At 50.1% G+C, this 57,097-nt stretch carries 54 protein-coding genes, 1 other RNA gene and 3 pseudogenes (1 of these 58 running past the window's edge); 23 read left to right on the forward strand and 35 right to left on the reverse strand.

Translation table 11 applies throughout. The features are described from left to right. Positions 1-122 precede the first annotated feature (122 nt). Together IM299_RS15830 and IM299_RS15835 are read right to left on the reverse strand one after the other, a co-directional pair. Positions 123-479 carry a hypothetical protein gene (locus IM299_RS15830; protein WP_028014145.1) on the reverse strand — a complete coding sequence of 119 codons (357 nt, stop codon included), beginning with the start codon at positions 477-479 and terminating at the stop codon, positions 123-125. A 416-nt stretch (positions 480-895) separates the two neighbouring features. Continuing rightward, a complete protein-coding gene (locus IM299_RS15835; RefSeq protein WP_193357794.1) occupies positions 896-1,798 on the reverse strand; it encodes a LysR family transcriptional regulator in 903 nt (300 codons plus the stop codon). 98 nt (positions 1,799-1,896) lie between these two features. Between IM299_RS15835 and IM299_RS15840 the strand changes: the two genes are divergently transcribed. From IM299_RS15840 to IM299_RS15855, 4 genes are all read left to right on the forward strand, one after another. Further along, on the forward strand, positions 1,897-2,619 hold the full coding sequence (locus IM299_RS15840) for an SDR family oxidoreductase (protein ID WP_028014143.1): 723 nt from the start codon (positions 1,897-1,899) through the stop codon (positions 2,617-2,619). A gap of 163 nt (positions 2,620-2,782) precedes the next feature. Further along, on the forward strand, positions 2,783-3,559 hold the full coding sequence (locus IM299_RS15845; protein WP_193357795.1) for an isocitrate lyase/phosphoenolpyruvate mutase family protein: 777 nt from the start codon (positions 2,783-2,785) through the stop codon (positions 3,557-3,559). Continuing rightward, a complete protein-coding gene (locus IM299_RS15850; RefSeq protein ID WP_193052127.1) occupies positions 3,543-4,589 on the forward strand; it encodes a bifunctional transcriptional activator/DNA repair enzyme AdaA in 1,047 nt (348 codons plus the stop codon). The genes IM299_RS15845 and IM299_RS15850 overlap by 17 nt, the downstream gene beginning before the upstream one ends. A gap of 574 nt (positions 4,590-5,163) precedes the next feature. Next, positions 5,164-6,015: an aminoglycoside phosphotransferase family protein gene (locus IM299_RS15855; protein WP_063411787.1), complete on the forward strand. Its 852-nt coding sequence runs from the start codon at positions 5,164-5,166 to the stop codon at positions 6,013-6,015. A gap of 263 nt (positions 6,016-6,278) precedes the next feature. Here the strand turns inward: IM299_RS15855 and IM299_RS15860 are convergent, their stop codons facing one another. Both IM299_RS15860 and arsH read right to left on the reverse strand, forming a co-directional pair. Next, positions 6,279-6,497 (reverse strand): hypothetical protein, encoded by a 219-nt coding sequence (locus IM299_RS15860; protein WP_142471948.1) that lies wholly within the window; start codon positions 6,495-6,497, stop codon positions 6,279-6,281. Positions 6,498-6,797: 300 nt separating this feature from the next. Further along, entirely contained in the window at positions 6,798-7,496 is a 699-nt protein-coding gene (gene arsH / locus IM299_RS15865) for an arsenical resistance protein ArsH (protein ID WP_180264367.1), read from the reverse strand. A gap of 85 nt (positions 7,497-7,581) precedes the next feature. Here arsH and IM299_RS15870 point away from each other — a divergent pair, with 85 nt between their 5' ends. The 3 genes from IM299_RS15870 to arsC are packed head-to-tail and all read left to right on the forward strand — an operon-like array spanning position 7,582 to position 9,673. Then, on the forward strand, positions 7,582-7,902 hold the full coding sequence (locus tag IM299_RS15870; RefSeq protein ID WP_142471946.1) for a transcriptional regulator: 321 nt from the start codon (positions 7,582-7,584) through the stop codon (positions 7,900-7,902). Positions 7,903-7,945: 43 nt separating this feature from the next. Next, a complete protein-coding gene (locus tag IM299_RS15875) occupies positions 7,946-9,235 on the forward strand; it encodes an arsenic transporter (RefSeq protein ID WP_023329310.1) in 1,290 nt (429 codons plus the stop codon). Positions 9,236-9,247: 12 nt separating this feature from the next. Beyond that, positions 9,248-9,673 (forward strand): glutaredoxin-dependent arsenate reductase, encoded by a 426-nt coding sequence (arsC, locus tag IM299_RS15880; protein ID WP_142471945.1) that lies wholly within the window; start codon positions 9,248-9,250, stop codon positions 9,671-9,673. Positions 9,674-9,976: 303 nt separating this feature from the next. Here the strand turns inward: arsC and IM299_RS15885 are convergent, their stop codons facing one another. From IM299_RS15885 to IM299_RS15895, 3 genes are all read right to left on the reverse strand, one after another. Continuing rightward, positions 9,977-10,381 carry an H-NS family nucleoid-associated regulatory protein gene (locus IM299_RS15885; protein WP_043017490.1) on the reverse strand — a complete coding sequence of 135 codons (405 nt, stop codon included), beginning with the start codon at positions 10,379-10,381 and terminating at the stop codon, positions 9,977-9,979. A 553-nt stretch (positions 10,382-10,934) separates the two neighbouring features. Continuing rightward, on the reverse strand, positions 10,935-11,162 hold the full coding sequence (locus IM299_RS15890; RefSeq protein WP_193357796.1) for a hypothetical protein: 228 nt from the start codon (positions 11,160-11,162) through the stop codon (positions 10,935-10,937). Between the two features lie 268 nt (positions 11,163-11,430). Beyond that, positions 11,431-11,649: a cold shock domain-containing protein gene (locus IM299_RS15895; protein WP_180264366.1), complete on the reverse strand. Its 219-nt coding sequence runs from the start codon at positions 11,647-11,649 to the stop codon at positions 11,431-11,433. 266 nt (positions 11,650-11,915) lie between these two features. Here IM299_RS15895 and cspF point away from each other — a divergent pair, with 266 nt between their 5' ends. From cspF to IM299_RS15905, 3 genes are all read left to right on the forward strand, one after another. Continuing rightward, on the forward strand, positions 11,916-12,128 hold the full coding sequence (gene cspF / locus IM299_RS15900) for a cold shock-like protein CspF (RefSeq protein WP_188245869.1): 213 nt from the start codon (positions 11,916-11,918) through the stop codon (positions 12,126-12,128). 81 nt (positions 12,129-12,209) lie between these two features. Then, on the forward strand, positions 12,210-12,374 hold the full coding sequence (locus tag IM299_RS22970; RefSeq protein ID WP_213076404.1) for a YnfU family zinc-binding protein: 165 nt from the start codon (positions 12,210-12,212) through the stop codon (positions 12,372-12,374). 155 nt (positions 12,375-12,529) lie between these two features. Further along, entirely contained in the window at positions 12,530-21,112 is an 8,583-nt protein-coding gene (locus tag IM299_RS15905; protein WP_193357797.1) for a GH36-type glycosyl hydrolase domain-containing protein, read from the forward strand. Positions 21,113-21,131: 19 nt separating this feature from the next. On the opposite strand, the gene IM299_RS15910 is transcribed toward IM299_RS15905, so the two are convergent. Beyond that, a complete protein-coding gene (locus IM299_RS15910; protein ID WP_004132711.1) occupies positions 21,132-21,365 on the reverse strand; it encodes a hypothetical protein in 234 nt (77 codons plus the stop codon). A gap of 153 nt (positions 21,366-21,518) precedes the next feature. Here IM299_RS15910 and IM299_RS23110 point away from each other — a divergent pair, with 153 nt between their 5' ends. From IM299_RS23110 to IM299_RS15930, 5 genes are all read left to right on the forward strand, one after another. Then, positions 21,519-21,695 (forward strand): YnfU family zinc-binding protein, encoded by a 177-nt coding sequence (locus IM299_RS23110; protein WP_214579372.1) that lies wholly within the window; start codon positions 21,519-21,521, stop codon positions 21,693-21,695. 79 nt (positions 21,696-21,774) lie between these two features. Then, positions 21,775-22,047, forward strand: a complete 273-nt coding sequence (locus IM299_RS15915) for a hypothetical protein (RefSeq protein WP_023322470.1) — start codon at positions 21,775-21,777, stop codon at positions 22,045-22,047. 206 nt (positions 22,048-22,253) lie between these two features. Next, positions 22,254-23,162 carry a kdo(2)-lipid IV(A) palmitoleoyltransferase gene (lpxP, locus tag IM299_RS15920; protein ID WP_188245867.1) on the forward strand — a complete coding sequence of 303 codons (909 nt, stop codon included), beginning with the start codon at positions 22,254-22,256 and terminating at the stop codon, positions 23,160-23,162. Between the two features lie 772 nt (positions 23,163-23,934). Continuing rightward, positions 23,935-24,924: a glycosyltransferase gene (locus tag IM299_RS15925; RefSeq protein ID WP_163387550.1), complete on the forward strand. Its 990-nt coding sequence runs from the start codon at positions 23,935-23,937 to the stop codon at positions 24,922-24,924. A 3-nt stretch (positions 24,925-24,927) separates the two neighbouring features. Continuing rightward, complete coding sequence (locus IM299_RS15930; RefSeq protein WP_224255597.1) at positions 24,928-25,383, forward strand: hypothetical protein; 456 nt, start codon at positions 24,928-24,930, stop codon at positions 25,381-25,383. Between the two features lie 79 nt (positions 25,384-25,462). Here the strand turns inward: IM299_RS15930 and IM299_RS15935 are convergent, their stop codons facing one another. The 13 genes and pseudogenes from IM299_RS15935 to IM299_RS15995 form a co-directional block, all read right to left on the reverse strand. Further along, the gene (locus IM299_RS15935) at positions 25,463-25,837 is read right to left on the reverse strand and encodes a TA system toxin CbtA family protein (protein ID WP_227013128.1); all 375 of its coding nucleotides are present in this window, start codon (positions 25,835-25,837) and stop codon (positions 25,463-25,465) included. Positions 25,838-25,886: 49 nt separating this feature from the next. Further along, positions 25,887-26,246, reverse strand: a complete 360-nt coding sequence (locus IM299_RS15940; protein WP_163387548.1) for a type IV toxin-antitoxin system YeeU family antitoxin — start codon at positions 26,244-26,246, stop codon at positions 25,887-25,889. Between the two features lie 22 nt (positions 26,247-26,268). Further along, positions 26,269-26,491: pseudogene (locus IM299_RS15945) on the reverse strand (DUF987 domain-containing protein). A gap of 13 nt (positions 26,492-26,504) precedes the next feature. Then, positions 26,505-26,987 carry a DNA repair protein RadC gene (radC, locus tag IM299_RS15950; RefSeq protein ID WP_188245866.1) on the reverse strand — a complete coding sequence of 161 codons (483 nt, stop codon included), beginning with the start codon at positions 26,985-26,987 and terminating at the stop codon, positions 26,505-26,507. Further along, positions 26,984-27,217 (reverse strand): hypothetical protein, encoded by a 234-nt coding sequence (locus IM299_RS15955; protein WP_163387546.1) that lies wholly within the window; start codon positions 27,215-27,217, stop codon positions 26,984-26,986. The genes radC and IM299_RS15955 overlap by 4 nt, the downstream gene beginning before the upstream one ends. Positions 27,218-27,227: 10 nt before the next feature. Then, positions 27,228-27,707 (reverse strand): antirestriction protein, encoded by a 480-nt coding sequence (locus IM299_RS15960; protein WP_064351562.1) that lies wholly within the window; start codon positions 27,705-27,707, stop codon positions 27,228-27,230. Between the two features lie 78 nt (positions 27,708-27,785). Beyond that, a complete protein-coding gene (locus IM299_RS15965; RefSeq protein ID WP_163387545.1) occupies positions 27,786-28,607 on the reverse strand; it encodes a DUF932 domain-containing protein in 822 nt (273 codons plus the stop codon). A gap of 106 nt (positions 28,608-28,713) precedes the next feature. Continuing rightward, positions 28,714-28,926, reverse strand: coding sequence for a hypothetical protein (locus IM299_RS15970; RefSeq protein WP_032755286.1), 213 nt, complete (start codon positions 28,924-28,926; stop codon positions 28,714-28,716). Positions 28,927-29,011: 85 nt separating this feature from the next. After that, positions 29,012-29,371 (reverse strand): hypothetical protein, encoded by a 360-nt coding sequence (locus IM299_RS15975; RefSeq protein ID WP_004136901.1) that lies wholly within the window; start codon positions 29,369-29,371, stop codon positions 29,012-29,014. Positions 29,372-29,425: 54 nt separating this feature from the next. Further along, positions 29,426-29,890: a hypothetical protein gene (locus IM299_RS15980; RefSeq protein WP_193357798.1), complete on the reverse strand. Its 465-nt coding sequence runs from the start codon at positions 29,888-29,890 to the stop codon at positions 29,426-29,428. 277 nt (positions 29,891-30,167) lie between these two features. Beyond that, positions 30,168-31,286: a hypothetical protein gene (locus IM299_RS15985; RefSeq protein ID WP_227013130.1), complete on the reverse strand. Its 1,119-nt coding sequence runs from the start codon at positions 31,284-31,286 to the stop codon at positions 30,168-30,170. 404 nt (positions 31,287-31,690) lie between these two features. Further along, positions 31,691-33,301 carry a YfjI family protein gene (locus tag IM299_RS15990; protein ID WP_163387543.1) on the reverse strand — a complete coding sequence of 537 codons (1,611 nt, stop codon included), beginning with the start codon at positions 33,299-33,301 and terminating at the stop codon, positions 31,691-31,693. Between the two features lie 226 nt (positions 33,302-33,527). Further along, positions 33,528-33,737 carry an AlpA family transcriptional regulator gene (locus IM299_RS15995; RefSeq protein WP_004136909.1) on the reverse strand — a complete coding sequence of 70 codons (210 nt, stop codon included), beginning with the start codon at positions 33,735-33,737 and terminating at the stop codon, positions 33,528-33,530. 278 nt (positions 33,738-34,015) lie between these two features. Between IM299_RS15995 and IM299_RS16000 the strand changes: the two genes are divergently transcribed. Both IM299_RS16000 and IM299_RS16005 read left to right on the forward strand, forming a co-directional pair. Then, the gene (locus IM299_RS16000; RefSeq protein ID WP_163387542.1) at positions 34,016-34,777 is read left to right on the forward strand and encodes a hypothetical protein; all 762 of its coding nucleotides are present in this window, start codon (positions 34,016-34,018) and stop codon (positions 34,775-34,777) included. A gap of 472 nt (positions 34,778-35,249) precedes the next feature. Next, positions 35,250-36,370 (forward strand): IS3 family transposase gene (locus IM299_RS16005; RefSeq protein ID WP_193357799.1). Its coding sequence is split into 2 segments (ribosomal slippage): positions 35,250-35,508 and positions 35,508-36,370, totalling 1,122 coding nucleotides; the frame shifts between segments, so codons are not numbered across the junction. Between the two features lie 93 nt (positions 36,371-36,463). On the opposite strand, the pseudogene IM299_RS22985 reads toward IM299_RS16005, so the two are convergent. Beyond that, positions 36,464-36,823 (reverse strand): annotated as a pseudogene (locus tag IM299_RS22985) (integrase); the annotation flags it as partial. 508 nt (positions 36,824-37,331) lie between these two features. Between IM299_RS22985 and IM299_RS16010 the strand changes: the two are divergent. Next, positions 37,332-37,781, forward strand: a complete 450-nt coding sequence (locus IM299_RS16010) for a carboxymuconolactone decarboxylase family protein (protein ID WP_005131814.1) — start codon at positions 37,332-37,334, stop codon at positions 37,779-37,781. Positions 37,782-38,026: 245 nt separating this feature from the next. Here the strand turns inward: IM299_RS16010 and IM299_RS16015 are convergent, their stop codons facing one another. The 3 genes from IM299_RS16015 to IM299_RS16025 are packed head-to-tail and all read right to left on the reverse strand — an operon-like array spanning position 38,027 to position 39,563. Continuing rightward, entirely contained in the window at positions 38,027-38,506 is a 480-nt protein-coding gene (locus IM299_RS16015; protein WP_005131815.1) for a carboxymuconolactone decarboxylase family protein, read from the reverse strand. 15 nt (positions 38,507-38,521) lie between these two features. Then, positions 38,522-39,130, reverse strand: a complete 609-nt coding sequence (locus IM299_RS16020) for an FMN-dependent NADH-azoreductase (RefSeq protein ID WP_223239658.1) — start codon at positions 39,128-39,130, stop codon at positions 38,522-38,524. A gap of 7 nt (positions 39,131-39,137) precedes the next feature. Then, positions 39,138-39,563 carry a GNAT family N-acetyltransferase gene (locus IM299_RS16025; protein ID WP_020688232.1) on the reverse strand — a complete coding sequence of 142 codons (426 nt, stop codon included), beginning with the start codon at positions 39,561-39,563 and terminating at the stop codon, positions 39,138-39,140. Positions 39,564-39,672: 109 nt separating this feature from the next. Here IM299_RS16025 and IM299_RS16030 point away from each other — a divergent pair, with 109 nt between their 5' ends. Next, on the forward strand, positions 39,673-41,052 hold the full coding sequence (locus tag IM299_RS16030) for a PLP-dependent aminotransferase family protein (RefSeq protein ID WP_047058016.1): 1,380 nt from the start codon (positions 39,673-39,675) through the stop codon (positions 41,050-41,052). A 252-nt stretch (positions 41,053-41,304) separates the two neighbouring features. Here the strand turns inward: IM299_RS16030 and IM299_RS16035 are convergent, their stop codons facing one another. Both IM299_RS16035 and IM299_RS16040 read right to left on the reverse strand, forming a co-directional pair. After that, complete coding sequence (locus IM299_RS16035; RefSeq protein ID WP_020688231.1) at positions 41,305-42,333, reverse strand: HlyD family secretion protein; 1,029 nt, start codon at positions 42,331-42,333, stop codon at positions 41,305-41,307. Positions 42,334-42,351: 18 nt separating this feature from the next. Continuing rightward, on the reverse strand, positions 42,352-43,935 hold the full coding sequence (locus IM299_RS16040; protein WP_047058017.1) for an MFS transporter: 1,584 nt from the start codon (positions 43,933-43,935) through the stop codon (positions 42,352-42,354). Between the two features lie 150 nt (positions 43,936-44,085). Between IM299_RS16040 and IM299_RS16045 the strand changes: the two genes are divergently transcribed. After that, positions 44,086-44,871: an IclR family transcriptional regulator gene (locus tag IM299_RS16045; RefSeq protein ID WP_020688229.1), complete on the forward strand. Its 786-nt coding sequence runs from the start codon at positions 44,086-44,088 to the stop codon at positions 44,869-44,871. Between the two features lie 261 nt (positions 44,872-45,132). On the opposite strand, the gene IM299_RS16050 is transcribed toward IM299_RS16045, so the two are convergent. Further along, on the reverse strand, positions 45,133-45,435 hold the full coding sequence (locus IM299_RS16050; protein ID WP_193357800.1) for a hypothetical protein: 303 nt from the start codon (positions 45,433-45,435) through the stop codon (positions 45,133-45,135). On the opposite strand from IM299_RS16050, the pseudogene IM299_RS16055 reads away from it, so the two are divergent. Continuing rightward, a pseudogene (locus IM299_RS16055) lies at positions 45,405-46,313 on the forward strand (MFS transporter); the annotation flags it as partial. The gene IM299_RS16050 and the pseudogene IM299_RS16055 sit on opposite strands and share 31 nt — an antisense overlap. Positions 46,314-46,907: 594 nt before the next feature. Here the strand turns inward: IM299_RS16055 and IM299_RS16060 are convergent. The 4 genes from IM299_RS16060 to smpB all read right to left on the reverse strand — a co-directional run bounded on the left by IM299_RS16060 (position 46,908) and on the right by smpB (position 53,057). Then, positions 46,908-50,537 carry an ATP-binding protein gene (locus IM299_RS16060; RefSeq protein ID WP_163387524.1) on the reverse strand — a complete coding sequence of 1,210 codons (3,630 nt, stop codon included), beginning with the start codon at positions 50,535-50,537 and terminating at the stop codon, positions 46,908-46,910. Between the two features lie 138 nt (positions 50,538-50,675). Further along, entirely contained in the window at positions 50,676-51,917 is a 1,242-nt protein-coding gene (locus IM299_RS16065) for an integrase (protein ID WP_163387522.1), read from the reverse strand. Between the two features lie 204 nt (positions 51,918-52,121). Further along, positions 52,122-52,485, reverse strand: a transfer-messenger RNA (tmRNA) gene (gene ssrA / locus IM299_RS16070). Positions 52,486-52,574: 89 nt separating this feature from the next. Further along, the gene (gene smpB / locus IM299_RS16075; RefSeq protein WP_008502505.1) at positions 52,575-53,057 is read right to left on the reverse strand and encodes an SsrA-binding protein SmpB; all 483 of its coding nucleotides are present in this window, start codon (positions 53,055-53,057) and stop codon (positions 52,575-52,577) included. Between the two features lie 156 nt (positions 53,058-53,213). On the opposite strand from smpB, the gene IM299_RS16080 reads away from it, so the two are divergent. Together IM299_RS16080 and IM299_RS16085 are read left to right on the forward strand one after the other, a co-directional pair. Beyond that, a complete protein-coding gene (locus IM299_RS16080) occupies positions 53,214-53,651 on the forward strand; it encodes a type II toxin-antitoxin system RatA family toxin (protein ID WP_008502504.1) in 438 nt (145 codons plus the stop codon). Beyond that, complete coding sequence (locus IM299_RS16085) at positions 53,641-53,928, forward strand: RnfH family protein (RefSeq protein WP_193357801.1); 288 nt, start codon at positions 53,641-53,643, stop codon at positions 53,926-53,928. Before IM299_RS16080 ends, IM299_RS16085 begins: the two co-directional genes overlap by 11 nt. Positions 53,929-54,029: 101 nt before the next feature. On the opposite strand, the gene bamE is transcribed toward IM299_RS16085, so the two are convergent. The 3 genes from bamE to nadK form a co-directional block, all read right to left on the reverse strand. After that, positions 54,030-54,368: an outer membrane protein assembly factor BamE gene (gene bamE / locus IM299_RS16090; RefSeq protein WP_028014132.1), complete on the reverse strand. Its 339-nt coding sequence runs from the start codon at positions 54,366-54,368 to the stop codon at positions 54,030-54,032. 138 nt (positions 54,369-54,506) lie between these two features. Beyond that, positions 54,507-56,168: a DNA repair protein RecN gene (gene recN / locus IM299_RS16095; RefSeq protein ID WP_048957964.1), complete on the reverse strand. Its 1,662-nt coding sequence runs from the start codon at positions 56,166-56,168 to the stop codon at positions 54,507-54,509. A gap of 85 nt (positions 56,169-56,253) precedes the next feature. Then, positions 56,254-57,097, reverse strand: partial view of an NAD(+) kinase gene (gene nadK / locus IM299_RS16100; protein WP_008502500.1) — the 3' portion only. It continues 35 nt past the right edge of the window; 844 of the gene's 879 nt are visible here — the last part of the coding sequence; its start codon lies off the right edge, out of view; its stop codon occupies positions 56,254-56,256.

Consider the following 57,097-nt stretch of genomic DNA (forward strand, 5'->3'; position numbering starts at 1 on the left):
TGCATCAATACCCTCTGTCGTCATAAGGCGGCGAACAAAAAGGGGCAGATATACACGACGTATCGCTTTTACTCGAAGTAATAAAAAAGGCCGCTAACGCGGCCCTGAGATGAGTGTGTCGATTACTCAGTGACTTTCTTTTCCAGCTCGCTGGCACCTTCTTTGGTTTTGTTCCAGCCTTTCTCTGCGCCTTCTTTAGTGGCATCCCACCCCTTCTCGGTGCCTTCTTTGGTTTTATGCCAGGCTTTCTGGGAATCTTCGCTGACTTTGCTGCCAAAGCTTTCGCTCTTACCTTCCGCAGCATGCTGCTGTTTCAGCTTCAGCTCTTCGCCTTTATTCTGCTCTTCGTGCAGTTTTTGCTTCGCTTCGTTGGCGTTTGCGTTCGCCGCAGCGACGGTATCGTCAGTTGCATGTGTGGTCGCAGCAAATACTGGGGAAGCCAGCAGAACGGCAGATAATGCGATAATTGTTTTTTTCATAATATCCTCATTTAACGTTATCGGTTATGAGCGTGATTCAGCATGGCACAGACGAAGCGGGGTGGCTTTAGGAAAAAACTGTAATGAGATCAAAGTACCCAGGTAAGCGCCTCCTTGCTTGAGGATCACCCGAAGGATAAAAAACCTATTTCTATGAGGGCTGCAAGGGTCAGCAGAATAAAGAAAATAACGACCATGGGTCTGTACATTTTAAGGCTCCATCCTTGTGTGATGTCTTGTCCAGCGTACGAGATACATCGTTAAGCCATCCCCGGCGCGACATATCCCCTGAGTGAATTGTGTCCGTTTTTACTTTTCCATGGGAGGAGGGCGGTGTCGTTGATGTTTATCAAAGGGTAGCGGCAGGGTAAGGAAAATCTGCATGAAAATTACTGGCCTTGTTAGCGTTGAACGCTTTACGTTGCCGCTGGCTCTCGCCACTGGCGGACGTGCTCGATCAGGGCTCTTAGCTTGGGCGCCATATTGTGACGCTGGGGGAAATAGAGATAAAAGCCTGGAAAAGACGGAAGAAACGCATCCAGCAGGGCAACAAGCTGCCCCGTTTCAATATACGGAGTGAATGTATCCTCCGTGGCTAAGGTTATGCCGCCGCCGGCCAGTGCCAGGCTGAGCATAAGGCGCAGATCGTTTGTGGTGATCTGCGGTTCAATCGCCACATCGAAAGGAACGCCCGCCTCCTCAAATTCCCAGCGATAGGGGGCAACGTCCGGGGCTGGGCGCCAGCCGATACAACGGTGAGCCACCAGCTCGCGGGGGTGCTCAGGTACGCCGTGAGTCGCCAGATAGGACGGTGAAGCCACCACCCTCTCACGCTGCTGACCCGTAAGGGGAACGGCGATCATGTCTTTTTCAATAACTTCACCCAGCCTTACCCCGGCGTCATAGCCCGCCGCCACGATATCGAACTCTACGTCCGACACGAAGATATCAAGCGATACCGCAGGATGCGCAGCCGCAAACGAAGCGAGCAGCGGGCCAGAGAGAAACGCTTCCGCGATTGAGGTGACCGCGATTCTGAGCTGGCCGCGCGGTGCGCTGTCCGACGCGACGTCTTCAAATGCCGCTTCAATATTGGCGATGGGGGCCTGCAACGATTTACGCAGCCGTTCTCCTGCTTCAGTGAGGCTTACCGAGCGCGTGGTGCGCATCACCAGCAGGGTTTGAAAACCATCTTCAAGACGCCTAATCCCCTGACTGACAGCGGAGCGGGTTATGCCCAGCCGCGCGGCGGCAGCGCTAAAGCTGCGCTCCTCGGCGACCGCCAGAAAAACAGGTAACAGATTGAGATCAATTTTCATTGTTTAACATTGCTAACCAGTGAGTCCAGTAAATGCAGGATACAAGAAACAATGGTGAGTATCTATTATCACGTTGAACTCAACGTAAGGAGCAAAATATGAACAAAGTTATCTTAATTACCGGTGCATCAAGCGGTATCGGAGAAGGTATTGCCAGAGAGTTAGGCAAGGCAGGCGCGAACGTTTTCCTGGGCGCTCGCAGGCTGGATCGCATCAACGCCTTGGCTGCTGAAATCCGCAGTGCAGGGGGGGAAGCAGAGGCCGCAGTCTTAGACGTTACCCGCCGCCAGTCGATGGCTGACTTCGTACAGGCAGCGCGTGAAAAGTGGGGCCGCATTGACGTGCTGATTAACAACGCGGGCATCATGCCTCTTTCTCCGCTTTCGGCAGGCAAGCAGGATGAGTGGGAGCGCACCATTGACGTGAATATCAAGGGCGTGCTGTGGGGGATAGGCGCCGTTCTGCCGATTATGGAAGCCCAGGGCTCGGGACAAATCATTAATATCGGCTCGATTGGTGCCTTGTCCGTGGTGCCCACGGCTGCCGTCTACTGTGCCACCAAATTCGCCGTACGGGCGATTTCGGATGGTTTACGTCAGGAAAGTTCGAACATCCGCGTGACCTGCGTTAACCCTGGGGTAGTGGAAAGCGAACTGGCCTCGACCATTACGCACCCGGAAACCATGGCGGCGATGGACGCGTACCGTGCTATTGCCCTCAAACCTGCTGATATCGCCCGCGCTGTACGCCACATCATCGAGGCGCCTGAGAGTGTCGATACAACAGAAATTACGATCAGACCGACGGCATCTGCGAACTAACGTTGCGGATGAAAAAATGCAGGTTAGCGCAGCTGGTTTACAACAGATCTGACTGGTCTGCGAATCCAGACTACGCTTGCTAAAAAATGGTCGTCTGAATTTCGGTTGTGACATTCATACTGAATGCTTAGATTCATTTTCAATCTATTTAGAGGAATTGAATATGAATTTTGCAGAACTCCACAACCAGGAGCAGCCCCTGCTTATCGCTAACGTTTGGGACGCCGCCAGTGCTGTCGCAGCGCAAGAAGCAGGCTATCAGGCACTGGGAACGTCCAGTGCAGCAATAGCGTCCATGCTGGGATATGAAGACGGGCAGGGAATGCCGTTTGATGCGTTATTTTATGTGGTCACCCGTATCCGGGCTGTCAGCAGCCTGCCATTGAGCGTTGACATGGAAGCAGGATATGGTGATTCAGCCGAAGAGATAGTCGCTAATCTCAGGCGCCTTGCTCAGACAGGCGTAGCAGGCGTTAACCTTGAAGACAGCAGAGTCATTAATGGTAAGCGTCAGCTTGACGATATCTCTGATTTTTCCCGTAATCTGAGAACAGTATGCAATGCGCTGAGAAGCGAAAACTGTAGCCTGTTTCTTAACATTCGGACTGATACTTACCTGCTCGGGCATGATGACGCATTGCAGGAGACGATATTACGGGGTCAGAGCTATAAAGCTGCAGGTGCTGATGGCCTTTTTGTTCCCTGCCTGACGTCAGAGAAAGACATCAGCCTCATTGCAGAGGCAACGGGTCTGCCTCTGAACGTCATGTGTATGCCCGATCTTCCGTCGTTCGACAGGCTGAAACGGGCCGGGGTAAACCGCATTTCAATGGGCAATTTTGTTCATTCAGCCATGCAGTCAAAGCTGAGTGATGTAATGCATGCGATTCGAACTCGTCAGTCATTTGCAGGACTTTTTAACGATGAAAATAACCGATAAGAATTTGTGTGATATCTGGTATCAGGCATTACTCGAACGAGATTCAGAATATACCGGCGTATTTTTTGTTGGCGTCAAAACTACTGGCGTATTCTGCATTTCGGTATGCCGGGCGCGAAAGCCCAGGCGCGAAAATGTTGAATTTTATAAAGATGCCAAATCTGCCCTGGCGGATGGCTTTCGTCCCTGTAAGGTCTGCAGACCCGCTGAAAATGCGCACAGTGCGCCATTATATGTTGAACAAGCGCTTGCGCTTGTCAGGCGCGATATTAAATCCCGTGTGGCTGACGCGCAGCTTCGCCAGCACGGAATCAGTCCGGAGCGGGTAAGACGCTGGTTCCTGCAACATCACGGCATCACTTTTCAGGCTTTCCAGCGAATGCAGCGGGTGAACGTTGCCCTACAGGAGCTCAAAAGCGGACGAGCGGCTACTGACGTTGCGCTGGACAATGGCTATGAATCCCTGAGCGGGTTTGGTTACATCTACAAGCGGCTTACTGGCGCAGCGCCGACTCAGGCAACCGAGGTGATTGTCATTCATCGGTTTACCACTACGCTTGGGCCTATGTTTGTCTGCGCGACAGAGCGGGGAGTGTGTCTGCTGGAGTTTACCGATCGCCGGATGTTAGAAACGGAATTCCGCGATATCCAGCGTTTATTTAACGCCAGAATTGTCACCGGAGAAAACAGCCATACCCGGCAGACAGTAAAAGAAATCAGCGAGTATTTTGCCGGAACTCGCCGACAGTTTGAGCTCTCTGTGGATGCCCCGGGCAGTGATTTTCAACAATCCGTCTGGCATGAGTTGCGTGCAGTTCCTTATGGACAGACTTCGCACTATCAGGCCATTTCGCTAGGGATGAATAAGCCCAATGCTGTGCGCGCCGTCGCTGCAGCTAATGGTGCAAACCGGATTGCGATTGTGATCCCTTGTCACAGGATAATTGGCAAAGATGGAAAGATGACGGGTTACGGCGGTGGTATTTCGCGCAAAGAATGGCTCATTGAGCATGAGCGAAATAACGTTTAATGGCGTAATGTTCCATTGTTGCCGGAATATTTTACGAACTTCGCGGGATAAAATGCAGACACAAAAAAGCCCGCAGGGCTTGCGCCGTGCGGGCTCTTAGGACTTCATCGGATGACTCTGGTAATCACCGATGGAGAATTTTGGTGGAGCTGGCGGAGTCTGAATTGGTTTTTTAATCCATTGAATTTACTTTGGTAACTACTAGTTCAACTTTTTGCTGGTGCCTATTTGGGTGCCTAAAAGTTTTTTCTCCCTTTGATGAGAAAAATGAGACGAGATAGTGACTGTGCGTGATGATATCTAGTTGGGTCGTCACACTGAAAACAGACTTGACCTGCTCACCGTTGAGTAACAGAGAACAACTTAAGTTGACCCTCAACTGTTGTGACAACGACTGTGATTTCTTCTCCTCGCTTAGAGCGGACCAACCCACCTCAACTCTGGCCGCTATGTGCCAGAAGCGGAAGTTGCCTTACTAGAAAACAGCATGCAGGAAAGCGCTTCACCTATGGGTTAAAATGCCTGAATGCATACCTATTTCCCACTTTGATTGTAAGGTTTTAAAGAAAGCTTTATGGATACGTTCAAGTTAAAACCATGGCTACATCGCTGGAACCTCATTCCTGATGGCACTCCATTTATAACTCATACATCACAGTTGTATCCGGTCAAAACAGCAGCTCAGGGTATTAAAGCCATGTTAAAAGTTACGGATGACCTTGATGAACAAGCCGGTAATGCACTAATGGCATGGTGGGAAGGGAATGGTGCGGCACAGGTGATTGCACATGAAAATGAAGCCATTCTACTCTCAAGAGCCACAGGTTCCGCGTCTTTATCAGCAATGTCCCGTGGAGATAAGGATGACGCAGCTTGTCGTATTTTGTGTATGACTGCGAACCAACTTCATTCATTCGCAAAAAAACCGTTTCCCCAGCTTACGCCTTTACATGAATGGTTTAATCCTCTAAAACCAGCGGCCTTGAAGTATGGCGGTATCCTGACACGTTGCGCAGAAATCTCAGAAGAATTGCTTTCTTCTCCACGAGATGTAGTTGCATTACATGGGGACTTACATCACGGAAATGTGCTTGATTTTGAAACATCTGGCTGGCTGGCCATTGACCCCAAAGGGCTAATAGGTGAACGGGGATTCGACTTTGCTAATATTTTTACTAATCCGGATCTTGGTAATCCAGTACCTCCTGTTGCGACTGTACCGGAGACATTTCAACAGCGCCTAAGTATCGTCACCGGGATGGCTGACCTGGACAGAGAACGCCTGCTCAAATGGATAATTGCATGGTGTGGTCTTTCAACCGCCTGGTCCCTCTCAAGTAACGAAACGGTTTCAACAACGATTAAAGTTGCCGAGCTGGCGATGACTGAATTGGAACAGTGCGTGGGATATCAACAATGGGTATAGTGGTTTCCTGTACGTCTGCTCCTCGCTCATAGCGGACAGTTTCATCCCTATGTGCTCCCATCAGCCTTCATTGGCTCATATGTGGCTTTCGAGAGCTCCGCTGGTGCCAGCCTGTCAGCGATACTTGCGCAGCAAACTCGCCGCGCATATACGGTTTGGGGTTACCTTTTATCAAACGCTAAGACTACTATTCGCCTGCCAAATTTTTTGGATAAAAGCCATCATTACCAAAGCAACATTGAAAAATGCTTTATTAAAAGTGCTCACGCCTGCATTCCCTTAGCCCGTGCCAGGTTAATTCTTTCTACGCATTCCCTAAACGCTTTTAGTTGCTCCGTAGAGAGTTCAGATTCATCGATTTTGACCAGAAGAACGTTGAGAGAGCGTTCAATATCATTTTTAATTAACCGTAAGCAGATAACCTTAACCCAACGTGGAGAGAACTTACTGAGGCCAATTGCTCTTGTGATTTGAAATTTCATGCGATGCCTCTCAACCGCCAGTGTGCCGATTTTCAACCTCGGTTATAACACGCAATGGACAGGACGTCTGTTATTCCTTCGCCTAAAATTTAGCATGAAGCGCTTAGCTTGCGTGCAACCAGGATTTCATTAAACATCAAAATTAGTTTCGCATCATGACGCGCAAGCGCCACGTCATAACCAGAGTTACTAGCTCACCTTAAGGTAGTTTTTCATATTCTGACACCGGATGGGATATCTCCTTTATGCCATAGCGGATGTTATTAATCTCATGCAGTATGGATTCATGAAAAACATACGTTAAATTTTGTCCTGATTGACACGGGATGAAAGCTCCTGATAGCTCTCTTTTCTCTCGCTGTAACGATCTGCAAGATAACCAGTTTGTCCCTTAAGCAGCACAGTGATTTTAAACAGCTCCTCGGCTACATCGACGATACGGTCATACCATGACGAAGGTTTCATTCGGCCGTTTTCGTCGAACTCTTGCCATGCCTTAGCAATGGATGACTGGTTGGGGATAGTGAACATCCTCATCCATCGGCCCAGAATGCGCATTTGGTTCACCGCATTAAAGGACTGCGAACCACCGCAGACCTGCATCACTGCAAGTGTTTTGCCCTGTGAAGGACGAACCGCGCCTTCACTTAAGGGTATCCAGTCGATCTGCGCCTTCATAACTGCGCTCATAGCCCCGTGCCGTTCCGGAGAACTCCACACCATCCCGTCACACCATCTGACCAGACCGCGTAGCTCGGTGACTTTAGGATGCGTGTCCGGAGCATCATCCGGCAGGGGTAAACCGGAGGGGTTAAAGAGTTTTACCTCCGCGCCCATCGCCGTGAGCAGGCGACCAGCTTCTTCCGCGGAAAAGCGGCTGTACGAACGCTCTCTTACTGAGCCATACAGGATTAGAATCCGTGGCGGCTCCTGCAGGTGCAGGCGTTCAGCGATGTGTAGATCAAAGCATTCGGTGTTCAGGGCAGGAAATTGTTCCATTTTTCTCCTCCGGAGAGAATAGATGATTTCAAAGTCAATGCATATGATTTACCATATGTATATTCTAAAGGGAATGGAGTGATAAATGCTACAACCTGTTCAGCTTTTCAAAATCCTGTCGGATGAAACACGGCTTGCCATCGTCATGCTTCTCCGGGAGTCCGGTGAACTGTGCGTCTGCGATATCTGCGCGGTCACCTCCCAATCACAGCCCAAAATTTCGCGACATATGGCTATCCTTCGCGAGGCTGAACTGGTTCTTGACCGTCGGGAAGGCAAATGGATCCACTATCGTCTGTCACCCCATATACCGGCGTGGGCAGCAGAGACAATCACGACGACCTGGCTGTGTCTGCGCGAGGATGTACGTGAATGGCTGAACAAATCAGCCTGTACCTCCTGCTGAGACAGTAAACATATTTACATAATCATATATAACGGAGTCTGAGATGCTTTTGGCAGGGAGTATATTTTTACTGACGCTGGTACTGGTGATCTGGCAACCCAGAGGCCTGAGTATTGGCTGGAGCGCGAGTATCGGGGCAGTGCTGGCGCTTGGAACCGGTGTCATCCATATCGCTGATATTCCCGTTGTCTGGAATATCGTCTGGAACGCGACAGCGGCATTTATTGCGGTCATCATCATCAGCCTGCTGCTCGATGAGTCCGGCTTCTTTGAATGGGCCGCACTGCACGTCTCCCGCTGGGGTAACGGACGTGGCCGCCTGCTTTTCACCTGGATAGTCTTGCTCGGTGCCGCTGTTGCTGCGTTGTTTGCCAATGACGGCGCCGCGCTGATCCTGACGCCGATTGTGATTGCGATGCTGCTCGCACTGGGGTTCAGCCAGGGCACGACACTGGCCTTTGTCATGGCTGCAGGGTTTATTGCAGATACGGCCAGCCTGCCGCTCATTGTTTCTAACCTGGTTAATATCGTCTCGGCGGACTTCTTCGGTCTGGGCTTTACGCAGTACGCCTCCGTTATGATCCCCGTGGATGCGGCAGCGATTGCGGCCACGCTGATCATGCTGCATCTCTTCTTCCGCAGGGATATTCCGGCAACGTATGACGTTTCGCTGCTGAAGACGCCTGCAAGTGCGATCAAGGATCCGGCAACCTTCAGGGCGGGTTGGATTGTCCTGTTATTGCTGCTTGTTGGTTTCTTTGTTCTTGAGCCGCAGGGGATCCCGGTCAGTGCAATAGCGGCGGCTGGCGCAGCAGTGCTGTTTGTGGTGGCGAAAAGAGGCCATGCCATCAACACCGGGAAAGTCCTGCGCGGTGCGCCATGGCAGATAGTTATTTTCTCGCTGGGCATGTACCTCGTGGTCTATGGCCTGCGCAATGCAGGGCTCACGGAGTACCTGTCTGGCATGCTGAATCTGCTGGCAGACAAGGGGTTATGGGCAGCGACGTTCGGCACTGGCTTCCTGACGGCATTTCTCTCATCGGTGATGAACAATATGCCGACGGTACTGATTGGCGCGTTGTCGATTGACGGGAGTACGGCGACCGGCGTCGTCAAAGAGGCAATGATTTATGCCAATGTGATTGGCTGCGATTTAGGCCCGAAAATCACCCCGATTGGCAGTCTGGCAACACTGCTGTGGCTGCATGTGCTTGCCCAGAAAAATATTACTATCACCTGGGGATATTACTTCCGTACCGGCGTTGTCATGACTGTACCGGTGCTGTTTGTCACTCTGGCCGCGCTGGCGTGGCGGCTCTCTGTCACTTTGTAATGAGAAACTGATATGAGCAACATTACCATCTATCACAACCCGGCCTGTGGCACCTCACGCAACACGCTGGAGATGATCCGTAACAGCGGCAACGAACCGACGATAATTTATTATCTCGATACGCCACCGACCCGTGATGAGCTGATTAAACTTATTTCAGATATGGGAATTACGGTGCGTGCATTACTGCGTAAGAATGTTGAGCCTTATGAACATCTGGGTCTTAATGAAGAGAAATTTAGTGATGAGCAGTTGATTGATTTCATGCTTCAACATCCGATCCTGATTAATCGGCCGATTGTAGTTACGCCGCTTGGCACTCGTCTTTGCCGTCCTTCAGAAATAGTGCTCGATATTCTACCGGAAGGCCAGAAAGGAGCGTTTACCAAAGAGGATGGCGAGAAGGTCATTGACGAAACGGGGACGCGGCTTAGGTAATCTGTCCACTTCAAGATATCGGACGCCTGTTTAATCTACGAGGGCGTCCGCTTGCCGTTCACTAAAGACCTCCAGCCTACTAACCCCGTCCGCATCATGCTATGAGAGGAAAGACTGTGGTGTTGGCTGCATTACAACTGCGTAATGTCACCATTAATACCTTCTTTACCCAGTTTATAGCGCAACATAAACTCTTCATGAAACACCTTGTTGAAGCCAGTTACGAACCAGCTGCTTCTCGACGATCCTCTAAGGATGGTTGTGGACTATCCGTAAAAAGAGCCGGGTATGCCCGGCTCTTTTTTAGCTGATTTCGAAATCTTTTAATTCCCCACCTTCAGCAATCAGATTTGAGATCCGCTTCGGCATTCGCCCCTGACCTGACCATGTTTTTGACTCTCCAGTTTCGTCAGTATATCGATACTTCGCGGGGCGGGGGGAGCGCGTTCTTTTAGCCTTACCCGGAGAGCCAATAGCAGCCATAAGTTCGGATGGGTCGATACCCTCATCAAGCATCATCTGACGAAGTGATTCCAGTTTATCGCGGCGCTGACTTTCATTTGCAAGACGTAATGTCTCTTCTTCTCGTCGTTCTATAAGAATAAGTTTAAACTTTTCTAGAACATCTTCCAGCACATCTAAGGACATTTCACGAGTCTGGGAACGTAAGGTACGGATATTGTTCAACTGTGTGAGAGCATCTGACATAAAGAGACCTCTTAAAATTTCAGCAAATACCAATGTCGACGGTTGCTCATCAACCCGATTTTTCTTAATGAGCATTTTAATCCGATTGGTACATATTGTTATTAACGAGGTTTAGACTACTGATATAAATCTCTTATCGCAAGACAAAACTAAGAAGAATGTGCAAGAACTAAATTCTAACTCCTACGAAATGTCCATGCATTTTTGAAGGTACTTAAAACTATGATGCCAGGAGTCATCCGGAGAGTCTTTTTATACCCTCATAACTTATTGCTTCAGTTACACCTGATGAGATTTAAAATGAAGAGAGACATCGCCGCCACTTAGCAAGGTTTTTCACAAATGGCAAGATGGCACGCAGGGGAGAGACACTTGCATTTTGTCAGAGCGTAGCGAATTACTCTCTCTTTATAGAGGTGTTTCTAAAAAAGTGTAATGTAAAAAAAAGCCTGCTGTTAGCAGGCCATAAATGTTTTTAACTCTTTTTTTGTTCGATTCTGATAAATAGGGTAAGCATGCAATTAAACGTGGAGCAGAGAGCATGACAAAAATGTTATAAATATTTCCTGGCCGCATCAAGTATCTCCTGTGACGTTAACTCCCTGTCAGTAGCCACGTAAACAATACCATGATCGCCAGTTAAGGAAGGAAAACCTGCAGACATAATCCGAAGATGTGTTTCTTCACCGTTTGGATATTCCTGCCTGATTGAGGATATACCTTCCAGAACGGTCATGACTTTACAGGATTCAGCATTAAAGATAACAAGGACTTTAATCATATTCTATTACCCTGTTCTCTCGTGGATATTAACTGGCAGATGCCATTAAGTTCAAAGCCATTACGCACTTCTTATTTAACTTGCGGTTAGCTTGTGCTTTTAGACTTTTTATGCAGTAGTACTGCACTTCATCACATCGGTTAGCATACTCATAATTTTGAAAAATAGGCTGATTAGATATTAAGAATAAACGACTTTCATCTGATTTAAGTTATGGATCTGTCTACTCAGGAATAATCCTTCATCGTTATCGCAGACCCACAATGATTTATTTATCGCAAAGTGTTACGTTTGCAGCAGCAGGACCCTTGTCTCCGCGGTGAATGGCGAATTCAACTTTCTGTCCTTCAAATAAAGTTTTAAAGTTGTCGCCATTAAGCGCAGAAAAATGGACAACGATATCTTTGCTGCCATCAAGAGGAGAGATAAAGCCAAAACCTTTGTCTTCGTTAAACCATTTTACCAGGCCTGTAATTCTAGAGGTCATACTGACTCCTGTTATACATCATTGTATTGATAGTAAACGTATGGACTCAAAAAGAGGGGATATCAACGATAGCGCCTGGTAATGAGAACTGCCCGGAAAATTTCTAACTTTCATTCGTACATCGAACTGATGGGATTCATTAAGGCACATGGAATCGATATAAGCAAATTATCTTTTAGCCGTCCAGAGGTCCTGTAGGAAAAATAAAAATGGCTGAATGCCATTTTCAATGTATAGTCTTTACGTGTTTTCAGTAAGGAATTGACTTGTCCCATAAAATGACAGGAATTGTCAAAAGCTTTGACATTCTTAGTGGTAAAGGCCTCATCATCCCATCTGATGGCCGAAAAGACGTTCTGCTTCACATTTCAGCCGTTAACTTTCGCGAATCAGAATTACTCATCCCAGGAAGCCGCATAGAATTTTGCCGGATCAACGGTCTCAGGGGGCATGTGGCTGCAAACATTTATCTTTCCTGATTTTCAGCGTGACAAAATTAACAGATCAAAACTTAACCACACGTGGTACAGTGAATCTCATTCATTGAAAGGTTAATGGTTATGTCTGTTATCAATTACGCAATGAAACTCTTCAGCAGTGCGTCTACTGCCACTGCTGCCTGTCCTGTTTGTGGCTTAAAATCAGCACAACCGTTGTCAAAAATCCGGCTCAACCAGACCATGCTTTGCCCCGGATGTAAGGCTCTGTTTATCTCCCGACGCTAGCTCGACCAAAACCGCAGAACAGAGCTCATGTCCTATACTTATGTTAGATTCCGGCAGCTGTTAAATCCCTGATGCCTGACGCACATCCTGAGAGAACGTTTCTGAACTGATTTCGCAACTGCTCCTGCGCGCTAATGTCGCATCAGAGCAATGCTATGAAAATGAACCCCAGAGCGTGGTTTAACCGCTCCCGTATTCCGATGAATGCTGCCGAAAACGTAACGTTTTCGGCGAACGATCCTGCAAGCGAAAGCACTCCGCGGCCAGAACTCTTTTCGACTGCCCAGATGGAACGCTATGGTCAGAAGCTGGCGCGGACCCATAAAGTATCACCGGATAAACATCCCTATTATCTTCTGAAACGGCTTGGCGACAATGAGGCCGTTATCACCCAAAACTGCTATGAGCTTAATGCAGGTAAAAAGACCAGTATCATGCCCGCCGGGGAGTGGTTGCTGGACAATTATTATCTGATTGAGGAACAAATCCGTACCGTCCGCCAGCACTTGCCGAAAAGTTTTGGTAAAGGTCTCCCGTCGCTGATGTCGCCGCTGAATTGCCCAAGAATTTATCATATCGCATCAGAGGCCATTGCTCACGGTGATGGCCGCTGGGATGCCACCAGTCTGACCAGCTATCTCGCTGCCTATCAACAGGTGACTCCGCTGACACTAGGTGAAATCTGGGCATTACCGGGAATGCTGCGCCTGGCGCTGATTGAAAATCTTCGTCGTATCAGTATGGAAGTGATAAAAGCGCAACAGGACAGAAACCTGGCAGATACGTGGATAACCAGGATTTTCGAATGTGCAGAGAGTGCGCCTGGTGATTTAATTATGGTGGTTGCCGATTTGGCTCGCTCCTGTCCTCCGTTATCCAGCGCGTTTGTCGCAGAACTGGTGCGGCGTCTGCAGGGGCACGGCAACGCGCTGTCGTTACCTCTTACCTGGGTTGATCAGTGCCTTCGGGAACAGGGAGTCACCACTGACATTCTCATAAATAACTTCAATCAACAGCTTGCCGCCAGCCAGCTGTCTGTCAGTAACAGCATCGCAGGTCTGCGATTACTGGGTGAAACGGACTGGGCTGATTTCGCCGAAACGATAAGCGTCGTCGAACAGGCATTAAGAAATGATCCTGCCGGTATCTATCCCCGGATGCACTTCAATACCCGGGATCATTACCGGCACGTAGTTGAGGTCCTGGCCAGAGACAGTGGGCTCAGCGAGCCTGAGGTTGCTGACAGGGTGCTGGCGCTTTCAGAGGAAAAAGCCCCCAATACACCGGAACATCATATTGGTTATTATCTCGCCGGCGAAGGTCGACAGGCACTGGATATACATCTTCTGGCAGACACCTCAAGACTCATACGCTTGCGGCACAGTTTCAACAGAATAACCCTGCTGTCATGGCTTGGCAGCCTGGCGTTGTTGACAACCGCAGCGACCGCGGCAATATTGCACGAAACTGCCATGCAGGGCGCAGGTTGGTTGTTAATCGCGGTGATATTACCTCTGGTTATCGCTTTAACTCAGTTAATGAGTGATTTACTCAGTGACGCAACCACCCGTTTTCGCGTTCCTCGCCCCTTGCCGGGGATGGATTTTTCAGCCGGTATTCCCGCTGACAGTGCCACTATGTTAGTCATTCCCTGCATGTTGACCAGCCACGAAAGTTTCAGCCAGCTCCTCACCAGTCTTGAAGTTTGCTGGTTGGGGAATGAAAACGAAAATCTCAGGTTCGCGCTGCTCACTGATTTTGCAGATTCTGAAAATGAACCCTCGCCGGAAAGTCACGCGCTGCTCAGACAGGCTATCGCTGATACGCAGGCGCTGAATCGGCGCTACCCCTCCGGCCGACCACGTTTTTATCTGTTACATCGTCAGCCTGAATGGAACCCTGCAGAACGAGTATGGATGGGATATGAACGCAAGCGGGGAAAACTGGCGTTGCTCAATAGCTGGCTACGCCAGCCCGGGAAACAATTCGTCAGCGCTGCAGACATGCCTGCCCACCTTTTACCGGATCACATTAAATACGTCATTACCCTGGACAGTGATACGGTGTTGCTGCGCGATACGGCTCACAAACTGGTCGCGGCGATGGCCCATCCGTTGAATACGCCAGAGTATGATCCGGTACGCCAGAGGGTGGTCAAAGGATTTGGTATTTTACAACCCGGTCTTGCGGAGGAGATACCACGTAACGGTCAGGGGCGTTACGCCGCCCTGCGCAGCAGCATACCGGGTAATAACCCCTATTCTATGATGTCTTCGGATATCTATCAGGATCTCTTTGGGGAAGGATCGTTTGTGGGCAAAGGGATTTACGATGTTGACATTTTTATGCAGGCCACTGCCAATACCTGCCCGGAAAATCTGGTTCTCAGCCATGATCTCCTCGAAGGGTGCTATGCGCGCTCGGGTCTGCTGAGTGAGGTGTTACTCTACGAACAGTACCCTAATAATTATCTGTCCGACGTTGCACGCCGTTCACGCTGGATCCGGGGTGACTGGCAACTGCTTAACTGGCTGAAACCACACGTCAGAAAAGCCGATGGAACCCGTACCCGGAATCCACTGACCGCGCTTTCTTACTGGAAATTACTCGACAATCTGCGTCGCAGCCTGGTAGCCCCCTCCTTACTGGTATTGCTGTTCTTCACTCTGCTTTGGGTACCCAATCCGGTTTACTGGCTGGGCATACTGTTGCTGATATGGCTGTTGCCAGCGCTCCTCTGCATTAGCCACGACCTTCTGCATAAACCTCTGCGTCGCCGCGTGAAGTCGCATCTGTTACTGGTGGGGGCGGGCGCGCTAAAGCGTCTGTCAGGTATCAGCCTTAATTTTGCGATACTGCCGCACGAAGCCGGATATTCGCTGAAAGCGATCGCCGTGACGCTATGGCGACTGGGGATAAGCAGGCGTCACCTCAGCCAGTGGGTCAGCCACAGCCAGGACAGCAGTCAGGCCAGACCCACTGTTGCACGTTTTTATCAGGCGATGTGGCTGAACGCTGCCGGTGGCGTGGCGCTGACAATACTGACCGGACAATTTGCCCCACAGCTGCTGGGGATTGCGTTACCGATCAGTTTGGTATGGTGTGTGGCACCGCTGCTGATGAGCTGGCTGAGTCGCCAGCCCGTGCGTAAGGTTTTTTCGCCTAATCAGGAACAAAAACAGCTGTTACGCCAGACAAGCCGTGAAATCTGGGCTTTTTTTGAAACATTTGCCACAGCAAAAGAGAACTGGCTTCCGCCTGATAATTATCAGGAAATACCACAACCGACGGTGGCACACCGAACTTCTCCTACCAATATTGGTCTTTCACTTATGGCTAACCTGACGGCATGGGACTTTGGCTACCTGCCTGGCGGAGAGGTGCTCCGGCGCGTGTCGCTCACGCTCGACACGATGGATAAAATGGAGCACTACCGGGGCCATCTCTACAACTGGTATGACACCCGTACGCTGGTCCCCCTCAGTCCACGCTATATCTCCAGCGTCGACAGCGGCAATATGGCCGGGCATTTATTGACCCTGCGTGCAGGCCTGTCCGCCATGCGTCATCAGCCTGTTTTAAGCAACCAACAGATACTGGCAGGACTGAACGATACGCTGGATATTCTGGAAAAACAGTGGGGTAAGAACCCACCTGACAGCCTGAGACTGCTGCGCAAGCATTGCCTGAACGCGGTGTCGCTCTCTCCGCAGGCGCTTTTCAGCGAACTGAAAAGCATGCGCACCCAGTGCAACCATCTGACCAGCGCATGTCATCAGGGATCTCCTCTTCAGATGCGCTGGGCTGGACATCTGGAGCATCAACTGGTTCAGCTTTGCCATGAGTGGTCTCTGTTGCTTGGCTGGTTGCCTGCATCCTGGAATGAACAGACGCTGCCGACGCTGAGCGAGCTTGCCCGTCCGACATTAACCGGTACAGGAACGCCTCCGGCGTCAGTGGCGGAGCAGGCCCGAATGCGACTCAATATTATCACCGAGCTGGAACAGCGGCTGGATGAGCATGCCCGGATGGATTTCGCCTTTCTGTACAGTGAAGCAACCAGTCTGCTCAGCGTCGGTTATAACTGTGACACCAATATGCCTGACAAGAGCCACTACGATCTCCTGCCGTCTGAAATCCGCCTGACCAGTTTTCTTGCCATTGCGACTAATCAGCTGCCTCTTAAAAGCTGGTACGCGCTGGGTCGATTGTTTACCACGATTGATAATGAAACTGCCCTGATGTCATGGAGCGGATCCATGTTTGAATATCTGATGCCGAATCTGGTGATGCCCACCTGGCCCGGCAGCCTGCTCGATGAAATGAGTCAGTCGGCGGTTATGCGCCAGATTCACTGGGGGAAAGAACGCGGGGTACCATGGGGTGTTTCAGAGTCTGGCTATCATGCTTTTGATGTTCAGCATAATTATCAGTATCAGGCATTTGGCGTACCGGGGCTCGGTCTGCGCAGGGGACTTGCCGATGACATGGTTGTCGCTCCTTACGCCACGCTGCTGGCGCTGATGGTTTCCCCGCAGAAAGCTTGTGAGAACCTGTTCAGGCTGCAAAAAAATGGTGCATGCGGAGAATACGGTTTTTATGAAGCGCTGGACTATACCCCCTCACGTCTTGCAACCGGTCAGCTCTATGCGGTGGTACAGTCCTGGATGGCGCATCACCAGGGTATGGCATTTCAGGCGCTGGCTCATGTGCTGCTTGATGCCCCCATGACTGAACGCTTTATGTCCAGTACGGTATTCCGGTCAGCGAGTCTGCTGTTACAGGAGCGCGTGCCGGATGCGGTCGATCTGTACAGTCCGCGCCGTCATTTTGAATCTCATGAGGGCATGGTCAAACCCGTTCGCTATGAACCCCGTATTTTCTATAGCGTGGATACCCCCGCCCCGGATATTCAACTCCTGTCCAACGGCCATTATCATCTGATGTTGACCGCGGGCGGGGGCGGTTACAGTCGCTGGAATGATATTGCACTAACGCGCTGGCGCAGTGATACCACCCGTGATAACTGGGGAGCTTTCTGCTACATCCGCGATACCCAGACGGGAGATGTGTGGAGCAATACCTGGCAACCAACAGGCTACACCAGCGGACAAGACGAGGAAGTGTTGTTCACCGATGCGGGGGCAGAATTCAGACGCAGCTTAGGGGGACTCAGCGTCAAAACTCAGGTGGTGATCTCTCCGGAGGATGATGTTGAATTGCGACGGCTCACACTGATTCATCGTGGTCGCAAGCCTCGCTCTCTGGAGCTGACAACTTATGCTGAAGTGGTACTGGCACCTGATGCCAGCGATCTGGCACACCCGGCATTCAGCAATTTGTTTATTCAGACTGAGCTGGCTCCTGAGCGTGACGCTATTCTTTGCCACCGGCGCCCGCGCTCACCGGATGAACCGAGCCCTTGCCTGTTTCACATGATGGTGGTGCACGGCGATAACCGACATAACGTGTCGTTTGAAACGGACAGGGCAAGGTTTATTGGACGTGGCAGAAACCCTGCGAATGCACAGGCAATAGAGACGGGAGGGATGCTAGGCAACACGTCGGGCTCGGTGCTGGATCCGATACTGGCAATTCGCAACGCCATTATTCTGCAGCCGGGGCAGCCGGTTACGATTGATATCATTTATGGCATCAGCGAGACCCGTCAGCAGAGCCTGGCATTGCTGGAGAAATATCGCGATTACCCTATCGCCGATCGCGTCTTTGAACTGGCCTGGTCTCACAGTCTGGTGGTATTGCGCCAGATGAACGCCAGTGAAGATGATGCCACGTTGTTCAATAGTCTCGCCAGCGCTGTGCTTTACCCTGTCCAGGAGCTGCGCGCCGAAGGCCAGGCGATCGGCCGCAACCGACGTGGCCAGTCCGGACTGTGGGGCTGGGCAATTTCAGGGGATCTGCCGATAGTGCTGCTGAGTATAACCAGCGAGGAAAGTATCACCTCAGTGACCACACTGATTCAGGCACACCGTTACTGGAGACAGAAAGGGCTGGATGTTGATTTAGTTATCCTGAATAACAGCCCCGGCGGCTACCAGCAGGGATTACAAAATCAGATTATGGAGTTAATTTATGCCGGGTCTGAAGCCAGTCTGCTGGATAAAAAGGGCGGGCTTTTTGTCCGCAACGGTGAGCATCTCTCCGCTGAGGATAAGTTGCTTTTGATGAGCGTGGCCTGTCTTTATCTTGATGACCGCGCAGGGGGGATTAATGAGCAGCTTAACCAGCGTATTCATACCCTGAAATCGCCGGCAAGGGCATTCATTCCGCGTGCTGTGCGCGAGCGTAATCAACATACGGACTGGAGCCCTGATACCAGTCAGTTATGCCATTTCAATGGGTACGGTGGATTTTCTCAGGATGGGCGGGAGTATCAGATCGTCCTTCGGGAAAATGCGCTTACACCGGCTCCCTGGTCGAACATACTGGCAAATTCTCGTTTTGGCAGTGTGATCTCAGAGGCAGGGCAGGCCTATACCTGGTATGAGAATGCCCATGAATACCGGTTGACGCCGTGGGAGAACGATCCGGTGAGCGATCGCAGCGGCGAGGCATTTTACCTGCGCGATGAAGAGAGCGGGGAGTGCTGGTCGCCGACGGCTTTACCTGTTCGCGGACACGGTGATTACCTGACCCGCCATGGTTTTGGCTACAGCGTTTTTGCCCATCGTGAGAGTGGTATAGACAGCGAGTTGACGGTCCTGGTTGCTGAAGAAGATCCGGTTAAACTGGTGCTCCTGACGCTCACCAACTCTTCGGGACGGACACGTCAACTTTCCGTCACAGGCTATGTAGAATGGACGCTCGGAGAAACACGAACGCGCTCAGCCCCTCACATTGTGACACATGTGGCCAGAACGCCCGGCGGCTGCGGGGTGCTTGCGAATAACTTTTATGGTGATAATGGTGGCGGCCGAACTGCATTTTTTGCCGTCAGCGGTAATGACTGTTCTCTGACAGGGGACCGCCGGGAGTTTATTGGCCGTAATGGTTCCCTTCACGCCCCTTCGGCTATGAAACTGCAAAAGCTTTCTGGTAAGACGGGGGCCGGTCTGGATCCCTGCGGAGCGGTGCAATCGGCGGTTACATTAATTGACGGGGACCAGAGGACGTTTATTTTTATCCTCGGCGCAGAGGAGAATGATGTTTGTGCTCAGGAGACGCTGGCCCGCTACATGAACGAGGATACGGTCCGCCAGGAGCTGAACCGGATTCATAATCACTGGCACAATGTTCTCGATAAAATCGTAGTTAACACCCCCGACACGTCCGTAAATTTACTGGTTAATGGCTGGCTGTTGTATCAGACGGTCGCCTGCCGTCTTATGGCCCGGAGTGGCTACTATCAGTCTGGCGGTGCATTTGGTTTTCGCGATCAGCTGCAGGATACGCTGGCTCTGAGCCACGCTGCTCCGGACCGGATGCGTGAACAGATAATACTCTGTGCATCACGGCAGTTTATCGAGGGGGATGTGCAGCACTGGTGGCACCCGCCACACGGCAACGGTGTGCGTACCCGCTGTTCCGATGACTATCTTTGGCTGCCGCTTGCTGTTTGCCACTATGTTGAAACGACGGGGGATATGGATGCACTGGAAATACGCATTCCTTATCTGGAGGGACGCTCGCTTCAGCCTGGTGAAGAGTCTGTCTATGACACGCCGGTCATCAGCGGCACCGAAGAGACACTCTGGTTACACTGCGTCAAAGCTATTCACTATGGACTTCGCTTCGGGGAGCATGGCCTGCCGCTGATGGGTGCTGGTGACTGGAATGACGGGATGAACCGGGTGGGTATCGAAGGCAAAGGTGAAAGCGTCTGGCTGGGCTTCTTCCTGTACGACATTTTGCAGCGGTTTGCAGCGCTGGCGGAGCGCAGGCTGGATGAAAGCGTCGCCGCGATGTGCCGTTCACAGGCTCTGCGCCTGCAAAGTAATCTCGAAGCCCACGCCTGGGATGGGGAATGGTACCGGCGCGGGTATTTTGACGATGGTACTCCCCTGGGATCGAAAACCTCACAGGACTGCCGGATTGATGCGATTGCGCAGAGCTGGTCTGTATTGTCCGGCGCCGCGAGCCCGGGACGGTGCGCAAAGGCCATGCAGGCGCTGGATAAGCACCTTGTGGATAACGAAGGAGGGCTGATCAAACTGTTAACGCCTCCTTTCGACGGACACGGTCCAAATCCGGGCTACATACAGGGGTACCTGCCAGGCGTGCGGGAAAACGGAGGGCAGTATACGCATGGCGCCATCTGGGCAGTGATGGCCTTTGCCCGAATGGGGAATGCCGGACGAGCCTGGCAACTCTGGTCAATGCTCAACCCTATAAATCATACCCTGAATGCGGACTCTGTCGGGATTTATAAAGCTGAGCCTTATGTCATGAGTGCTGATGTCTACAGCGTCGCTCCCCATACCGGACGTGCAGGGTGGAGCTGGTATACCGGTTCCGCAGGCTGGGCCTGGCGTTTACTTACCGAGGAATTACTGGGGATAAAACGTTCCGGCACTGAGTTTAGTGTTCATGCCCGGTTACCGGATGAGTGGTCGTCTTTTTCTATGGCATATCAATATGGTGAAAGCCATTATCAGATTAGTGTTTCACGCGGCGATGCAGAATATTGCGTGACACTGGATGGTGTTCTCCTCCCTGATGACAGAATACCGCTGAAGGATGATGGACAAAACCATACGGTTGAGATCATTCAGAACTGACACTGAGCCCGGAGGTGCATTAACGTCTGCCGTTAATGCGCTGATTATCCCTGAGAACATCAATCGCAGTCTGCATGGCGATTTTGTCATCCCGCCTTTTTTGTTTGTCCTGCATGACCTGAAGGTATTCCAGCAAGGTGCGGGTATTAATCGGCCGGCCCTGTTTACCCACAGCCAGCACGGCTTCGCCAAGAATAATTTTCACTGGCGGTAGTTGTGCCGGATACCAGTCAAGGGTGTCTTCTGATTTCATCTTAAATTTCTCACGGAAGGGTAGTGTACCATAAATCAGACGTTCAATTTTCAATATCTGATATACTGATTCAGACACAACTTAACATAACTTATGCCAGTTATTTTTATATTAAAGCGTATAATAATTACTGTATTCCTCAGAGAATTATTTATGTCTTATACAAATGGGCTCAGGTATTTTAAAGAAAGACCGGTTCATGTTGCCTGCCCGGCATGCGCACACAGAGCCGATCAAAAAGCAGGTAAACTAAGAAAAGATGCGGTTCTTGAGTGCCCTGCCTGCGGACTGCTCTTCAGACCTTCAGAATGCTGGTGTATCGGCGGCTGATCAGCTTCTGCCACTTAACGTCAGTGATGTCGGGAAATGACAACATTTCTCCTGTACTGCAGTTGTCGAGGGTATGATAATGAAATCTAAAAAAACTGTTTTTATTGAAGGACATATCCTGTCAAACAGCTGTCACGGGCAGGCCGGTCAACCTTTCTGTATTCACCGGGTCAGGTTTAGTAATGGTAAATATGCGATTATACGGGTGGCATCCGGGATATGTTTCAAACCAGGCGAAATTATTCAACGAAACGATTGTGAGTGGTTTTATAAATTTACCAAAATTCGGCTTCTTTCTTTTGAGTACCTTGATGATGATGAATCAAGAAGACAATTTCTTGAGTATCAATGATAAAACATGGATTTATAACAGAATAACTTTGCTGGCTTACAATTCATTCCTGACTCTTTAAATTCTTTACTAGTCATTGCAAAGTTATTTTTTTTTTTTTGAATTTAGATGACTTTAAATTGTCTAAAACAAAATGTATCGCTCAAGACGAATTGCTTCATTGTTTTCCTTTTGCGTTATAACCTTCATTAGCATTAAGGAAATTTATGGCACAGACTTTTACTCATAATTTACTCCATCCCCGCTACTGGCTTACCTGGACTGGTTTGGGTCTGCTGTGGCTTCTCGTTCAACTTCCTTACCCGGTTTTACATACTCTGGGCTCTGGTCTTGGAAAAATATCCAGACCCTTTCTGAAACGCCGGGAAGGGATTGCGAGTAGAAATATCGAACTGTGCTTTCCCGAGATGACACCGTTTGCCCGGAGCCAGATGGTCAATAAAAACTTTGTTTCTCTCGGGCTGGGACTAATGGAAACAGGAATGGCCTGGTTCTGGAGCGATGCGAGAGTCAAAAAATGGTTTGATGTCGAAGGGCTTGAAAACCTGACCGGTGCGACCAGAGGGGTAATGGTTGTCGGGATACATTTTATGTCCCTTGAGTTGTGTGGAAGAGTAATGGGGTTATGCCATCCTATGATGGCAACGTATCGCCCACACAATGATCCATTAATGGAATGGGTACAGACAAAAGGACGTATGCGTTCAAATAAGGCTATGATTAATCGACGTAATTTATCAGGTTTTGTTCATGCGCTAAAAGCTGGTGAAGCCGTGTGGTTTGCACCAGACCAGGATTATGGATCTAAGGGAAGCGTTTTTGCACCTTTTTTCTCGGTAAAAAAAGCAGCCACGACGAACGGAACGTATGCTTTGTCAAAACTCGCTGGTGCAGACTTGCTCACACTTAGCATGATTCGACGTAGCGATAAAAAAGGTTATCACATGTATATCAGCAATCCGCTGTCAGGCTATCCAGGGGAGGACAAGGTCGCCGCAGCGGCTTATATGAACAAGATCATCGAGCGTGAAATTCTCCGTGCCCCTGAGCAATACCTGTGGATGCATCGCAGGTTCAAAACGCGTCCCGAAGGCGAAGTCTCTTTATACAAATGAACCACTCAACTTGTCATGAGCCAGAATCTATCTTTCTTGCCACTGCGTATTTGTAAAAAATGCGATAAAGAATTTTCGATCGGCTTCATGTTAACGATGGCGTAACTGACAACCAAGGTTAATCAATTGAACCTGTGCGGATTTGAAGGTCCGCTTCTCGCTCATAGCAGCCATTCAAAGCGTTAATAATTTTTGTAGATTTTCTATTCCACATAATGTCGGTTATCGGGAATGGCTTGACTATCCAACAGGTAGTGCATTCTTTCCAGTTCAACAAACTGGTCGTACCGATAAAGAGAGCAGGAACACGGATGGCGTGTAAAGCAGAGTGAAAAAGATGATCGATTAAACCGATCGATTTTATAAAATTGATCTGCAAAATGAATTATCCTGCCCGCTAGTGCCTGTGCTAAATTCCCAACAATTCATTTAACGTATTGTTTATTAATTTATTTCCTGTCTTCTGGTGGGCGCCCTTCTTTTGTCCTGCGGACACGGCATGGGAATGCGACAGCAGGTGATGGAATGAAAAGATGTGCCAGATGTAACAAGAAAAGAGGCGTTCTGGACCGGATTTTCGGGCTGGATAAAGAATTCTGCGATGACTGTCTGATGGTGGTTAACCAGGAAATCCGAGAAAAACGAGTGGCATCAACACCAGCACGAAAATCACCGGGATGCTCTTCCTGATAATGTTTCGTACCCGGCAGGTTATTGCCCATGATGGGGTGACAACTCTGAACCTTCCCTCTGTTTACATTCCCTTAGTGCAATGAAAATCAACATCGATATCAGCGTCATCATTCCTGCCTTCAATGCGGCTGACAGTATCGGGGTTCTGGTCCAGACACTGCTTGGCGAAACAACGCTCAGCACTGAAATCATTGTAGTGGATGACGGTTCAACCGACGAAACATGGACGCTACTCAGCGCCATTACAGATGAACGGCTTATTCTCATTCGTCAGGAAAATCAGGGCGTGTATGCTGCCCGTAATGCTGCACTGGCGATTCACCGTGGTGAATGGGTGGTGTTCCTGGATGCGGATGACCGGGTTGCGGCAGATTTTCTGCAGGAGCGGCTGCGCACAGCCCGCGAAGCGCAGGCCGATGTCGTCCTTTTCAATGCCCGGCATACAGACAGCGCCGGACATCTGCGGCATACCGTTCACTGCAGACAGCCTTACGGTCATACGCTGACGGGTCAGCAGTGGATACGCCATTGCGTCAGTCAGAGGGAATGGCCGCATTATCTGTGGCTGCAGATAATCCGTTCAGCGTATATTCGCGAGCATGACCTGCGATTCCAGGAAGGGAAAAGCCACAAGGACATTCTCTGGACGATACAGCTTGCCGCCGCAGATGGCCGATTTTATTTCTCTGACAGACAGGATTACCTGTGGGTGAATAACCCGGCGTCAATTACCCACCGCCCGGATTATTATGATATCCGCGCGTTCAGCTATTGCGACGTGATTGCAGATATTCTGACACTCAGTACACAGACGCAGTACCGATCTGTCAGACGAGCGCTGGTCAGGCATGCGCTGGTGGAAAGCCGCCATTTTCTGGGCCTGTACCGGCGCAGGGTGAATGACCGGTTGGCGGTCCGGGCGCGTTTTCGTGCGCGGATAGCCTTTCGCCATCTGGTACCCGGCGTGAGCAACCTGAGCGATGTCTTTTTCCTCCTGAAGCTGGTCCGCAATATTTATCTGCCTGGTGTCCGCAATACTCCCGCAGCCGTTTCGCAGGTGCGGCGTTAATCCATGGATATCGCAACGCTTCTGGCTCGGTCGTGGCAAACTGCGACAACGGGTGATGACTCCATTAGCTCCGCAAGGGATATCGTCGAACACTGGTATGATAAAGGCGGTGACCTCACCCGACGGACCCGACGGTTTATGCTGCGGGAATGCCTGTGGATAGCCGCACATTACCGGGACACTGAAACGGTACTCACCCGACAGTTTCGCCTGCTGACCGTGTTACTGTATCTGGGCGGTTATTTTCCGAAAGGAAATGCCGACGGCATGCTACCGGAGAAATGTTTCATTTTACTGAACGCCCCGGAATTAAGCCCCATCCTGACAGACGATACGGCCCCTGATGTTCTGGCGGCGTCCTGCCACACCCTCTTCTACCTCAGACGGATATCTCCGTTAAGGTGTTACCGCCATACGCGCTGTCTGAGCGAACATCTGTATCAGTTGATGGAGATCTGATAAAAGCGCCAGTCTTTGTACTGGTACCTGAGGGGCTGAACGCTGACGGTGTTGGCGTCAACGATCAGGGCTAACGTCATTATTTCCCTCCGCTGAATCTGCCACCTGTGATGTCAGTAACGGTTTTATATCCCTTACGGGTCATCAGCCCGGTACCCTTCCGGGCGCGGAGCATATCGATGCTGCCGATGAACGGAGACTGTTCTTTCACGCTGAAACCGTGACAGTCAGTACGTACTAGGTCGTACTTTTCCACGATAAAACTCACCGCGTCACACAGTGAGATGCCCGCATCAATGTGCTTCTGGATCACTCTGTCGTTGCCAAACGGTGTGTCGTTAAGCGTGAGTCCGTAATGTTGCTCCAGCAGATACTTCAGTAATTCTTGCCAGATTTCGACTGTTGACAGACGTGACGATGCCGCCCTTTGAGGGGGCAGGGATTGTATTTGCATGGTTTGCGCTCTTTGTTGGCTGGTTTGACGAAGGAAAAGCGTCCGGGGTTTATGCGGTTGTTGCAGATGTCGGATAAATTACGATGTACAGATAGCCACAGGAGCCGAGCGTATCGGCCTCACATATCAGCCCTTTTGCGTGGAGCGTGATGCAGCGCTGAATGTGGGGCGTGAGTTCGTTGCTGGTCAGCATGAGCTCCATCTGCTTCATCAGTAACGGAAATGCCTGGTCCAGATGGCGTAAATCTGCGTCATTAAATGTCCCAGTGATGCTGGCGCGGTCAGCAAGGTAATGCAGGCGGTTACCCTCCTGTACCAGCCGGGCACCAAAACATGGCGTGACGTTGCGTCTGAGGCCCCACCAGTGTTCCGCGATGTTATGGTTGATTACGCAGGTTGCTTTCTGCATGTAAGTACTCCTTAACGGTGAGTTAATTCAGGGTAACGCTGCGCAGGATCACATACGGACCGTTGCGGTCCTGTCGGCGTTCAGCAAACACGGCCAATACCCCCCCGGATATCCTGCACTTCCCTGCCGTAGTAATGGCAGATACTTCCGAACCACTTATATTTCCCGGTACAGAAGCGAAACAGCCGGGACTCAGAATGCTGGCGGTATATCGCCATTGCCTGACGTTTACTGATGATTCTCATCATTATTCTCTCCCTAAAGCCAGCCACGCTCGGCAAACGAGACGATGTCCATGCCTCCCACGACCAGGTGGTCCAGCAGGCAGATATCCACGAGTTTAAGTGCCTGTTTCAGATGGTCAGTGAGCAGCCGGTCGGCATGGCCAGGTTCCGCATAACCTGACGGATGATTATGTGAAAGCACGATGGCAGCCGCGTTGTATTTCAGTGCGGCCTTTATCACTTCACGGGGATGTACCTGCGTATGGTTGATGGTGCCGGTGAAGAGCGTTTCATGGGCAATAAGACGATGCTGGTTATCGAGGAAGAGTGCCATGAAGACTTCACGCTCAAGCGTGGTGAGCTGCAGACGGAGCCAGTCGCGGACCGCCTGACTGGAGGTGAATGCCTCGCCGGGTTCGCGTAACTGGCGTTCCAGCAGGGTCAGTGCGCGTCTGATAGTGCGCTGTGCGACGGGAGATATTCCCCCGCGGTCAGGGGGACACGTGGTGGTATTCATTTGCTTTTCCTGTCTGTTGACGTATCCGGGACGGATGTGTTGTACAGTTTCACGGCAACGACGAACTCGTTGTGCAGGGATTCGAACCATGCCCAGATATGGAAGAGAGGGGTACCTGCCGGGAAATGCAGGAAGGGTTCGTCGGTCACAACCTCTCCGTCCTCATCCCTGACCGTTGTTTTCCCCAGCGCATCCCTCAGGGCATTAAGATGAGACAGTTCATACGGCATAGCGGGACGCTCAGTCGGTAATGCACATGATGGCGTTGCATTCCGGGTGATTGAGCGCATAGTCACGCAGACGCCAGTAATGTTCCGTCATGGCATCGCATTCTGTGCGGCATGCGTGATGACTGTAAGCGATAAGACAGACCGCAATCCCTGCAGCTTCGGCGCTCATGTCTGCGGCATTGCCATTCATGGCGTTAAACAGCGACCAGAAGGCATCGCTGTCCGTTTCCGGAGCCATGAAGGCTCCGCCGTTGCTGAGAGAATAAAAACTCCAGATACCGCCGCTGTAGTCAGCGCAGAACCGGTCCATCCACGCAAAGACCTGCGGTTCAAGGGTTATCCACTGCGGGATGTTGCCAAAGTGCTGCGGCCAGAATTCCACACGCTGTTCGTCCGCTACGGACATGGCTGTCAGTGCCGGTGCAGAACCGTCATCGCCAGCCTGCAGAGGTCGCTGATTGTTATCGTTAATATTAATTATGTCGGTCATGTTAATTTTCCTTATGCATGGAGATGTCGAATGAAGGTCTTGGGCCGGGGATTGATTTCTGTGGCGGGGCGCGGGTGATTACCGGTCCAACAGGTTCAGCATGTTCTCCGCCATCACCCAGAGCGCGCGGTTTAATTTAACGTCGCCATCAATCCCGTTTACTGCGCGTGTATGGGTGTGTTTACCCTGAGCGGTACGGCCACTTAGTCCGCCTTTCAGCAGGTTTTCCTGAATGCGCTGGTAGGTGGTCCACAGGTCATCTCTCTTGTCCTGCCAGCGGCGGGGTGCAAGAATTTGCGATTCAGTCACAGGCTGATACTCTTCCCCAAAACGGTATGTCAGCGCCGCTTTAGCCAGTGCATGCTGCGCGGGTGACGGGAGTTGCAGGGACTGCATGGCGTCGCGTTTCTCTTCCACCCGGTCAAAGACGCTGAGAACCTCATAGGCCCCCTCAATCACCTTCCCGACAACATCGCCCCTGTGCGGCACGCGGATCTCGCCAAACGACTGTCCGCAGACGAGCGAATTGGTGCAGACGCTTCTGAATATCCCTGGCAGCAACTGAAAACTCGATGCGCCATCGTGAGAATTCAGAATGATAATTTCCGGCACCTGCTGACCGTTTATCTGACCGGTACGACGCAGGCGCAGCATATGCTTTGTATGTTCCCGTCGGCTCTGGTCTCGCACTCGTGACTGACAGGCAAAGAATGGCTGGAACCCTTCGCGTTTAAGGTTCTCCAGCAGGGTGATTGTGGGTATGTAGGTGTACTTTTCGCTTCTGGAGTCGTGCTTGTCTTCCCCGAAGACGCTGGGGACATGCTGCATCAGTTCTTCGCGGGTTAAGGGACGGTCGCGGCGAATCTGGTTCACCCGACCAAAACGGCTGGCTAATCGCATGGTTGATTCCTCATCTGATTAATCTGAAGGCATAAAAGCAAAAGCCCCTGCTCCGTGAGGAGGCAGGGGATGGATGTGTTGTTCTCAATGAACGGATAGGGCGGGATTACAGCGTATCCAGAATCTTCAGTATCTGCGCCATCAGGGCGGTGATAAGTGCAGTGACCAGCAACGTGACCGCTTCCCGGGCTGTATCAATGCAGTCGTCATCGTAACCGGCCTGACGAAAGCGGATTTCAATATACTGCCGGGCATGATGTCCGCCGCACCAGGTCAGCGCCTGGCTCAGGGCGGTCACCAGCATTTTCAGAAAGGTCATAGGATTTACTCTGGACTGCGCAGCGGCAGCCCGTTGGTCATGTGGCATTTTTTAGGTTGGGAAACGTTAATCAGGGGCGGGGGACTCAGTGGTAAGTGTAACGCCATCCCCCCTTATCAGTAGTGACGACGACTTCTGAAGCCACGCAGTTATTATAAAAACTCACGCTGACGGACTGCCCGTAACGCAGGGTAGCAGGCAAAATAGTTTCTTTATTGCTGGAGTACAGATATTTCTGGTTGGCAATGCGACAGTTTCCCCGGTTCACGTCAATATTTTCGACTTTCACGGTGTTATCCAGTGCAGTGACCACGACCGTGACGTAGCGTGTTCCGGCAGGGTGAACCTGATTACTGGTCTCCACTTTGATGGATGGCGTTGGCTCTGCCAGCGCCAGGGCTGACAGTGCAAACAGTGCGGGCACCAGCATGTGTTTAAATTTCATAAACTGTTCCTTTTAAAAATAACGTAATCAACAGGTATTAAATTCAGATGCAGGCTAGAGTGCATCTTTACCCACGCAGCCGTGGGTCCCGAATACTGGCAATACCCTTGCTGCCCCAGCCAGCGTGAATGTGGCATCCTTAACACCGTCTCCGGTTACTGAGACCTGTTTGCCATTACGTAGCTGAGCCCAGGCCAGCGCCAGGTTATTACCGCCCACTCGACTGCCAGATTCGCTGATGTCGATGGGGGCTCCACCGTCGATACTGACCTGAAGGTTTTTATCTTCATCCATACTGACCTGATGCCCGCTGGCGTCAGTGAATATGACCGTGGCCGGTTGCGAGCCGTAATCCTCACAGGTCAGAGACAGTTGCGATTGACTTTCCCCATTGATAACAAACTCTGATACTCCCTGGCTCCAGCCCTGGGTCCAGGTGGTTTGATTACCGAAGGCCATTGCCACTGCCGGTACCAGCGCACAGGTCAGTAGTAAAGGGTGAATCATTTTTCTGTTCATTTTTGTGCACCTCTGGTTTTCGTAAAACGCTACCCGGAAAGGGTATCTGCATGTTTTTTAGTAGAAGACAGACAGTCATAAGCATCCCGTTGGGATTTTATAGCTGCAAAAAAGAAGGGGATAACGATGAAATTCGATCGAACCGATCGACAAAATTGATCGTGGTTCAGTAAATATATTTACCGTAAACCTCGCCCGAGTTTATCGATGGTCCGGTTTCACTTCAGAAGGGTGATATATATCTGAGATTTTATTGAACACAGGCTGAGGAAATGCATCACTGAGGCGGTATGGCGCAGACACCGTCCTCTGTGACAGGAGGAACACTAAAAAAGCGGTTATAGAAGAGATTACAGGCTCTGTGGTCGCTGGTGTCAATGTGAAAATATTTTGCCATGTACTGGCTGAGTATATGCTGAAATTCGTCGTAGATTTGTTGAGACCCGCGCTTGTGCTTCACCCTGATTTCATCGACTAAACGATAACATTGCTCCAGCAGGCGGTCGCCGTCGCCGTTCAGCAACGCATGAAACGCGGCAACGGCAAATAATTCATTCGCAGGCCCGGCATTAAGCCAGACGCTGACTTCGGTACAAACCAGCGTTTCCCATAGTGACATCAAATTCAGGCGTAAGGCTTCCTCTTTTAACAGACGGGTTAGTGGAGGGAATGCGTAAATATCAGTGTCAAATAGCCTGCGTGACAGACTTAAATCAGCAAAGGCAAGATGCTTAACTCCGTATAATGCTTCCTGTACAGCATCTGAACCGTATTTAGCCGTTAACGCTTTCAGTAAGGTCGATTTAACCGGTTGAGGTGTTTCCATTGCTTTTATGCCACTCAGCACTCCTGACTGACAGCAGGGGATAAAATCCTTCATCATCCGGTTTATAGCAGCAGGTGCGATGATAATGTTTCTGGCGATATTTGCACCGCCCTTAGAGTTAGGGTAAATGTGGCATAGCTCAAGATCCAGCCAGGGGATTAACCTTTTTGTCGTATCAGCAACTCTGTGCCCGTTCAGCATATTATACGTTTTTTGGTGGACAGCTTTGCGCTGATATAACCGAATGAGGTCTGCAATATCCGTCGGACCGGTGATACTCCCCAGTCCAAGGGAATTATTTTTTAGCATAGCTTCCACATTGAGCCAGTAAGAGTGCTTAACCAGTCTTATAATAGCATCGTCATCGATTAACCTCCGGGCTTTATCCCGATGTTCCTTACAACAATAAAACTGATTGCGGGTTTCAGATATACTGATACCACAGGCGGGATACCGGCATATTAATGCTGCTCTTTCCGTTCGTCTGGCTGCATTTAACTGTCTGCCCTGATAATGTGCCGGGCATAGCCGTAATATCCGTTCGGCGGGTGAATGGCCGATCTGTGCCATGCAGTTATTTCTTTTACATATGGCCATAATTAAACTCTTATTTAATATGATAATATCTTTGCTTTTATTGTTAATAGCAATGATGCTATTTTTATACGCCCTTAAATATATTTATTAATCAACATCAATTAAATGTTAATGTATTTGTCTCAAATGAGTAAGAAATACACTAGCAAAACACATTGTGTTAAATTACATGTTTTGATGGCTGTTAATGGTTCATATCCCCAGAGCTTTCCACCAGTCGTCATTATCTGTTTTTTAGCACTGTATTCTGAGAAAACCCCGCGCGGATTGCGACCAGTCGCGACTGGCGCGGGGTTTTTGCCTCTGTGGCTGTTTTTCGAAGACATTTAACCGGTTTACGCTCTGGCCATTCGGGTCTCTGTAGTGAGGTGTCCCGATTAATATTCCAGCCTGTTAAAGTCAAAGTATTCAAAACCATACCTGCCAGTGACATTCTCTGGCGATGCAATAATCGGATTATGTCCGTTCTCCAGGAATGCCGGTGGAATACACCATGAGTGGCGACATTCCAGGGAGGGCATGGCAATATACACCGCAGAATGACGGCCGGGACGAATAAAACAAATCAGACCTAGTGCGATTAACTGCTCAAGAACAGATTGTGATTTACTGGCGTCACGCAGCCGGTTCGGGCCGTTCCGGTTTACCTCATTTTTCCTGAGTGGATATCCCTCATTATCGAGAAATTTCTCCTTAAGCCACCTGAACATCTCGTAAACGTCCTCCATAAATGCATTCCGTTCAGAAGAAGGGAAAAACAGCCTTTCCGCTTCTTCAAGATGCCATTCCACAATTTTGAAGGCGGCCTGGATGACCCCCCGCGAAATACATAAACTCTCAGGTGAATACATATATGTCAGAATGGCCGCAACCCTGAGGGCATTCGCCCCCGCTTTGGCTGCAATTTCACTGATATGCTCCATCTGCTGTCCGGGGGCTGTTTTACGGCTGAGCTCTGACTGTTTATCTGCCCAGTAAGTGGTCGCATCATCAGATAATCTGAGCGTTTGTTTCTGCGTATCGTGACTATAAAAACGCGCCTTTTGCTTATCAAGTAACTGGTTAATTTTACTGTGGAACACATTTAATGCTTCATCAGAATGAGCATGGTCCGTATTTGTGCGGCGACGTCCCAGCGTGCTGATGGTATTGATATAAAGAAACCGCGACAGAAAACCACTTCCCTTGCTGAGTTCACCGTGGTTACGGCGGTAATTTTCAAAGACCGGGGGCTGAACCATTAATGCCAGGGTCAGGCAGGCGTTGATATCGTACTCCTCACCGCCCGGGCGGTGGTATTCATAGGTCTCCCCGTCCCAGGCTTTATTCAGTAAACCGAGGTTGTTTTTCAGATACCCTTTAAAAAAGGTAATTGCCTCATCTGAGAGCACCCCGGCTTCAGAATACCGGCTCAAACCTTCCAGGAGCGCCTTTGCGGTGGTGTCGTCATAAAGCATCGCCAGGCGGGTCGGAGGCTGCTGCCGGGTTTCTGCATGTTCATTTAACAGCCGTTCTTCCTCCGTCCCCTCAGAACCGCTTTTGATGGCAGTGTACAGATTACTGGTCAATGCTTTCTGGTGTATTTTCCAGATATTGTCAGCACGCAGGTGTGCCTTCATCAGACCGTCGTGCTGCTGCTTCATTTGCTCAGCGAACCGGTAAAAAGGCTTCATCACTTTTTTGCTGATACTGGTCTTACCTTCACCGGAGACCGCCAACGTCAGTAAATACAGTGCACAGTGCATCGGATCCGATGAGTGTGGTGGTACCACCTCAATATGAGCCTGACAGGCGAGGGAAGAGGCTGCCAGTACGGCCCCCGCTATCAGTTCCGCCGGGATACCCGTCTCGTTATAAAGAGCATCAATGACATCCCGCATCACCGGCGGGAACGCGCAGACAGGGTAACCCTCCGGGGTTCTGTTTTGTACGGGAATATAAGGCTCCGGCATTTTCGGAATGACAGTGTGTGGCAGTATATTCTGCATGTAATATTCTCCTTGGTTACTGTTTTCAGTAACGGGTAGTTGTGAATATAATAAAATAGCCAAGCGTCAAAATTTATTTAAAGTAATAATCTTACCCAATAAATAATCGTATTCAGTTTCCTTGCAACTGGCAAAAATATGTCGCAGCGAGCACATATTTAAATCAGAGACGTTGTTATATAACCTGCGTATCCTCCTTTAATTTTTACCAATACTATCTCATCGCTTATGATGCCTGCTGGCGTTCCAGCAGCCATGCATCCAGCTCTGACTCAAGCCAGCCGACGGACTGCATACCCAGCCTGCGCTGTTTCGGGAAGGTCGGGTCGTAACGCGGTGACTTCGGGTTGATCCAGTCATAGATGGTTGAGCGGGCGATGCCCGTTTTGTTAACAACGGCGCGTATGCGCAGTATCCTGATACCTTGTACAGACATATCTGTTAATTCCCCCTGTTCTTTCGATATGGACGCAATTGTATGGTGCCGGAACAGGTAATGGCACCCGCCTGGTGGCTGTGGCAAAAAAGGCATTTTATAACAATGAGATAGGAGATTTTTTTTAGGTTTTTTTCCCGTTTTTTGTTGGTGAAAGAATGTTTTTTTTCGAGAATGGTGTCGGAAGCGTCTGGCTAAGGGCAAGAATGAGTCGTTCCTGGTGTCAGGCAAGGAAATTTACTGGAGTATAGAAATTGTCATTCGAAAAGAGGGACTTCATGGCTGATTTAGACAGGGATTTTACCCCTGATGAGTTACTCATCGTATTTCGTAAAAAGAGGAAAGCGTTACGTTTTCATCTCGGGGTCAGACAGAAACATATCGCCAGGCAATGGCTGAATAAAGATACTGAAATTGTTATCGTGCTACAAACAGGGAGACAAACGAAGGATGAAGATTTAGCGCGGCGACTTGCTGATGAGCACGGAGAGAAAAAATGGCGGCGTTATCTGAAAATTTTCAGTCTTTCAGAATGGATGATAAAGAGGATCAGGAACGATATGTCTGAGGCTGAACAATACTGGGAGCAGGGAACATCGGCTCTCGAATCTGATCCAGATCATGCGGTGCAATTAATGCTGAAGGCTATCGCGTTGTTGGATCGCGGTCTGAAACGCAGTGAATCCGCAGCAGGTAAAAGAATCAAGGAACGGCATAAACTCAATTCTGCTTATGGCGGAAAGGTCAAAGCGACACGTTTTGATGGCGTTAAAGACGAAGTGATAAAACACCTGGAAGCGCAACCTGAGGGCTGGGAAACTAAAACCGATGCCATCAACGCAATTATTAAAGCGTTAAGGCCCTATATTGAGGAGCATGGATGGCCTTCCGCACAGGATAAAAACGACTCACGGGACGCGGCAATGGTGGAGGCAAGCCAGAGCAAGTTGTTGGCTGAATGGTCAGTCAAAGACAAAAGAGTGAAGGCGGCGTTCGCGAAGGCAGTACAAAAACGTATCGGGGTGTCGCAAAATCGATAGCCCGGTACCTTGAGAGCGCGTACGTGATTCAATGTGACTGCTTTTTCTCAGATGTGGCTGTGCAGAAGAGCATAGAGCTGATAATAAGACGATACGAGCTCCCCTGAACATCATCGTCTTTTTAGCGATACTGACAGGGTTGATAGCGATACAACTTTTTAATGAGTAATCTGTCGGGAGTACCTTGCACTTTTTAATGGTATGCCGGATCACACTGTCCAATCTGGCAATGGTATTCGTCGTGTAAAACCGCCTCTGCTGCTGGTACCCCAGGTCATGGGTTAATGCTTTGTAGTCCTTCTAAGATACGAGCCGCAGGCTATTACGCACCATGTGAATGATACAGAACTTAATCCGCTCTCCGGATAAACTGCATTAATGGCGTCAGAGATGCTCTTCAGTGACCTGCTCCCCGTTGATTAATACACCCCGATGTTAGTAATGTCTTCATAAGCCACATGAGGACATCCCCATGAAGAAGCGTTTTTCCGACGAACAGATCATCAGTATTCTCCGCGAGGCTGAAGCCGGGGTATCTGCCCGTGAGCTCTGCCGTAAGCACGCCATTTCAGATGCCACGTTTTACACATGGCGTAAGAAGTATGGCGGTATGGAAGTGCCTGAGGTTAAGCGCCTGAAGTCGCTTGAAGAAGAGAACGCCCGACTCAAGAAGCTGCTCGCCGAAGCCATGCTCGATAAGGAGGCGCTTCAGGTGGCTCTTGGGCGAAAGTACTGACGACAGACCAGAAGCGGGAAGCCGTGGAGTTGATGTGTGGCGCGACCGGTCTGTCGCAACGTCGTGCCTGCAGGCTGACAGGTTTGTCCCTGTCGACCTGCCGCTATGAAGCGCAGCGTCCGGCGTCGGATGCGTATTTATCAGGGCGCATCACTGAACTGGCACTGGAGCGCAGGCGTTTTGGCTACCGCCGCATCTGGCAGCTGCTGCGCCGGGAGGGCCTTCACGTCAATCACAAGCGGGTATACCGTATTTACCACCTTAATGGACTGAGCGTAAAACGCAGACGACGCCGTAAAGGGCTGGCAACCGAACGGTTTCCTCTTCTGCGCCCGGATGCACCGAACCTGACATGGTCGATGGATTTCGTTATGGACGCACTGGCCAACGGTCGCAGGATCAAGTGTCTGACCTGCGTGGATGATTTCACGAAGGAGTGTCTGACGATCACCGCTGCTTTCGGTATTTCAGGCGTTCAGGTTACGCGTATTCTGGACAGCATCGCACTGTTTAGGGGCTATCCGGCGACAATAAGAACCGATCAGGACCCGGAATTTAACTGCCGCGCGCTCGATCAATGGGCCTTTGAGCATGGTGTGGAACTACGGCTTATCCAGCCAGGTAAGCCAACGCAGAACGGATTTATTGAGAGTTTTAACGGACGCTTTCGCGATGAGTGTCTGAATGAACACTGGTTCCGCGATATTCTTCATGCCCGGAAAACGATTAATGACTGGCGGCAGGATTATAACGAGTGCCGTCCCCATTCATCGCTGGATTACCAGACACCAGCTGAATTCGCAACAGACTGGCGAAACAGGAAATATGAAGAAAAACCAACCGACATTACTAACTGAAGGTTGTAGCTAATCCTGGGGGCAGATCACAGGTCAACCAAGCTTTTCTACCCACCTATTAAAGATTCGGTTGTATTTTCGAGTTGATATTTACTGATTAGTTCTGGCCCGAGACCGGAACAAGAAGTCTTTACTGTGCAAATTGCCAAGCTTTATCAATGCAGCAACTATTTCTCTTGTTCCTTTGGTGGTCTCAAATTGCGCAGGACTACAGGTTTTCTGTTGCAATACCGTTGCTCTGCTTGAAACCAAGCTACCATCTGCCACATCAGATACTTTGCGTTTGACCAGATCAGAATCTCGAAGCTTACTGTCCAAGGTCATATTGAACAGAGCTAGATCGCGCCTTTTACCTTCCAATTCAAGCCGGATTCGGTTCCTCCAGATATGAGATATCTGAACTGGTCTTTTTTGGCCTACGATACTGCCTATGTTCCACGATGAAGTGTTCATACTCAAATCTACTGTAATATGGGAGATTCGAGTATGATTGTCCCTTATGAGCGAGAGGTGGACGTACAGAACGAATTTCATTACATATGAATTAAACATTTCTTCCCGGGGAACGTCGATTGTCGTTTGGGATAGCCAGGCTTTAGCCTGCTGGTAATCGTCAGTTCAGCCAGAAGAAAGAGTGTTCCGACAATGTATCCTGCACCTTTTTTATCATTATGATGAAGGCCTTCACCAAGTCACATTCTCAGGTGCCATTTCTGCATAAAGACTAAAACTGGCCATTCAAACAATCATCATTGTTGAATCAAAGTTAAACCCATACTAATTTCATGGCATTTCATTTTTATCATGTCCTACCCGTTTTCCTCTCCTTTGTGTCTTTTTTACATGTCAATTTTGATTATGATGACTTAACACTGAAGTATCCATCAGTAACCCTTCTGAAGAAGGTTAGGTATATTTCCGTAGATAAATCAATCAACTATCACTTTCTAAAGGAAAACACATGAAACGTCCAAATTGGTTCCAGGTATCTGCAGAAGGTTCAAAAGCACTGGGAACGCTGCATCATTTTGCCACAACAGGAACAAATCTCCCGGAAGAGTTAATACATTTGGTTTTTTTAAGAGTATCTCAGATTAATGGCTGCGCGCATTGTATTGATATTCACACCCGCGATCTTATGAAGTGTGGCATGTCAGTAGAGAAAATAGTTCTGATTCCCGTATGGGAGGAAGCTACATATTTATTCTCGGATCTGGAGCAAGCGGCACTGGCATGGGCTGAAGAAGTTACCCGAGTAAGTGAGACACATGCCTCGGATGAAGCGTATTCTGCAGCGCTTTCAGTATTTGGTGAAAAAGATTTGGTCGATCTGACCATCGTTATTGCAACAATGAATGCACTTAATCGTATGGGCGTCAGCTTTCGAATGAAGCCGCTGGCCAAGGCATAAATTACCATTCGTTTTCTTCTCGCGATTGGTTACTCATTTCCTCCAAAGTAAAAACCGCCGCAAGGCGGTTTTTACTTTTTTAACAGCTAGCGATGAATATAATCGATCTTAATATTCTTTTAAGCATGTATAATATTAGGTTAAAAATACACTATGAATACTATTTGTGGGTGATTATTACAACATATGTAAGCTAATAATAAAAAATAAAGCCGCCAACAAGAAGTGTTGTTGGCGGACATTTATTAATGTAATTCAGCACGATCCAGACCGTAAGCGCTATCCATCGATCCTGGTGACATCTGTGATAAAATCTGGAGACGATTCCAGGCGTTGATTACAGCAATGGTGAAAGTTAACTCTGATACTTCCACTTCAGAGAAATGTTCGCGCAATTCGCTGTAAAGCGCTTCGCTTACACCATTATCACCAATGCGTGTCAACGCTTCAGTCAGTGCCAGAGCAGCTTTCTCTTTGGCGCTGAACAGTGGCGATTCCCGCCAGATTGCAACGTGATAAAGACGCAGTTCACGCTCCCCATGCATTTTTGCTTCTTTAACGTGCATATCCAGACAAAACGCACAATGATTCATCTGTGAGGCACGGATATCCACTAAGTGCTTAAGTTTTTTATCCAGCGAGACTTTTCCTAATGCCATAGAGGCATCGGCTAGTGTTTTAGCCAGTGCGGGAATGGTTTTAAAATGATTCACACGTGACGACATATTGTAATCCTCTTTTTAAAATAAACGATCAATGGTTTGCAGTGCATGAGGTAACGCTGTAGTACGAGCGACGGGATCATGCGTACCGTCTACCCGAATAAATTGCACGTCGGTAATGCCAATATATTCAAGCGCTACGCGAATGTATGGCGTAAACTGGTCATCCGCTACAAATGGACCGTGTGCAAATACGCTGCCGCTGGCGACAACGCAATACACCTTTTTGCCGCTGACGAGCCCTATTTTTTTGCCCTCTGGCGTAAAGGCGAAAGTTCGTCCGGCGCGGGTTATATGATCGAACCAGGCCTTTAACACAGAAGGCAGGCCGAGGTTCCACATCGGTGATGAGATAACCAGCGTGTCACAATCTAAAAGCTGATCTACCAGTTGTTCCGAAGTCTGAATAGCGGTGAGCTGAGCTTCACTGCGTAGGTCTGGTGGGGTAAAAAAACCAGCAATGGTAAATGCATCAAGATGTGGTAGCGGCCTTTTAGCCAGGTCCAGCACTGATTCTTGAAGCCCGGCATGATGCGCGCGTAATTTTTCTACCAGGCGCTCAGACGCCACACGGGATGTCGATCCTGATAAATCCGGGCTGACTTTAATGTGAAGCAGTTTCATCATTTTTTCCTCAAGTGAGATCGCGATAATAATGCAGGCCGAGGGCGGTATATCCGACACGCTGATAAAATGCCTGGGCTCCTGAATTACTAATGGCGGTATCAAGGACCATCTGACCACAACCGTATTCACGTGCGATGACCGCTAAGTGATTCAACAGCGTTGCACCCATCCCCTGACCGCGAGCCTCGTTCACTGTTACCAGATCGTCGACGTAACAGAATTGCCCGTGAATGAAATTTTCGAGCAGTCGATAACCGGCCAGCGCCATTGTTTTGCCATCCTGCTCCAGTCCTGCAAGCCGATAGCCTTGCGCCTGCTGGCGCTGTACCTGGGCGATAAATTGTTTCTCATTCGTTAGTTTGCTGCGTAGCTCCTGCATCAGCGCAAAGCAACGGGCAAGGTCAATGACGGTGTCGTAATGTACAATCTTCATGACGCCTCATAGTGAGTGGCTTAGTTAATAGCCATATCTTAATCTTGTATGTCTTGTTAAAAAGGGTCATTATTCGAATTAATTGATAGGACATTTAAAGGTGCATTTGATGGGGTACAAAGAGATTTATGCCCGCTATCGTCAGCAAATTCAGGACGGCCTTTTGAAACCGGGGGAGCGCGTTCCCTCAATTCGTTCGCTGGCGAGCGAGTTGCAGGTCGCGCGAAAAACGGTGGAAACCGCGTATGAAATTCTTACTGGAGAAGGCTATTTTGTAAGTCTGGGGGCGAAGGGGACCTATATAAATCCGGAGCTCCGGCTGACCTCAACGGTCAGAGAAGACAATTATGTATCGTCTCGTTCACTTGACACGCCGGTTACTGAAAGGAAGGGTGATCTCCGACTCGGCATTCCTGCACTGGATGAATTCCCCCATAAAAAATGGCTGTTGATATCGGGAAAAGCGGCGCGAAGTCTGCGTCCGGAAGAAATGCTCATGCCCCCGGTAGTGGGCTTTAAGCCACTACGTGAGGCCATTGCAAGTTATCTCACTATTTCAAGAGGACTGAATTGCCGACCAGAGCAAATCTTCGTTACCAGCGGCTATCGTGCCAATTTACGGTTTATTCTGTCGGTACTTGCACAACCTGATGATAAAGTGCTGTTTGAAGATCCTGGCTACTTTTATGGTCAGCAATTATTGAAGCGAATGGCATCCAAACTGCACTATATACCTGTTGATAGACAGGGCATGGATGTTGATTATCTTCAGCGCTATCACAACGATGCACGCTTCGCTATCGTTACACCCACTCATCAAAGTCCGCTCGCAGTTAGCCTTTCATTACCGCGTAAGCATCAGTTACTGTCCTGGGCACAGCAAAACAATAGCTGGATAATTGAAGATGATTACGACGGAGAGTTTCACTACACACGCAAAGTAATCCCGGCGTTGAAAAGCCTCGATACGCATGACCGGGTTATTTATACCGGTACATTTAGTAAAACGATAATGCCAGCTATGCGTATCGGATATATGGTAGTGCCACAGGAGACGGTAGCCCGTTTCAGTGAACTGGGTGAAATCCTTGAAACGGGTCTGCCATTACTACCGCAAAAAATCCTTGCACAGTTCCTTAGTGAAGGGCACTTCTACCGGCATATAAAAAAGATGCGTTTACTCTACCAGCAGCGGCGTCGCATGATGCTTGACGCAATTGAAACGACCTTTCCAGGTTTTTTTGAATTTGAGCTTACAGATGGCGGTATGCATATTGTTGCCTTCCTGCAACGTGGCATTGAAGATACTGCATTAGCTGCATTATGGACACAGCACGAGCTTTACGTCCGGCCACTCTCGAGCTGGTATGCGCAGACACGAAAACGTTATGGATTAGTCATTGGATACACCAATATTCGTTCAACCGAGGAGGCGCAGAAAATTTTGCAGCGTGTTAAGGAAAAAACACTGGCACTTATGCAGCATTAAGTATTTTGATAGCCAGGCGTGAAGAATAACCTATTATTTACCAGTATTGTGGACTGAAAAAATTTAGTCGATCACTCTCTGTAAATGAGGGTCGACTAAATATGATCGTGATCGCTCATGCGTTTTTGTACATGAAGTTAGCTTGGTGTCAGTGCCCTTTATTTCCAACAGGAAATTATGTATAGATAACTGGAACGCCGTTTCTAAGCCAGACATTAAAAAATAGAGCGTTTTTTGAGTATATCTGGAATATTAGCGGATTTTAATTTCAGGAACGGCTGACATCCCGACGCGCAATAATTTTGCATCGGGTTGATTACCATCCAGCACTATTTTCACCGGTAAACGCTGGACGACTTTAGTAAAGTTACCCGTTGCATTGTCTGGCTGGATGGCTGAAAACGTTGCGCCGGTTGCAGGAGCGATACTATCGACATGTCCAGTAAACTTTTTGCCAGGCATGGCATCAATTTTAATTAAGACCTTCTGCCCCTGCTGAACATTTGCCAACTGTGTTTCAAGATAATTGGCAGTGATGTAAGTTTGATGTAGCGGAACCACGGCCAGCAGACGTGTCCCTGCGTTAACGTACGCTCCGAGGCGCACCGAACGCTGGCCTACCATCCCATCGACTGGTGCAACAATATGCGTATAAGAAAGGTTAAGCCTCGCCTGACTGACTTTTGCCTGCGCGACTGCAACATCGGCTTCCGCCTGACGTAATGCAGCCCTCAACACGCCTACCTGTTTCTCTGCTGAGGTCAGAGCAGCTTCGTTCTGACGAACGACTGCGGATGCAGAACGCTGTGTTGAATGGGCTTTTTGTTGATCGTCCGCAGCGACGGTACCTCTTTGATAAAGCTTATTAAAACGTTCAGCATTCTGACTGGCATACTGCGCCGATGCCTGACTGGCTAAAAGGGTCGCTTTTGTCTGAGCAATAATGGATTGTTGCTGCTCCAGTTGTGCAAGGCTGCTCAGGCGTTTTGCATCACTAAGCTGCAAATTAGCTTGCGCCATTTCAAGCGCTATTTTGTAGTCACGGTCATCCAGCGTGGCCAGTGTTTGCCCTGCTTTAACACGTTGGTTATCCGCAACATAGATATTTTTGATATAACCCGATACTTTTGGTGCTACCAGTGTGTAATCCGCATTCACATAGGCATCATTGGTACGGGTATCATTGTTCAGCATTGTCGACCAGACGAAAAATATCATCGTCATCATCAGGATTAATAATGCGCTGAGCAGAGTCGTTCTTCTCGATACCGAAAATTTCATTTAACCACCTCTATTTTGTCATTGCAGGTTGAAAAGTGTCTGGGGCGGCCAGACACGTTTTGGCAACCAGACAGTGAGTAATAACAGAAGGACGGCAAAGCCAGTCATCAGCAGATAGCTATCGGCCAGACTCAGAACAATTGCCTGATGTTTTAATAAGGTGATAAATCCAGCGATGTTCTCGGTGTTGCTGATGCTGCCGTCGTGTAATAAAGGAATGCTGCTGCTGGCCTGCTCGCTGACCGGTGTCGATATCAACCATGGGCGGTTGGCTACGTTATTGACCAGAACATTAGAATGAAATTGCTCTCTGTCATTTATAAACCATTCCACTAAAACGCCAGCTGCGATGCTTGAAAAACCCCGTACGGTATTGAACATAGCAGAGGCATAATGTCCTTCAGGGGGAGCCACAACGCTGGTTGCGCTCATAAGCAACGGTAAAATAATTGACGGTAATCCAATCGCCTGCAGAAGCTGTATTGCCCAGAAATTCTGGCGTGACCAATCGCTGGTTATCTGCATACCCATCAGGCTGGCAGAAATCATCAGAACAATCCCGAAAGCTATCAGCCAGCGACAATCAACCCAGCGCAGACTAAGCAATGCGGCAACAAGCGGGGTGATAATTAACTGCGGGAGCCCAATTATCAAAGCCAGCGGGGCAAACTGCACTGTTCGAAAGCCCTCTACTTTACCAAAGAAATTGGACGGCAAAGCAGAGCCAGCCAGTGCCAGTACCAACACTACAGCGAGCGCCATCAGGCCATATGAAAAGTTACTTCTCTCCAGCATCTGTAATTTGAACAAAGGGAGGGGATGAAACCATTCATTAATCAGGAAAATCGTCAGGCACACGAAGGCGCTGGATAACAGGCCATTAAATAAGGGCGATTCAAACCAGTCCAGACGTCCACCCTGAGTGATGGCGATTATCAAAAACGCCATTCCAGAACAGCCGGTAATCATACCGAACAGGTCGATCTGTTTAAATCGGTCGAGGTGAATCGGGTCCTGCGGCAAACCCCAGCCAATAAAGAGCATCGAAATCAAAATGGCGGGGACCACTTGCCAGAACATGAACATCCAGCTCACATCATCTGTCCAGAATGCCGCCAGTGAAGGGGCCACATTTGGACCAAAAGTCGCAGTCAGAGCATAAGCGCCAAGTCCATAAAGTTTTATCGATGGTGGCAGAAAACGTAGCGCCACAGTCATGAGTAAGGGAGGTAGGGCACCGCTAAACAGGCCCTGTATCGTTCGCAAGAGAATAAACAGCGGCGCATTCGGGAGCAAGGGTAAAAGTATGCCGCAAACCATAAAACCGCCAGCGCAAGTAAGCACGAATTTACGCAGCGAAAAAGTCACAGCAAACCATGGTGCGATCATCATCGCCACTACTTCTGCGGCCTGGTAGGCAGAGGTGAACCAACTGGCTTGATCATAAGTCACGCCAATTCCGGCACGCACATCCGCAAGCGCTATATCTATAACCCGACCATTAAGTCCGGAAGTTAAGGCTGCGATGAGTATCCCCACAAATCCCATTGCAAGGCGCCAGGTAAAGGGGGGCGAAGGTGGAGTAGAACGCTGTGCATTCATACAAAGTTCTCATGCATTATATCGATACGATGTACCACATTATGATACACATGTGACATCTTACATTGCGATAGCGTCCATTGCAATGTGATAATTAATACATGAACCGAGGTAACAGGCTGTCCGTGACCGGACAATAAGGAGCTCTATATGGCCGTAAATGTTTCAAGCTTTGAGGATGAAAAAACCGGCGGGATTCAGGTTATCGCCCGCGCAGCTGCAATTTTGAATGTGCTGGGAAAACACCCAGGCGGCATGAGTCTGGGAGAAATTGCGCAGGAGGTTGCTCTCCCTCGTTCAACGGTGCAGCGTATTGTCGCGGCTTTAGATAGCGCTCAACTTGTGCGTAGCAGCGGGGCCGGTGGCCTGCGTCTGGGACCTGCACTACTCAAACTTATTTCCAGTGTGCACAGCGATGTCGTGGATCTTGTACGTCCCTTCCTAGAGCAACTTTCGGCCAATATTAATGAAACAGTGACCCTGGCACGTGCCAGCGGTACACAGCTGGCAATCATCCACTACGTCGTAGCAACACGGGAATTACGTGTTGTACCTCGTATTGGACTTAATTTGCCGCTCTACAGCACTTCCGGCGGACGTGTGTTACTGGCTATGGAAAGTGATGAAGATGTCCGCATACTGGTAGGCGAAGCCTATGAAGATCTCACCGGAATGACAGTTAAAACTCTTCCACAGCTTCTGGAGCTGATCGCTGATGTTCGTGCCAAAGGGCTGGCTATAGATCTGGGGGAAACTCTTGAGGGTGTCTGCACGATAGCGGTAGCGCTGGACACACTTTTTGGTCGTTTTTCTATCTCATTATTAGTTCCAGCGCCACGTTTCCATAAACATGAAACCTTTTATCGGCAAGAACTCATGCAATGCAAGGAGGCAATAGTTAATGAAATTGGAAGAATAATTTCGGTAGGAGAATAACTAACAACATCAATAATTGTTCTCAACGAAATTTGTTAGGCCGCTTGCACGATCCGGCCTGACCTGCCCCCAGCATTAGATACAACGATCAGTTAGTAATAAGAGTTGACCAGCTTCCCGTTGTTCAACACTAAGCACTGTTAGCTACTTCCGCTTTTGGCACACAGCAGACAAGTACCTGCCGATAAAGGTCTGCTGAGAGCGAAGAGCAGACGTTTGCATTTTCGCTCATGCATCGATAAATGAAATATGGCTTACGGATTACATAAAAAGAGCCCGGTGTAATCGAACAATATAATCTGCAGTCGGATTGGATTGCTTATCGCCCATTCGCTCCTGAATTGCCTGAACAGCAATATCCCGACGCGCAGGCAGCCGTGTTTTTTCCGTTGCGGCGATCGCTGACTTCATTTCATCAAATGTGAGGTCAGTACAGTAGCAAGGTGCACCCGGTTGTTGACGCCATGACTCCTCAACTGTACCTGCATCGAAGGCGTCGAACCCCGTATCACTGACAAGACGCATAATCAATTTTTTGTGCTCTACGATATCCTCTGTTCGCATACTCATTCCTGATATGGATTAACTACAGCACACCAGTTGCGCGCAGGGCGACTGCAGTTGGCTGGTTCTGGTTTACGTTCTCATTAGGGCTGAGTGTGCTTGGGCCTTTCTTCTCTTCGATGGCGTTACCGGTGCTGGGTGAGATCCACGTACTCTGGGTCGGCTTACTGTTTGTCCTGATCGGGTCTGTTCTCGGGATCTGGGTCAACCGTGATGTTGTTCCTGCGTCAGAAATTCACCCATTCAGCGCGGGTGAATTACTGAAAGGGATCACCATACTGCAGCGGCCGGTCATCGCGTTGGGCCTGGTGGTGAAATCTGTAAACGGTATCGCGCAGTACGGGCTGGCCACCTTCCTGCCTCTGTACCTGATAAGCTATGGATACAGTAAAACAGAGTGGCTTCATATGTGGTCTGCGGTCTTCCTGGTGGCCATCTTTGCCAATCTATTCTTCGGATTCTTTGGTGACAAATTTGGCTGGCGGAGAACCATCATGTGGGTAGGAGGATTTGGTTATGCCGCTGTTCTCATTCTGGTGTGGGCGGTCCCTCAGGTACTGGGTCATAATTTCTATGTGATGGCATTCGTTCTTTGCCTGTGCGGTGTGACCATGGCAGGTTATGTTCCCCTGTCTGCATTGTTCCCGATGCTTGCCCCGGACAGTAAAGGTGCTGCAATGTCAGTACTGAACCTTGGTGCAGGACTAGGAGCCTTTATCGCTCCCGCCATTACGGCATTGTTCTATTCATCACTTGGCGCAGGTGGTGTTCTAGGCATCTATGCCGGTTTATATATCCTCAGTGGCGTGCTTACACCTTTCCTCAAAACACCTGAGGAGCTTAATCGGCACGCTGAACTGAAAGATAAGGTCGCATAATCGGGTGTAACTTTACTACCAGGTCCGGGTAATCCCGGGCCTTAGTGAATCACCACGTGTTTAACCGACATCCAGCCAGCCTTTGAGCCGTTATTACTTCTTTAAGATTATTAATAATTTTAAGTTGACCAGGCACTCTAAATTTAAAGTTATTAGATTAGACGGAAGGTCCGCTCCTGGCACTAAACGGGCTAAAGCAGACTGATTTGATGAGATAAGGGTATAGATGAATTCTCCATACCCTTGAACGATTACTTCCCAGTTGATTTGCTTGGTTTCAGTCCTGGGGTATTGCCGGGTTTATCCTTATTATCACGTCTGCGTTGATCGGGTTTTCCTGTTGATTTTGCGATTGGTTTTGGACCAGGTTTAAGCCCCATAATCATACTCCTTAGCCATGTCAGAGGTTATTCCTCAGTGTGGATATAAGGGGAGCGGTAAGAATTATCAAGCTTGTATGGGCAGTGAAAAGTGACTACTTGATTATTATGTGAGCAATGTCAGATTTTAACACATAGCGGCCAGCCCATTACTGAAGTTAGCCAAAAATGAGTCGCGATGAGCCCTCAATAATGAGGGCCACCTCGGAGATTGTTAGGCTGATTTCGCCAATTGCCGATGCAGGACCTGAAGGCTAGTTCCCGCCCCTGTCCATGCAGCAGCCGAGCCGACCACATACAGGTTTTGCTTGGCGCGTGAGACGGCTACATTGATTATGTTTGGTGGGCTTGCCGCCCACTGACGTGCTCTTTGCTGACTCGCTTTCGGCGCACCCAGCAACAGGATTACCGTGTCCGCCTCTCGGCCCTGGAACGTGTGGATTGTGCCTACACGATCACGGCACCATTCATCCAGCTTTACGCCGAACGTTCGCAGCAGATCAGTTTCACTGTCGAGACGCCGACGCATGTTCTGCTCTACGATCTTGAATGGTGTGATGATAAATACGTCCGGATTTGTAATGCCCGATGCTGCCAGCTCTTTGAGCATTCGCACAACCGCTTCGCCCTCGTCGGGACACCACTTCGTCTCAGCATCGCCATTGATATCCACCCAGTGAGATCTCCCCAAAGCCGAGCCTATAGATCCGGGTTTTTTAGGCCCGACAGCATGGACCATCTGCCCGGCATAGGCGATGGAGTTAGAAACATCAAACATTGGGTTCTGGCAACGCCTGTGAACGAGCAATGGCAGCCCGACTTCTCGATCACCTACGTCCATGACGAAGGTGGATTTGAAGCGCGATGCCTGATCAGCAAGGGTCTGCGTAGATGCTGCGGGGGCAGACCATTCGACTTGGTCAATGTCAAAGAACTTGCAGATTTCGGCGTTCAGCTTTTCAGGAAGTGAAACTACAGGTGGGATTTGCAACGGGTCACCTACCACAATGGAGCGCTTTGCCCGCATGATAGCTCCAACTGCTGCCTGAGGAACGGCTTGGCCCGCTTCATCTACCAGAAGCCAACCAATGCTCTCTGGTGGCAGATCCCCGAACATCGTCCGAACAGAGGCGAATGTCGTGGACACGGTCGGCACAACCACGAAAAGGCTTGACCAAAGGTCGGGGAGAAGTTCACGGTGAGCGGAAGACTGGAAGGCACCAGCTACCATGCCTGACATCAATAACCCAAGATTGTGTTGCAAGCGGCTGGCCGAAGCATCGATGAACGTTTTATGCACAGTCAGGGCAGCGGCGAAAAGATCCTCCCGCAGGCGATGAACCTCATCGGGAAGCCATGGCGCAGTGAGGTGGATAGCCTCGTGCTCGCGCTCGAAGAACCTCTCATCAACGACCCTGTCTCCCATACGGTTTCGTGCCTGTGCCTCGGTTGCCTTCAATTTCGAGACAGCCTGACATTTGCTGGAAATTTCCTGGTCGAGTTGCTGTAACTGGGACTCAGTATTGCTCCACTCAGCCCTTGCAAGCTCCAGGGCCCTGTCTGTCTCCTGCGCCCGTATGACTGATTGCTGCAAGGTCGTCGAGAGCTTCTGCAGTGTCGATCTCCACGACTTCCAGGCCGCAGTCGCAAACAAACGGGAGAAGAAACCTGGACGGCAAGCAAGATGGCTGTCGAGCATGATCTTGTCCTGCTCGATCTGCGATTTTGCCTTCTCATGCTCTCGTTGGCAGGATTCAGCAGTCTTGTGTGCCTCTTCGACGGCTTCATTCAGACTCGGTCGACGCTGTTCAGCCCTTTGAAGTTCGGTGATCGCTCCCTTGAGCGCCTGGATATCCCGTCGCATCTCTTCGATGCTGGCGATTTCGGCGTCTACCGTCTCCTTAAGTTTAAGAAAGGCGGTTCGCGCTTTCAGCCAGGCCGCAGCAGCATCCGCTTCGTTGGTGCTGGGCCGCTCATTGACAACCACGCTGGGCATCACACGATCGATGGTTTCGCCAGTTCGCTCGTCCTTGATCTCACGCATGACATTTATGCCGCGAGCTGCTTTCAGGTAGGTAAGGAAACCACCGTCTTCATTCCACCAGAAACCTTGCTGAAACGCGCCTCGGTTGCTGCTCTTGCCGAGAGCAGCGGCGATCAGCCCCCAGGTTTCGACAGTGTCGGAGGGGATGTCCCCCTCGGCCTCGGCTTCGAAATAGCCGGCGCGTTTGGGATTCGCAATCAGGTCGCTGATGGACCGGAAGTAGGCGATCTGTTCATGGCGACCATTGGCTTCCTTGAGAGGAAGCTCTTTACTGACGTTTTCGACCGCTTTGTTATTGGAGGAGGCTACGACGATCTCATGGCCCCTCAAGGATGCATGTAACTTGTAGAAGTGCAGGAATGCATTGGAACCGAATGCCAGCTTCTCGCCTGTTGTGGAAAAGGCATCCTGCGGTTTGTTGAAGCCGGACATCGCCGTGGCCCGATCGAGAATGCATCCAACGACGATATCCCGGAGAAGAGTGGTCTTACCGGTTCCCGGAGGCCCATTGACGCCGATGATACCTGGAGCATCATTCAGCTCAGCACGCGCCGCATTCACGGCAGCCTGTTGAAGCAACACCAGTGGATGGCCGCCTTTCGAAGGCCAACGAGCCTGCGGCATGAGCGACGGTGCGACGAACGGCTCAACTGCGGAAATGGGCGATAGCACGTCGATTTTCTGGTCAGGTCTGCCAATTCCCATGTAGCGGCGCAAACCGGTTCCGGCTTTGCCCGTCTCGAGCAATTTGGTTGCTTCACCGAGATCTTCAAGATAGAAGGAATTCAGTAATGAAGGTTCAGGCGGCGCCTTAGCCTTGAAATGATGAAACACCTTAATCGCGAATGTGGGTGGCTCAACCAAATGCTCGGGTACACTGAACTGCGATACAAGCCATTTATAAGCGTTATGAACAACATTCAGATCGATCGGTATGGGTTCTCCATCTTTGTTGTGGTGGCGAATCATTCGATCCAGATGCTTGATAATGCGCGGCTCAACATTCGGCCAATTCCCTAAACTCCCAAGCTTCAGATCGAGAGCCGGCTTGAGTGCCCAGGCAAAACTTGACACGGCAACGCCTTTTTCCTCAAGCACATAGCCTTCTTTGTCGATCAGGATCGAGCCGATGGCCGCTTTCTTACCGTCCGGGCGTGAACGCTCCTCATCCTCGCCAAAAACCTTGACCAGCTCGTCCGTCGCCTTGTCGAGAGCGATGGAGCCGAGGACGACCTCGAAATAAAGCTTATAACTGGGCTTGCTGCGGGCATTTGGTCCCCATGGAACACCTCGCTCCAATAGAGCAACCCTAGAGCGGTCGCCGGTTGCCATATCCTCTGGGCGTTTATAACCTTGAGGCGACAGTGCTTCGAGGGCTGTCCATGCTGCCAGTATTGCTCGCGCATCATTCGCCTTACCTGATGGAGAAAAAGACGGGATCGGACCAAGGTCGATTTGGTCTTTGTCGAATTGCTCTCGTATGGCAGAGTCTGGGATGGCCTTCAGTTGCAGTTGCTCTTCCGCAGCAGGCGAATTGTGGGGCACAACTCGAGAAGATTGAATGGACACCGAATCGGGATGGCGTGTTGATGGGCTGGAAGCCGACATGGCGACCACGCTGTGGCCGCTAAGTGCAAATAGAGATTGCTCGATTTTAGCCGTCAGCGTCCGCGCCTTGGCAGTGTTGCGAAAGGTCAGCTCGCTCAACAACTGTTCAAGTTCGCTAACATTGTTGCGGGACTGCTCGAAGATTGCTTCCAGATCGAAGATTGATTTTTGCGCATACTGCCGTGTCTTCATTTATTTCTGCGGCTCCATATCCCTTCCATTAAGAGATATTATGCTAATTAGCTTTATTTCTAAAACTACTAGCTTTCGCTTGAAATATAAATTCTCATCTGGCCCACTACTAAAGTGGGAACTGTCATTAATTATCCGTCATCCCGCTAAACGCTCTCCCCTCATACCTCCCTCAATCATACTTCCGCGATCAGCAGCCATAACAAAATCAGCCCACCATTGCATCATCGGTCGCCGTTGCTCAAGGTAATCACTGCGGTTATAAGCGCGACGTACCTCATTTTTGTCTACATGAGCCAGTGCTGCTTCAATGACATCAGGCAGAAATCCATCCTCATTGAGTGCCGTACTAGCGATAGAACGTAAACCGTGTGATACGAGTATGCCTCCTAAGCCAGCACGCTTGAGTGCAGCATTCACTGTCTGGCTGTTCATCGGCTGGGTAGGCTTAATGCGACTGGGAAAGATAAATTCTCGATTACCACTTAACGGCTTCATCATCTCCAGTATCGCAATTGCTTCATCTGACAATGGAACAGTATGGCCGCGGTTCATTTTCATGCGTGCTGCAGGAATCTTCCACTCTCGCGCTTCTATGTCTACCTCTTCCCAGCGAGCTTCAGCCGCTTCGGCAGGGCGGGTAATAGTAAGAAGTTGCCACATGAACAGGCAGCGTGTGGAAAGGCTAATGCTGGCTGTTCGCATTGTCTGCATCAGTTGAGGTAGCTGGTCCGGTCGAATGCTGGGCATGTTCTTTTTCTGAGGCTTCTCGAAGGCTTTACCGATATTAACGCTGGGAACAGCATCAATCAGCCCTGTGTTTTGGGCATAGATCATGACCTCATTAATGCGTTGGCACAGTCGACGAACGGTTTCCAGTGCTCCTCTGGCCTGAACAGGTTGAACGGCCTGAACCAGTGTGTGAGCTTTAATATCTGTAACGCTAACGTCCCCAATTGCAGGAAAGACATCTCTCTCAAGAGAGCGCCAGATATCTTCTGCATAGTCCGCTGTCACGCTTGCTTTCTTCACATTCCACCAACGTTCAGCTACGAGCTGGAAAGTATTGGTTTTGGCTTCAATTGAACTGCGCAGTTGTTCCTGCTGATGTTCCTGGGGATCAATTTGTTTCGCCAGAAGAGAACGGGACTCTGCCCGATAGTTTCGGGCATCGGCAAGGGTAACTGACGGGTAGGGACCTATGCTCTTCTTCGCACGTTTCTTAGTGACAGGGCGAATGTAGCGAAACTGCCAGATTTTACTTCCGCTGGATTTGATGAGTAGCTCAAGGCCATCACCATCATAGAGAACGTAGTCCGCTTCTTTGGGTTTGGCGGATTCGATTTCTTTAACGGATAGAGGTTTGGTTTGTCTTGCCATTGCCGGGTTTCCATAGTTTTAGGCACCTCAAAAACAATAAAGCTTTATGAGGTGCCTAACAAGGTGCCTAAAAGGTTCGGATTTAATTAGTTCTCTTCGGAATTCGCGGGACAAATTGAGAGCACAAAAAAACCCGCAGGGCTTGCGCCGTGCGGGCTCTTAGGACTTCATCGGATGACTCTGGTAATCACCGATGGAGAATTTTGGTGGAGCTGGCGGGAGTTGAACCCGCGTCCGAAATTTCTACATCCTCGGTACTACATGCTTAGTTTGTCTTTACATTCGCACGCCAGCTGCGGACAGACACGCCACTAACGAACTAGCCTGATTAGTTTTAACGCTTCAACCCCAGGCAGGGCTTCCACGCGATCTCTTTTGGGTTTGACCTCTCTTTGATCCCCGTCTTAAGAGCGGAAGCTAGGGAGAGAGGGCTCAGAGCAGGTTATTAAGCTGCTAAAGCGTAGTTTTCGTCGTTTGCGACTATTTTTTTGCGGCTTTTAACGAGGCAAACCGCCCCTCGGCATGCACCTTGGGTTTCGCAAATCCCGTCGAATCCAGAATCAGCCCCAATAGTGTTGAACTAAGTATACCAGATTTCACTTCCTGGATACCAGCCCGGAACGCTAACTTATTGAATAGTACAATAAGTGTGCAGAATCAACGTCCTGCGTTTTTCATAATGCGCGCTTTATCCAACTGCCACTCGCGTTCTTTCAGGTCAGTACGTTTGTCGTGCTGTTTTTTACCTTTCGCGACGCCAACTTTCACTTTGCACCAGGCATTTTTCCAGTACAGTGACAGGGCGACCACGGTGAAACCTTCACGGTTGATGCGTCCGTAGAGGGATTCCAGCTCACGCTTGTTCAGCAGCAGCTTACGGGTGCGCGTTGGGTCACATACGTAGTGCGACGAGGCGACGGTCAGCGGCGTAAAGTTCGCGCCGAACAGGAAGGCTTCGCCATCTTTAAGGATCACGTAGCTGTCGCCGATGTTGGCTTTCCCGGCGCGCAGCGATTTTACTTCCCAGCCCTGCAACGCAAGGCCAGCTTCGAATTCTTCTTCAATGAAATACTCGTGGCGAGCACGCTTGTTGAGCGCAATGGTCGCCGAGCCTGGTTTATGTGCTTTTTTCTTCGTCATAAGTGTCGTAAAGCCGTCGGTAATCTGATTTCAAAAAGTCACCTCATTGCGTCCTGTGAGGTCTAACGCGCTATCTTAGCACGAGATGAGGCTTAGCGTTTTTTTAACAGGTGATAAATGTTATTATTTATCCGTTGTGTGACCATGGAAAATGCTATGCCTCAGATTAGCCGTACTGCGCTCGTTCCTTACAGCGCGGAACAAATGTATCAGTTAGTGAACGATGTTCAGTCTTATCCAGAGTTTATCCCGGGATGTACCGGGAGCCGCGTTCTGGAGTCTGGCCCGACGCAGATGACTGCGGCGGTGGATGTCTCCAAAGCGGGGATCAGCAAGACGTTCACCACCCGCAATACGCTGACTAACAATCAGAGTATTTTGATGCATCTGGTGGATGGTCCATTTAAAACCTTGATGGGTGGCTGGAAGTTTACGCCACTGAGTGCTGACGCCTGCCGCATCGAGTTCCATCTGGACTTTGAGTTCACCAATAAGCTAATTGAGCTGGCGTTTGGCCGCATCTTTAAAGAGCTGGCGTCAAATATGGTTCAGGCGTTTACCACCCGCGCCAAAGAGGTTTACAGTGTCGCATAAGATTGCTGTAGAAGTGGTCTACGCGCTGCCGGAGAAGCAGTACCTACAGCGCGTAATGCTGGAAGAGGGGGCCACCGTTGAGGCGGCTATCCGCGCGTCTGGCATCCTTGAGCTTCGCAGCGATATCGACCTGGCGAAGAATAAGATCGGGATTTACAGCCGTCCGGTGAAGCTGGGCGATGTGCTGAGGGAGGGCGACCGGGTCGAGATTTATCGTCCGCTGATTGCCGACCCGAAAGAGCTTCGTCGCCAGCGCGCGGAGAAGTCTGCTAAGTAGCGTGTTTCCCCTCACCCTGTTCCTCTTCCCAAAGGGGGGAAGGGATAAAGAAAAACAAAAAAGGTGCTCGTTGAGCACCTTTTTGCATTTCTGGCTTCTGATTATTTTGTCAGGGCAGGTTTGTTGTCGATGTTGGTCAACACACCGGCGCTGCTGAAGGTCAGCGTCAGGGTCTGCTGGGTCACGCTTTCGTGGCCTGGCTGCTGACGGAATACATAGAACCAGGTGTTAGTGCCGAACGGATCGGTCATCATCGGGGTTCCCAGTGCATAAGCGACCTGCTGTTGTGTCATCCCCACGCGGATTTTGGACACATCGTTAGGGGTAAGGTAGTTCCCCTGGTTGATGTCAGGACGGTAAACCACTTTCTCCAGAGTGGAACAGCCTGCGGTCAACATCAGAAGAACCGCTGCGGCAGCGGTCAGCATTTTACAACGCATAGTGATTTGATTCCTTTTCGGGCCCGAGCAGAACGCGGCTCATATGTAATATGCCGATGATAATAGACCTTGCCCCACTTTGAAACCGGTCTGGCGGCGTTTTTGTTGTTCTGTATGACCCTGAGATCCCGAAAAAGTTTATGCCGCCAGCAGTTCTTTCGCGTTCGCGAGCGTATTACGCGTGACTTCACTGCCTCCGAGCAGTCGTGCCAGCTCCTGCAGACGCGCGCGTTTATCCAGCGGCTTCATGTGCGTTTCGGTCATTTCGCCGTCGGTTTCTTTACTGACAATAAAGTGATGATGACCACAGCCCGCAACCTGCGGCAGGTGGGTGACACACATCACCTGCGTTGATTCACCTAGCTGGCGCAGCAGTTTACCCACCACTGCCGCCGTTGGGCCGCTGATGCCGACATCCACTTCATCGAAAATCAGCGCCGGGGTTTCCATTTTACGCGCGGTAATCACCTGAATCGCTAGCGCAATACGCGACAGTTCACCGCCGGATGCCACTTTGGAGATGGCCTGCAGCGGCTGCCCCGGGTTGGTGGTGACGCGGAACTCGATGCGATCCGCTCCTTCTGCCGTCAGGTGGTTCTCTTCAAAACGGACATCAATAGTGAATACACCGTGCGGCATCGCCAGCGTGTGCATGCTGTCGGTGATGTGCTGGCTTAGCTCCTGAGCGTAATGTTGACGGATCTCATGCAGTTTTTTCGCCGTGGTCAGCGCCTGCTGATGATGCAGGTTCACTGCCAGAGAGAGGGTTTCCTGCGAATCCGCCTGATCGTCAAGCTGCTGCTGTTCTTCGAGCAGAGACTGATAATAGCCTGGTAGTTCTTCCGGCGTGACATGGTGCTTGCGCGCCAGTGAAATCTGACGAGAAAGGCGCTGCTCCAGCTCAAACAGGCGGTTCGGGTCGAGGTCCAGCCGTTCACAATAATGACGCAGTTCGTCACTGGCTTCTGAGATTTGAATCGCGGCCTCTTCCAGCATATCCAGTACGCCAGAAAGTTTACTGTCCATGCCGGCCAGTTCGGTGACCAGTTGACGGACATTGTACAGCTGGCTCTGCAGGTTAACGTCTTCGCCATCTGCCAGCATGTTGAGGGCATTCTGGCTGGTTGAGAGCAGGTGGCCGCTGTTGGCGAGGCGCTTGTACTCTTCGTCAATTTGTTCAAACTCACCCGCCTGCGGGTTGAATTCGTTCAGCTCTTTAAGCTGGTACGCCAGCAGCTCCGCACGCGCGGCGCGCTCCTGGCTTTGCTGCTGGTGCTGGGCGAGCTCGCGGCAGCTCTGATGCCACTGGCGGTAGTGCTCCGCCATAAGTTGAGTAAGCGCGTACTCACCCGCATAGCCATCAAGCAGGGCTTTCTGCTGTTCTGGTTTGACGAGTTGCTGATGCGCGTGCTGACCGTGGATCTGGATAAGCAGCTGACCGAGTTCGCGGAGCTGGGAGAGCGGGACTGCCGTGCCGTTGATAAAGCCACGGGAGCGCCCGTCGCTGCTGATCACGCGGCGAAGTAAACACTCACGTCCATCTTCGAGCTGATTTTGTTCCAGCCAGCGCAGGGCTGCAGGGGTATCTTTCAGGGAGAAACGTGCGCAAAGATCGGCACGGTTTGCGCCCATGCGCACCATGTCGCCCTCTGCACGGCCGCCAAGGCACAAGCCGAGGGCATCAATGGCAATGGATTTACCCGCACCGGTTTCGCCGGTGATCGCCGTCATGCCGCTGTGGAAATCGATCTCAAGCTCACGAACAATGGCAAAGTTGCTGATGGTCAGTTGTGCCAGCATAATTGTTTTCCTGTATGAAAAACCATGACTGTGTTTTCATACAGTATAAACTGGTTTTTTATACAGTAAAGTACTGGATGCAAAATCAGAACAATTTTTTTGACCAGCCAAGCTTCGAGCTTAATGTGTTGAAATAGCTGTAATCTTTCGGGTGAATCAAGTTCAGGTGGTAATCACACCGGCGAATAAGAACATCTTCACCTTCCTGGATTGGCAGCGCGATCTGGCTGTCGCAGCTGATCTCCAGGTCGTTACGGCGGTGCGAGAAGCGCAGACGTATCGTGCTGTCGCCGTTAATCACCAGCGGGCGCGCGGAGAGCGTGTGCGGGAACATCGGCACTAGCGTAATAGCATCCAGAGAGGGCGTCAGGATCGGGCCGCCCGCAGAAAGCGAGTAGGCGGTTGAGCCGGTCGGGGTGGAGATAATCAACCCGTCAGAACGCTGGGAAAAGGCAAAGATTTCGTCGATATAAACTTCGAACTCAATCATGTGTGCCACTTTGCCGGGATGAAGCACCACCTCGTTAATCGCGGTGCTGATGCGCTTCTGACAGTCCTGCTGGCACACCTGCGCTTCCAGTAAAAAGCGTTTTTCGCTGATATAATGACCTTCCAGCACGTCGGCCAGCTGTTGCTGCGCGTTGTCCGGGTCGAGGTCGGTTAAAAAGCCGAGATTGCCGCGGTTGATACCGATGACCTTGATGTCATAACGCGCCAGCGTGCGTGCCGCGCCGAGCATGTTGCCATCGCCGCCCACCACCACGGCGAGATCGGCCTGTTGGCCAATTTCCGCCAGCGTGCCGGTTTTGACGCTCTTCAGCTGCAGTTCCTGCGCAATTTGCTGCTCGACCATCACTTCATAGCCTTTGCTACACAACCAGCGATACAACATTTCATGTGTCGTCAATGCGGTAGGGTGACGCGGATGC

Origin of the sequence: Enterobacter cloacae complex sp. P47BA (assembly GCF_014930485.1) — a bacterium.
In the GTDB taxonomy this organism is placed as follows: Bacteria; Pseudomonadota; Gammaproteobacteria; order Enterobacterales; family Enterobacteriaceae; genus Enterobacter; species Enterobacter bugandensis.

What these genes read in the sequence shown, in the direction of transcription:
- IM299_RS15830 (WP_028014145.1), bottom strand. Translation starts at nt 479, where the DNA reads ATGAAAAAAACAATTATCGCATTATCTGCCGTTCTGCTGGCTTCCCCA.
- IM299_RS15835 (WP_193357794.1), bottom strand. Translation starts at nt 1,798, where the DNA reads ATGAAAATTGATCTCAATCTGTTACCTGTTTTTCTGGCGGTCGCCGAG.
- IM299_RS15840 (WP_028014143.1), top strand. Translation starts at nt 1,897, where the DNA reads ATGAACAAAGTTATCTTAATTACCGGTGCATCAAGCGGTATCGGAGAA.
- IM299_RS15845 (WP_193357795.1), top strand. Translation starts at nt 2,783, where the DNA reads ATGAATTTTGCAGAACTCCACAACCAGGAGCAGCCCCTGCTTATCGCT.
- IM299_RS15850 (WP_193052127.1), top strand. Translation starts at nt 3,543, where the DNA reads ATGAAAATAACCGATAAGAATTTGTGTGATATCTGGTATCAGGCATTA.
- IM299_RS15855 (WP_063411787.1), top strand. Translation starts at nt 5,164, where the DNA reads ATGGATACGTTCAAGTTAAAACCATGGCTACATCGCTGGAACCTCATT.
- IM299_RS15860 (WP_142471948.1), bottom strand. Translation starts at nt 6,497, where the DNA reads ATGAAATTTCAAATCACAAGAGCAATTGGCCTCAGTAAGTTCTCTCCA.
- arsH (WP_180264367.1), bottom strand. Translation starts at nt 7,496, where the DNA reads ATGGAACAATTTCCTGCCCTGAACACCGAATGCTTTGATCTACACATC.
- IM299_RS15870 (WP_142471946.1), top strand. Translation starts at nt 7,582, where the DNA reads ATGCTACAACCTGTTCAGCTTTTCAAAATCCTGTCGGATGAAACACGG.
- IM299_RS15875 (WP_023329310.1), top strand. Translation starts at nt 7,946, where the DNA reads ATGCTTTTGGCAGGGAGTATATTTTTACTGACGCTGGTACTGGTGATC.
- arsC (WP_142471945.1), top strand. Translation starts at nt 9,248, where the DNA reads ATGAGCAACATTACCATCTATCACAACCCGGCCTGTGGCACCTCACGC.
- IM299_RS15885 (WP_043017490.1), bottom strand. Translation starts at nt 10,381, where the DNA reads ATGTCAGATGCTCTCACACAGTTGAACAATATCCGTACCTTACGTTCC.
- IM299_RS15890 (WP_193357796.1), bottom strand. Translation starts at nt 11,162, where the DNA reads ATGATTAAAGTCCTTGTTATCTTTAATGCTGAATCCTGTAAAGTCATG.
- IM299_RS15895 (WP_180264366.1), bottom strand. Translation starts at nt 11,649, where the DNA reads ATGACCTCTAGAATTACAGGCCTGGTAAAATGGTTTAACGAAGACAAA.
- IM299_RS22970 (WP_213076404.1), top strand. Translation starts at nt 12,210, where the DNA reads ATGTCTGTTATCAATTACGCAATGAAACTCTTCAGCAGTGCGTCTACT.
- IM299_RS15905 (WP_193357797.1), top strand. Translation starts at nt 12,530, where the DNA reads ATGAAAATGAACCCCAGAGCGTGGTTTAACCGCTCCCGTATTCCGATG.
- IM299_RS15910 (WP_004132711.1), bottom strand. Translation starts at nt 21,365, where the DNA reads ATGAAATCAGAAGACACCCTTGACTGGTATCCGGCACAACTACCGCCA.
- IM299_RS23110 (WP_214579372.1), top strand. Translation starts at nt 21,519, where the DNA reads ATGTCTTATACAAATGGGCTCAGGTATTTTAAAGAAAGACCGGTTCAT.
- IM299_RS15915 (WP_023322470.1), top strand. Translation starts at nt 21,775, where the DNA reads ATGAAATCTAAAAAAACTGTTTTTATTGAAGGACATATCCTGTCAAAC.
- lpxP (WP_188245867.1), top strand. Translation starts at nt 22,254, where the DNA reads ATGGCACAGACTTTTACTCATAATTTACTCCATCCCCGCTACTGGCTT.
- IM299_RS15925 (WP_163387550.1), top strand. Translation starts at nt 23,935, where the DNA reads ATGAAAATCAACATCGATATCAGCGTCATCATTCCTGCCTTCAATGCG.
- IM299_RS15930 (WP_224255597.1), top strand. Translation starts at nt 24,928, where the DNA reads ATGGATATCGCAACGCTTCTGGCTCGGTCGTGGCAAACTGCGACAACG.
- IM299_RS15935 (WP_227013128.1), bottom strand. Translation starts at nt 25,837, where the DNA reads ATGCAAATACAATCCCTGCCCCCTCAAAGGGCGGCATCGTCACGTCTG.
- IM299_RS15940 (WP_163387548.1), bottom strand. Translation starts at nt 26,246, where the DNA reads ATGCAGAAAGCAACCTGCGTAATCAACCATAACATCGCGGAACACTGG.
- radC (WP_188245866.1), bottom strand. Translation starts at nt 26,987, where the DNA reads ATGAATACCACCACGTGTCCCCCTGACCGCGGGGGAATATCTCCCGTC.
- IM299_RS15955 (WP_163387546.1), bottom strand. Translation starts at nt 27,217, where the DNA reads ATGCCGTATGAACTGTCTCATCTTAATGCCCTGAGGGATGCGCTGGGG.
- IM299_RS15960 (WP_064351562.1), bottom strand. Translation starts at nt 27,707, where the DNA reads ATGACCGACATAATTAATATTAACGATAACAATCAGCGACCTCTGCAG.
- IM299_RS15965 (WP_163387545.1), bottom strand. Translation starts at nt 28,607, where the DNA reads ATGCGATTAGCCAGCCGTTTTGGTCGGGTGAACCAGATTCGCCGCGAC.
- IM299_RS15970 (WP_032755286.1), bottom strand. Translation starts at nt 28,926, where the DNA reads ATGACCTTTCTGAAAATGCTGGTGACCGCCCTGAGCCAGGCGCTGACC.
- IM299_RS15975 (WP_004136901.1), bottom strand. Translation starts at nt 29,371, where the DNA reads ATGAAATTTAAACACATGCTGGTGCCCGCACTGTTTGCACTGTCAGCC.
- IM299_RS15980 (WP_193357798.1), bottom strand. Translation starts at nt 29,890, where the DNA reads ATGAACAGAAAAATGATTCACCCTTTACTACTGACCTGTGCGCTGGTA.
- IM299_RS15985 (WP_227013130.1), bottom strand. Translation starts at nt 31,286, where the DNA reads ATGGCACAGATCGGCCATTCACCCGCCGAACGGATATTACGGCTATGC.
- IM299_RS15990 (WP_163387543.1), bottom strand. Translation starts at nt 33,301, where the DNA reads ATGCAGAATATACTGCCACACACTGTCATTCCGAAAATGCCGGAGCCT.
- IM299_RS15995 (WP_004136909.1), bottom strand. Translation starts at nt 33,737, where the DNA reads ATGTCTGTACAAGGTATCAGGATACTGCGCATACGCGCCGTTGTTAAC.
- IM299_RS16000 (WP_163387542.1), top strand. Translation starts at nt 34,016, where the DNA reads ATGGCTGATTTAGACAGGGATTTTACCCCTGATGAGTTACTCATCGTA.
- IM299_RS16010 (WP_005131814.1), top strand. Translation starts at nt 37,332, where the DNA reads ATGAAACGTCCAAATTGGTTCCAGGTATCTGCAGAAGGTTCAAAAGCA.
- IM299_RS16015 (WP_005131815.1), bottom strand. Translation starts at nt 38,506, where the DNA reads ATGTCGTCACGTGTGAATCATTTTAAAACCATTCCCGCACTGGCTAAA.
- IM299_RS16020 (WP_223239658.1), bottom strand. Translation starts at nt 39,130, where the DNA reads ATGATGAAACTGCTTCACATTAAAGTCAGCCCGGATTTATCAGGATCG.
- IM299_RS16025 (WP_020688232.1), bottom strand. Translation starts at nt 39,563, where the DNA reads ATGAAGATTGTACATTACGACACCGTCATTGACCTTGCCCGTTGCTTT.
- IM299_RS16030 (WP_047058016.1), top strand. Translation starts at nt 39,673, where the DNA reads ATGGGGTACAAAGAGATTTATGCCCGCTATCGTCAGCAAATTCAGGAC.
- IM299_RS16035 (WP_020688231.1), bottom strand. Translation starts at nt 42,333, where the DNA reads ATGAAATTTTCGGTATCGAGAAGAACGACTCTGCTCAGCGCATTATTA.
- IM299_RS16040 (WP_047058017.1), bottom strand. Translation starts at nt 43,935, where the DNA reads ATGAATGCACAGCGTTCTACTCCACCTTCGCCCCCCTTTACCTGGCGC.
- IM299_RS16045 (WP_020688229.1), top strand. Translation starts at nt 44,086, where the DNA reads ATGGCCGTAAATGTTTCAAGCTTTGAGGATGAAAAAACCGGCGGGATT.
- IM299_RS16050 (WP_193357800.1), bottom strand. Translation starts at nt 45,435, where the DNA reads ATGCGAACAGAGGATATCGTAGAGCACAAAAAATTGATTATGCGTCTT.
- IM299_RS16060 (WP_163387524.1), bottom strand. Translation starts at nt 50,537, where the DNA reads ATGAAGACACGGCAGTATGCGCAAAAATCAATCTTCGATCTGGAAGCA.
- IM299_RS16065 (WP_163387522.1), bottom strand. Translation starts at nt 51,917, where the DNA reads ATGGCAAGACAAACCAAACCTCTATCCGTTAAAGAAATCGAATCCGCC.
- smpB (WP_008502505.1), bottom strand. Translation starts at nt 53,057, where the DNA reads ATGACGAAGAAAAAAGCACATAAACCAGGCTCGGCGACCATTGCGCTC.
- IM299_RS16080 (WP_008502504.1), top strand. Translation starts at nt 53,214, where the DNA reads ATGCCTCAGATTAGCCGTACTGCGCTCGTTCCTTACAGCGCGGAACAA.
- bamE (WP_028014132.1), bottom strand. Translation starts at nt 54,368, where the DNA reads ATGCGTTGTAAAATGCTGACCGCTGCCGCAGCGGTTCTTCTGATGTTG.
- recN (WP_048957964.1), bottom strand. Translation starts at nt 56,168, where the DNA reads ATGCTGGCACAACTGACCATCAGCAACTTTGCCATTGTTCGTGAGCTT.